Annotated in this window: 57 protein-coding genes and 3 pseudogenes (1 of these 60 running past the window's edge); 44 read left to right on the top strand and 16 right to left on the bottom strand. The window is 49.9% G+C overall.

The window, feature by feature from the left end:
* From A3842_RS09875 to A3842_RS09865, 3 genes are all read left to right on the top strand, one after another.
* Positions 1-874 carry the 3' portion of an SMI1/KNR4 family protein gene (locus tag A3842_RS09875; RefSeq protein WP_074086346.1) on the top strand. Its footprint begins 407 nt before the window's first position, so the window shows 874 of its 1281 coding nt (coding positions 408-1281); its start codon lies beyond the left edge, outside the window; the stop codon is at positions 872-874.
* A gap of 113 nt (positions 875-987) precedes the next feature.
* On the top strand, positions 988-1656 hold the full coding sequence (locus tag A3842_RS09870) for a hypothetical protein (RefSeq protein WP_256701637.1): 669 nt from the start codon (positions 988-990) through the stop codon (positions 1654-1656).
* A gap of 210 nt (positions 1657-1866) precedes the next feature.
* Positions 1867-5004: a choice-of-anchor I family protein gene (locus tag A3842_RS09865; RefSeq protein ID WP_074101228.1), complete on the top strand. Its 3138-nt coding sequence runs from the start codon at positions 1867-1869 to the stop codon at positions 5002-5004.
* An 85-nt stretch (positions 5005-5089) separates the two neighbouring features.
* On the opposite strand, the gene A3842_RS09860 is transcribed toward A3842_RS09865, so the two are convergent.
* Positions 5090-5629 carry a hypothetical protein gene (locus A3842_RS09860; protein WP_074101227.1) on the bottom strand — a complete coding sequence of 180 codons (540 nt, stop codon included), beginning with the start codon at positions 5627-5629 and terminating at the stop codon, positions 5090-5092.
* Between the two features lie 119 nt (positions 5630-5748).
* Between A3842_RS09860 and A3842_RS09855 the strand changes: the two genes are divergently transcribed.
* Together A3842_RS09855 and A3842_RS09850 are read left to right on the top strand one after the other, a co-directional pair.
* A complete protein-coding gene (locus tag A3842_RS09855; RefSeq protein WP_074101226.1) occupies positions 5749-6336 on the top strand; it encodes a TetR/AcrR family transcriptional regulator in 588 nt (195 codons plus the stop codon).
* 26 nt (positions 6337-6362) lie between these two features.
* Positions 6363-6746: an iron chaperone gene (locus A3842_RS09850; RefSeq protein WP_074086351.1), complete on the top strand. Its 384-nt coding sequence runs from the start codon at positions 6363-6365 to the stop codon at positions 6744-6746.
* A 96-nt stretch (positions 6747-6842) separates the two neighbouring features.
* On the opposite strand, the gene A3842_RS09845 is transcribed toward A3842_RS09850, so the two are convergent.
* Positions 6843-8534, bottom strand: a complete 1692-nt coding sequence (locus tag A3842_RS09845; RefSeq protein WP_074101225.1) for a M3 family oligoendopeptidase — start codon at positions 8532-8534, stop codon at positions 6843-6845.
* Positions 8535-8673: 139 nt separating this feature from the next.
* On the opposite strand from A3842_RS09845, the gene A3842_RS09840 reads away from it, so the two are divergent.
* The gene (locus A3842_RS09840) at positions 8674-9141 is read left to right on the top strand and encodes a DUF1801 domain-containing protein (RefSeq protein ID WP_074101224.1); all 468 of its coding nucleotides are present in this window, start codon (positions 8674-8676) and stop codon (positions 9139-9141) included.
* 5 nt (positions 9142-9146) lie between these two features.
* Here A3842_RS09840 and A3842_RS09835 read toward each other — a convergent pair whose 3' ends face one another.
* Positions 9147-9902, bottom strand: a complete 756-nt coding sequence (locus A3842_RS09835; RefSeq protein ID WP_178382326.1) for an alpha/beta fold hydrolase — start codon at positions 9900-9902, stop codon at positions 9147-9149.
* A 212-nt stretch (positions 9903-10114) separates the two neighbouring features.
* Here A3842_RS09835 and A3842_RS09830 point away from each other — a divergent pair, with 212 nt between their 5' ends.
* The gene (locus A3842_RS09830; RefSeq protein WP_074101223.1) at positions 10115-10996 is read left to right on the top strand and encodes a GNAT family N-acetyltransferase; all 882 of its coding nucleotides are present in this window, start codon (positions 10115-10117) and stop codon (positions 10994-10996) included.
* A gap of 371 nt (positions 10997-11367) precedes the next feature.
* Here the strand turns inward: A3842_RS09830 and A3842_RS09825 are convergent, their stop codons facing one another.
* From A3842_RS09825 to A3842_RS09815, 3 genes are all read right to left on the bottom strand, one after another.
* Entirely contained in the window at positions 11368-12306 is a 939-nt protein-coding gene (locus A3842_RS09825; protein ID WP_074101222.1) for a phosphotransferase enzyme family protein, read from the bottom strand.
* A 75-nt stretch (positions 12307-12381) separates the two neighbouring features.
* Entirely contained in the window at positions 12382-13320 is a 939-nt protein-coding gene (locus A3842_RS09820; RefSeq protein ID WP_074101221.1) for a VanZ family protein, read from the bottom strand.
* Between the two features lie 135 nt (positions 13321-13455).
* Positions 13456-13776, bottom strand: coding sequence for a hypothetical protein (locus tag A3842_RS09815; protein WP_074101220.1), 321 nt, complete (start codon positions 13774-13776; stop codon positions 13456-13458).
* A 370-nt stretch (positions 13777-14146) separates the two neighbouring features.
* Here A3842_RS09815 and A3842_RS09810 point away from each other — a divergent pair, with 370 nt between their 5' ends.
* Positions 14147-14563: a VOC family protein gene (locus tag A3842_RS09810; RefSeq protein WP_074086358.1), complete on the top strand. Its 417-nt coding sequence runs from the start codon at positions 14147-14149 to the stop codon at positions 14561-14563.
* 271 nt (positions 14564-14834) lie between these two features.
* Here A3842_RS09810 and A3842_RS09800 read toward each other — a convergent pair whose 3' ends face one another.
* Complete coding sequence (locus A3842_RS09800) at positions 14835-15650, bottom strand: sugar phosphate isomerase/epimerase family protein (RefSeq protein ID WP_074086359.1); 816 nt, start codon at positions 15648-15650, stop codon at positions 14835-14837.
* 176 nt (positions 15651-15826) lie between these two features.
* On the opposite strand from A3842_RS09800, the gene A3842_RS09795 reads away from it, so the two are divergent.
* The 4 genes from A3842_RS09795 to A3842_RS09780 all read left to right on the top strand — a co-directional run bounded on the left by A3842_RS09795 (position 15827) and on the right by A3842_RS09780 (position 19341).
* Positions 15827-16819, top strand: a complete 993-nt coding sequence (locus A3842_RS09795; RefSeq protein ID WP_074086360.1) for a Gfo/Idh/MocA family protein — start codon at positions 15827-15829, stop codon at positions 16817-16819.
* A gap of 259 nt (positions 16820-17078) precedes the next feature.
* A complete protein-coding gene (locus tag A3842_RS09790) occupies positions 17079-17522 on the top strand; it encodes a LytTR family DNA-binding domain-containing protein (protein WP_074101219.1) in 444 nt (147 codons plus the stop codon).
* A 12-nt stretch (positions 17523-17534) separates the two neighbouring features.
* Entirely contained in the window at positions 17535-17975 is a 441-nt protein-coding gene (locus A3842_RS09785; RefSeq protein WP_074101218.1) for a DUF3021 family protein, read from the top strand.
* Positions 17976-18048: 73 nt separating this feature from the next.
* On the top strand, positions 18049-19341 hold the full coding sequence (locus A3842_RS09780) for an amidase (protein WP_074101217.1): 1293 nt from the start codon (positions 18049-18051) through the stop codon (positions 19339-19341).
* Between the two features lie 50 nt (positions 19342-19391).
* Here the strand turns inward: A3842_RS09780 and A3842_RS09775 are convergent, their stop codons facing one another.
* The gene (locus A3842_RS09775) at positions 19392-20645 is read right to left on the bottom strand and encodes a S8 family peptidase (protein ID WP_074101216.1); all 1254 of its coding nucleotides are present in this window, start codon (positions 20643-20645) and stop codon (positions 19392-19394) included.
* A 161-nt stretch (positions 20646-20806) separates the two neighbouring features.
* Here A3842_RS09775 and A3842_RS09770 point away from each other — a divergent pair, with 161 nt between their 5' ends.
* The 8 genes from A3842_RS09770 (at position 20807) to A3842_RS09735 (ending at position 29798) form a co-directional block, all read left to right on the top strand.
* A complete protein-coding gene (locus A3842_RS09770; protein ID WP_178382325.1) occupies positions 20807-21187 on the top strand; it encodes a hypothetical protein in 381 nt (126 codons plus the stop codon).
* A gap of 208 nt (positions 21188-21395) precedes the next feature.
* Positions 21396-22136, top strand: coding sequence for an alpha/beta fold hydrolase (locus tag A3842_RS09765; protein ID WP_074101214.1), 741 nt, complete (start codon positions 21396-21398; stop codon positions 22134-22136).
* Entirely contained in the window at positions 22137-23126 is a 990-nt protein-coding gene (locus A3842_RS09760) for a hypothetical protein (protein WP_074101213.1), read from the top strand.
* 341 nt (positions 23127-23467) lie between these two features.
* Positions 23468-24445, top strand: coding sequence for a phosphotransferase enzyme family protein (locus A3842_RS09755; protein ID WP_074101212.1), 978 nt, complete (start codon positions 23468-23470; stop codon positions 24443-24445).
* 39 nt (positions 24446-24484) lie between these two features.
* Positions 24485-25213: an MBL fold metallo-hydrolase gene (locus A3842_RS09750; RefSeq protein ID WP_074101211.1), complete on the top strand. Its 729-nt coding sequence runs from the start codon at positions 24485-24487 to the stop codon at positions 25211-25213.
* Complete coding sequence (locus A3842_RS09745; RefSeq protein ID WP_143186229.1) at positions 25210-26049, top strand: phosphotransferase family protein; 840 nt, start codon at positions 25210-25212, stop codon at positions 26047-26049. Before A3842_RS09750 ends, A3842_RS09745 begins: the two co-directional genes overlap by 4 nt.
* Positions 26050-26287: 238 nt before the next feature.
* A complete protein-coding gene (locus A3842_RS09740) occupies positions 26288-27712 on the top strand; it encodes an FAD/NAD(P)-binding protein (protein WP_074101210.1) in 1425 nt (474 codons plus the stop codon).
* Positions 27713-27956: 244 nt separating this feature from the next.
* On the top strand, positions 27957-29798 hold the full coding sequence (locus A3842_RS09735; protein ID WP_074101209.1) for a UbiD family decarboxylase: 1842 nt from the start codon (positions 27957-27959) through the stop codon (positions 29796-29798).
* A 196-nt stretch (positions 29799-29994) separates the two neighbouring features.
* Here the strand turns inward: A3842_RS09735 and A3842_RS09730 are convergent, their stop codons facing one another.
* A complete protein-coding gene (locus A3842_RS09730) occupies positions 29995-31161 on the bottom strand; it encodes a copper amine oxidase N-terminal domain-containing protein (protein WP_074101208.1) in 1167 nt (388 codons plus the stop codon).
* A gap of 205 nt (positions 31162-31366) precedes the next feature.
* Between A3842_RS09730 and A3842_RS09725 the strand changes: the two genes are divergently transcribed.
* From A3842_RS09725 to A3842_RS09715, 4 genes are all read left to right on the top strand, one after another.
* On the top strand, positions 31367-31939 hold the full coding sequence (locus tag A3842_RS09725; protein WP_074101207.1) for a GNAT family N-acetyltransferase: 573 nt from the start codon (positions 31367-31369) through the stop codon (positions 31937-31939).
* Between the two features lie 10 nt (positions 31940-31949).
* The gene (locus A3842_RS33880; protein ID WP_143186228.1) at positions 31950-32066 is read left to right on the top strand and encodes an HTH domain-containing protein; all 117 of its coding nucleotides are present in this window, start codon (positions 31950-31952) and stop codon (positions 32064-32066) included.
* Between the two features lie 206 nt (positions 32067-32272).
* Positions 32273-33292: an SDR family NAD(P)-dependent oxidoreductase gene (locus tag A3842_RS09720; protein ID WP_074101206.1), complete on the top strand. Its 1020-nt coding sequence runs from the start codon at positions 32273-32275 to the stop codon at positions 33290-33292.
* Between the two features lie 82 nt (positions 33293-33374).
* On the top strand, positions 33375-33767 hold the full coding sequence (locus A3842_RS09715) for a MerR family transcriptional regulator (protein ID WP_074086375.1): 393 nt from the start codon (positions 33375-33377) through the stop codon (positions 33765-33767).
* Positions 33768-34199: 432 nt separating this feature from the next.
* Here the strand turns inward: A3842_RS09715 and A3842_RS09710 are convergent, their stop codons facing one another.
* Positions 34200-35360 (bottom strand): glycosyltransferase family 4 protein, encoded by a 1161-nt coding sequence (locus tag A3842_RS09710; RefSeq protein WP_074101205.1) that lies wholly within the window; start codon positions 35358-35360, stop codon positions 34200-34202.
* A 171-nt stretch (positions 35361-35531) separates the two neighbouring features.
* Here A3842_RS09710 and A3842_RS09705 point away from each other — a divergent pair, with 171 nt between their 5' ends.
* The 6 genes from A3842_RS09705 to ltrA all read left to right on the top strand — a co-directional run bounded on the left by A3842_RS09705 (position 35532) and on the right by ltrA (position 42067).
* Positions 35532-36251 (top strand): lantibiotic protection ABC transporter ATP-binding protein, encoded by a 720-nt coding sequence (locus tag A3842_RS09705; RefSeq protein WP_074101204.1) that lies wholly within the window; start codon positions 35532-35534, stop codon positions 36249-36251.
* The gene (locus A3842_RS09700; RefSeq protein WP_074101203.1) at positions 36244-37002 is read left to right on the top strand and encodes a lantibiotic immunity ABC transporter MutE/EpiE family permease subunit; all 759 of its coding nucleotides are present in this window, start codon (positions 36244-36246) and stop codon (positions 37000-37002) included. The genes A3842_RS09705 and A3842_RS09700 overlap by 8 nt, the downstream gene beginning before the upstream one ends.
* A 2-nt stretch (positions 37003-37004) precedes the next feature.
* On the top strand, positions 37005-37790 hold the full coding sequence (locus A3842_RS09695; RefSeq protein ID WP_074101202.1) for a lantibiotic immunity ABC transporter MutG family permease subunit: 786 nt from the start codon (positions 37005-37007) through the stop codon (positions 37788-37790).
* A gap of 20 nt (positions 37791-37810) precedes the next feature.
* Positions 37811-38497, top strand: coding sequence for a response regulator transcription factor (locus A3842_RS09690; RefSeq protein ID WP_074101201.1), 687 nt, complete (start codon positions 37811-37813; stop codon positions 38495-38497).
* A 15-nt stretch (positions 38498-38512) separates the two neighbouring features.
* Entirely contained in the window at positions 38513-39967 is a 1455-nt protein-coding gene (locus A3842_RS09685) for a sensor histidine kinase (protein WP_074101200.1), read from the top strand.
* A 732-nt stretch (positions 39968-40699) separates the two neighbouring features.
* On the top strand, positions 40700-42067 hold the full coding sequence (gene ltrA / locus A3842_RS09680) for a group II intron reverse transcriptase/maturase (protein ID WP_074101199.1): 1368 nt from the start codon (positions 40700-40702) through the stop codon (positions 42065-42067).
* Positions 42068-42247: 180 nt separating this feature from the next.
* Here ltrA and A3842_RS09675 read toward each other — a convergent pair whose 3' ends face one another.
* A complete protein-coding gene (locus A3842_RS09675; protein WP_074101198.1) occupies positions 42248-42703 on the bottom strand; it encodes a MarR family winged helix-turn-helix transcriptional regulator in 456 nt (151 codons plus the stop codon).
* Between the two features lie 173 nt (positions 42704-42876).
* Between A3842_RS09675 and A3842_RS09670 the strand changes: the two genes are divergently transcribed.
* From A3842_RS09670 to A3842_RS09660, 3 genes are read left to right on the top strand one after another with little or no spacing between them, the layout of a single operon-like run.
* The gene (locus A3842_RS09670) at positions 42877-43842 is read left to right on the top strand and encodes a quinone oxidoreductase family protein (RefSeq protein ID WP_074101197.1); all 966 of its coding nucleotides are present in this window, start codon (positions 42877-42879) and stop codon (positions 43840-43842) included.
* A 39-nt stretch (positions 43843-43881) separates the two neighbouring features.
* Positions 43882-44007: a hypothetical protein gene (locus A3842_RS33280; protein WP_256701631.1), complete on the top strand. Its 126-nt coding sequence runs from the start codon at positions 43882-43884 to the stop codon at positions 44005-44007.
* 14 nt (positions 44008-44021) lie between these two features.
* The gene (locus A3842_RS09660; protein WP_256701630.1) at positions 44022-44279 is read left to right on the top strand and encodes an MFS transporter; all 258 of its coding nucleotides are present in this window, start codon (positions 44022-44024) and stop codon (positions 44277-44279) included.
* 224 nt (positions 44280-44503) lie between these two features.
* Here the strand turns inward: A3842_RS09660 and A3842_RS09655 are convergent, their stop codons facing one another.
* Positions 44504-45484: a zinc dependent phospholipase C family protein gene (locus tag A3842_RS09655; protein WP_074086383.1), complete on the bottom strand. Its 981-nt coding sequence runs from the start codon at positions 45482-45484 to the stop codon at positions 44504-44506.
* A 328-nt stretch (positions 45485-45812) separates the two neighbouring features.
* Between A3842_RS09655 and A3842_RS33275 the strand changes: the two are divergent.
* The 7 genes and pseudogenes from A3842_RS33275 to A3842_RS09615 all read left to right on the top strand — a co-directional run.
* Positions 45813-46054: pseudogene (locus tag A3842_RS33275) on the top strand (transposase); the annotation flags it as partial.
* A gap of 397 nt (positions 46055-46451) precedes the next feature.
* Positions 46452-47294: an NmrA family NAD(P)-binding protein gene (locus A3842_RS09645; RefSeq protein WP_074101196.1), complete on the top strand. Its 843-nt coding sequence runs from the start codon at positions 46452-46454 to the stop codon at positions 47292-47294.
* A gap of 48 nt (positions 47295-47342) precedes the next feature.
* On the top strand, positions 47343-47831 hold the full coding sequence (locus tag A3842_RS09640; protein ID WP_178382324.1) for a PadR family transcriptional regulator: 489 nt from the start codon (positions 47343-47345) through the stop codon (positions 47829-47831).
* Between the two features lie 525 nt (positions 47832-48356).
* Positions 48357-49130 (top strand): annotated as a pseudogene (locus tag A3842_RS31490) (IS5 family transposase).
* 25 nt (positions 49131-49155) lie between these two features.
* Positions 49156-49572: pseudogene (locus tag A3842_RS09625) on the top strand (VOC family protein).
* Positions 49573-49951: 379 nt separating this feature from the next.
* A complete protein-coding gene (locus A3842_RS09620; protein ID WP_074101194.1) occupies positions 49952-50740 on the top strand; it encodes a helix-turn-helix domain-containing protein in 789 nt (262 codons plus the stop codon).
* A gap of 186 nt (positions 50741-50926) precedes the next feature.
* Complete coding sequence (locus tag A3842_RS09615) at positions 50927-52720, top strand: methyl-accepting chemotaxis protein (protein ID WP_178382323.1); 1794 nt, start codon at positions 50927-50929, stop codon at positions 52718-52720.
* Here the strand turns inward: A3842_RS09615 and A3842_RS09610 are convergent.
* Positions 52700-53605, bottom strand: a complete 906-nt coding sequence (locus A3842_RS09610; RefSeq protein WP_074101192.1) for an NAD-dependent epimerase/dehydratase family protein — start codon at positions 53603-53605, stop codon at positions 52700-52702. The genes A3842_RS09615 and A3842_RS09610 overlap by 21 nt on opposite strands.
* A gap of 92 nt (positions 53606-53697) precedes the next feature.
* Positions 53698-54459: an RNA polymerase sigma factor gene (locus A3842_RS09605; RefSeq protein ID WP_074101191.1), complete on the bottom strand. Its 762-nt coding sequence runs from the start codon at positions 54457-54459 to the stop codon at positions 53698-53700.
* Positions 54460-54640: 181 nt separating this feature from the next.
* Between A3842_RS09605 and clpP the strand changes: the two genes are divergently transcribed.
* The 4 genes from clpP to A3842_RS09585 all read left to right on the top strand — a co-directional run bounded on the left by clpP (position 54641) and on the right by A3842_RS09585 (position 56152).
* Positions 54641-55222, top strand: a complete 582-nt coding sequence (clpP, locus tag A3842_RS09600; RefSeq protein ID WP_074087497.1) for an ATP-dependent Clp endopeptidase proteolytic subunit ClpP — start codon at positions 54641-54643, stop codon at positions 55220-55222.
* A 20-nt stretch (positions 55223-55242) separates the two neighbouring features.
* Positions 55243-55449 (top strand): hypothetical protein, encoded by a 207-nt coding sequence (locus A3842_RS09595; RefSeq protein ID WP_074101190.1) that lies wholly within the window; start codon positions 55243-55245, stop codon positions 55447-55449.
* A 134-nt stretch (positions 55450-55583) separates the two neighbouring features.
* Entirely contained in the window at positions 55584-55841 is a 258-nt protein-coding gene (locus A3842_RS09590; protein WP_256701627.1) for a YiiG family protein, read from the top strand.
* Between the two features lie 116 nt (positions 55842-55957).
* A complete protein-coding gene (locus A3842_RS09585) occupies positions 55958-56152 on the top strand; it encodes a hypothetical protein (protein ID WP_083609537.1) in 195 nt (64 codons plus the stop codon).
* A gap of 257 nt (positions 56153-56409) precedes the next feature.
* Here the strand turns inward: A3842_RS09585 and A3842_RS09580 are convergent, their stop codons facing one another.
* Both A3842_RS09580 and A3842_RS09575 read right to left on the bottom strand, forming a co-directional pair.
* Positions 56410-56718, bottom strand: a complete 309-nt coding sequence (locus A3842_RS09580; protein ID WP_074101187.1) for a hypothetical protein — start codon at positions 56716-56718, stop codon at positions 56410-56412.
* Positions 56719-56781: 63 nt separating this feature from the next.
* Positions 56782-57630, bottom strand: coding sequence for a M12 family metallo-peptidase (locus tag A3842_RS09575; RefSeq protein ID WP_074101186.1), 849 nt, complete (start codon positions 57628-57630; stop codon positions 56782-56784).
* Positions 57631-57671 lie beyond the last annotated feature (41 nt).

Genomic DNA, 57671 nt, shown 5'->3' with positions numbered 1-57671 from the left:
GGCAGAATATCTGCTGCTGGCACTGTCGGTCACAGAGTTCGTCGACAAGATTACGGCGCTCGGTTGTGTAGGTGCAGAGGAATGGCAATACCCGGAATTTTGCAGTGAGTCAGGGTTGGACCTGGAAAAGCAGGCCAGCAGACAATGGAGAGCCTGGTTGCATGAATATTTGACATTGACTCTGGGGCAGGCACAGAAGGAGCTGCCTTTACTTCTTCGCTATGCTGAGATGTTCGGAACGGATCAGGAGATTGCTGAAGCCTTTGGTCCATATAACGCCGGTGAGGTACTGAAGGCTTTTTTGAAACGGGCAGAACAGGAACGTAACAGCCATAATAAAGAGGCTATCCTTTGTCTTGCCGGCGATGTGCTTAAGGAACAGGCAGCAGACTTTGTGCGTTCCCTGTGGTCAGAGACTTCATCCGTTAAGGTAAGCCGGAGTACGCTGGCTTATCTGTCTGCTCAGTGTCTGCCAGGCGATGAAGGGCTGGAGCATGTCTTCCGCATGCTGGAGGTGTCTGCGACACCGGCGAAGCCTAGCGGGTATGCGGCGAACTCGCTGCTGCAGAATTTTCACAGCCGCAGGGTGCTGGTGTGGATGGAGGACAAGGTCGCTTTTCCTTATGGCGGGTGGGATGCATTGTATGCTCACTCACAGCCCGCACCGTCTGACATTGTGCAGTGGCTTGGGGGCAGTGATGTTCAGCGCCAGATCGTCATTGCTGCGTTCCCTGCCCTCTATGACAAGGGAGCTGGGAGCTTCGGTCGTGCAGAATTGCTGCAGATCCGCAGCCTGCTGGAACAGGCACTGGAAGAAGCTGTGCTAAAAAAGGAAAAGCAGGCGGTCCGTGATGCACTGGGGCGGCTGCCCTAAGCATTGTTTTTTAACATTTTTATTTACAATATTGTCTATTACATGTCTTGTCCATAACAAGATGTCGCTTCCCGCCTTGGGATGGTATGATAGGAAGTGGGGTGAATATGAAAATGAACAATAAGTCAACGACTGATGAAGCAATGAACGAGGTAGAAACCGGCGAAGAAGCAACCAGCGATGAAACAACCAGCGAACAGCAACCCATGACTGATGAGCAAATGGCTGAGCTTGTACAGGCGGTTCACCATAATGGTATCGTTGCGCTGAAGATGCATTTCAATGAGGTTCAGGGCCAAGTGATGAATCTGGAGGCTTACGGTCCGGTATTTGTATTCCATGTGATGGATGAGGCGAAGGATGTTTACTCCTGCGGGTTTTTCCTGCGCGAGCTGATCGCCAGATTCCAGACGAACAACAGTCCGAATATCTGGATGGCTTCGTTTTTCATCGACTTGATGAAGGTCAAGGGAGGCAAAGCCCTCACACCGCCGCCAACCAGTGAAGAAGAAGCCAAGGCCATGATCGATAATGTACTTGTGCCGCATTGTATTGCAGCCGTACGTGAAGAATTTGCTCCAGAGCAGGTTCATGCCGGGCTGGCCTGGAATGAAACCCATGGTCCAGTGTTTGAAGCCGGATTTCCGGCACTAACCGAAGGCAATAACGTCTGCGCCATTCCGCTGCATATGCTATTAATTCATCTGCAGCTGAACCGCGATCCGTCGGAACTGCTGCTGCAGGGATTGTACAATATCCGGAAAGAACACGGGTTGGATTAATCCCAATGCTGTATTTTCTGTGAATCCTTCTCGAAGAACAGACCGCATCCTGTATAGGATTGCGGTCTGTTTTTGTGCAGCTATTGATTCAGCGTGAAGCGGAGCCAATGGTTTTGTTAACATCAACTATCTTAAAATTTAACAAAGTACTGCCCGTGATTTTACAGATGCCTCTTAAAGTTAAAGAGATTAAAAACCAGGGAGGTATATATGTTAATCAAACATCCAAAACGGATATTAAGCGCATTCATGGGTTCAGTCATGCTGTTCATGACGCTGCCGGTATCCCATACTGTTCACGCAGCACCTGCCGTAACCATCGGAGAAAGGGACTTGGTCAATGAATCTGATCCCTCCCCAAATGTAACCGTTCTTACCGCTGCAGGTGCCGTTTATGAGCCCAACACAGTGACGCTCGCTACTTACGTATGGGAGCATGGCAAGAGTATGAATAAAATCGGCAGCTACTCCACAGGTTTTTCCGATTTGGAAGGCGGAGTTGCGGAGATCGTTAAATATAACAGTGACAATCAGAAGTTCTATCTGATAAACGGCAAGGAGAAACAGATTGATATAGTCAGCCTTAAGCCGCTGGTAACCGGAGGGGAAACCCAGCTGACGCTGGATAAACGGATCGATGTCAGTTCGATGATTGACGGCTTCACCTTCGGAGATATTACCAGTATTGATATCGATACAGAACTGAACAGGATTGCAATTGCCGTGCAGGAAGCAGACTATCAGAAATCCGGCGCAGTACTGCTGCTGGACTATGACGGGAAGTACCTCACGCACTATACAGCAGGCGTTCAGCCGGATATGGTCACCTTCACACCTGACCACAAATATTTGCTGGCCGCTGATGAAGGAGAACCGAGACAAGGCTATACCGCCCCGGCTGTTGACCCCAAAGGCTCTGTTACTCTAATCAATCTGCAGGCGAAAACAGCCAAGGTCATTGATTTCACCGGTTTCGACAGCAGTGAAGTGCGGAGTACCCTTTTAGCAGATAACGTGATTCTTAAAAAGCAAACTGCACCTTCTGTGGATCTGGAGCCGGAATATATCGCCGTGTCCGCTGACAGCAAGCATGCGTTCATTTCCCTGCAGGAGGCGAATGCCTTAGTAACGCTGGATGTGGAGACGGGTGCTTTTACAAGCATCAAAGGTCTGGGCTTTAAGGACCACAGTATCCCCGGCAACGAGCTGGATATGCGAAGAGACGGCAAAATCAATATCAAAAGTGAACCGGGTGTTCTAGGCATGTACAATCCCGATGGGATCGCCACTTATACCGCTGGAGGTAAAACCTATGTAATCACAGCGAATGAAGGGGATTCCCGGGACTGGAGCGGTTATAGCAATGAGAAGGATGTTACGCTAGGCAAAGGTCAGGATGGCGATGCCACCAAAAGTATGAAGGTGACCACTTTTGACACTTCCGATTATGAGGTGGGACCTGCGGGAGCCGGATTTGTAAGCGGGAAGACTTATCTTTTCGGCGCACGTTCCTTTTCGGTCTGGAATGCGGAGGATATGTCCCTGGTCTACGATAGCGGAGCGGATTTCGAGAAAATCACGGCAACGTTGCTTCCAAAAGGCTTCAACTGGTCTAATGACGACTTTGTCTTTGAGAAAAGGAGCGCCAAAAAAGGCCCTGAGCCGGAGGATGTCAAGGTTGGGGTCGTGGACGGGAAACCTTATGCCTTTATAGGCCTGGAGCGGGTCGGTGGCAATATGATGTACGATCTGTCAAAGATCAGCGCTCCGGTCTTCTACGACTATTTGAATACAAGAGATCTGGAGCATTCGGTGGATTATTCTGGAGCCAAACCGGCCTACCTGGCTGCTGGGGATGTCTCTCCTGAAGGCCAGAATTTCATTGCGGCAGAATACAGCCCAACGGGTTATCCCCTACTGCTGGTTGCTAATGAAGTTTCGGGAACGGTCTCTATCGTAGAGATTCCAGAAGGCAAGTACACACCCGAAGAACCAGAGACACCGGCAAACCCGACACCGGTAGCAACTGCATCTCCAACTCCTACAGTATCAGCATCGGCGTCACCAGCAGCTTCGCCAACGCCGGCACCCACGCCAACGGCCGCACCAACCTCAGTACCGGCACAAGCAACGGTAAACCCTAGTGCTTCACCGCAAGCAGCGGCAACCGTTACGGATACTGTGGCTGTGACCGCTATGACTCTGAATGCAGAGACAGGAGAAGCGGCAGGCAAATTGACGGACGAAGCTGCCCGGAAGCTGCTGGATAATGTAAAGGCGAGCGAGAAGGCGGGTAAACCAGCCTTGGTGGAGATTCGCGGGGAAGCTTCGCAGGGAGCGTCCAAAGTAACGTTAGAGCTGAGCGGCACCTTCCTGGCACAGCTGTCTGCTGACACCCGGGCTGACCTGAAAATCAGCAGCGGGCTTGCATCCATTACTTTTGGCAGCAAGGTTATCGGAACCATCAGCAAGGCAGCCTCAGGCCAAGCGATTAAGATCAGTGTTGGGCGGGCCTCAGGGACGGATGGGAGCAGCACCCGTGACCTGGTCGGCAGCAGACCGGTTTATACTTTTACCATAACTGGCGGGACAACTGGCATCACAAGCTTTGGAGGTGAATCGGTTAAAGTCCAAATGCCTTATACACGAGGAGCAGCAGAGAACGCTAATGCAGTCGTAGTGTTATATTTGGACAACAGTGGAAATGCCATACCTGTAATCAGCAAATATAATGAAGCTGCACAAACGGTTGATTTTAGAACCAGTCATTTCTCCGCCTTTGCCATTGGCTATCATGCTGCGGGGTTCAGCGACACCTTGAATCACTGGGCAAAGGATAGCATTGATTTTACAGCGGCGAGAGGATGGTTTACGGGAGTTGGACATAACACTTTTGCACCGGATCAGACGGTAACCCGGGGAATGCTTGCTGCAATTCTGGGTAAAATGTCGGGTGCCGAGCTGTCAATGGGAGCGGCCTTCACCGATGTTGCGGCAGCGAAATATTATTCACCTTATGTGGCCTGGGCCGCATCGAACGGTATAGTTCAGGGTACTGGGAACCATACCTTTGCCCCTGACCGGGCCGTTACGAGGGAGGAACTGGCGGTCATCCTGAATAATTATCTAAAATTTTCGAAACTGCCAGCGGGGAATTGGAGTACTCCTGCTACTTTTGCGGACAATGGGCAGATTTCAGCATGGGCCAGTGAAGCCGTCGAAGCGATTCAAGGCTATGGCCTCATCAGCGGCAAAACAGGAAATATCTTTGATCCCAAAGGCACTGCAACCAGAGCCGAGGTAGCCACTGTTTTGAAACGGATGATTGAAGGCAGCTTTGCAAAATAGCATAATTAGACAAAGAAGAACAGACCACGCTTTTAATGCAAAGTGCGGTCTGTTCTTTTTTAAAAGATAAAGTGGGTTCGGATGTTTAGCCTTTAGCTTTTCTCGGCCAAATGAAATACGAGCTTGCGATGATCAGATCAATACCCACCACAACTGACCATAGGGATACAATGCTTAAGAGCGCATCCGTACGGGCAGGGTCGTCAATCCAGATAATGAGGCCATATAGAATCCCTCCCCCCAGCAGAAAAGAAAGCACATGCTTCACCCAGCCTTTGAAGTAATGCCTGGCATGATCCAGGCCATATCGTTTGACCGGAGCAGGTCCCAGCTTCGTGACGTAATAGCGGAAGCGTTCATCTGCCCAGTGGATCATGCTTTTGCCAAACACGATAGATACGGAAATATAAATGGCAGCAAGCGCATGTGCCGTGGTGGCAGCAGCACCGTTGTACAAATCAACTCCTGCAATAATTAGCAGAATGATGTCCAGGACCGGGGTTAAGGCGAGAAAGAACAGCCCCAGCTTCCTCCGTTTGAATAAATAACGTGCCGAGAAACCGGCAAGAACGACAACCCAGAATAGAACTTCGCAGGCGACAATCGCCCAGGCAACCCAATTCATAATCCACCCCTTGTGTATAATCATGTATTTGATACATCGGATTATAACAGCTGAATTTAAATAATACAATTGTATTATTTAAATTGCGCTCGAAGTTTTCTTCATGATACAATATAGACATGCCAAAAATTGTAGATCATTCAGAGAGAAAATCGCATATTGCAGAAGCAACCTGGCGCGTCATCATGAATCAGGGGATGAAAGGGGCGACAGTACGGAACATTGCGCAGGAAGCAGGCGTTTCGCTGGGAGCTCTGCGCCATTACTTCTCAACACAGCATGAGCTGATTGCTTTTGCCATGAATCTTGTAAAGGAACGGGTCGATGTCAGAATCAATGCCCTGCTTACCCTCGATCTCCCGCCTAAACAGCTGATTACGAAGATTCTGATGGAATTGATTCCTGTAGATGACCATACTATGGCTGAGATGGAGGTATGGTTTGCTTTTGTCTTTCATCGTAAGTATGTGGGGGATCACTATGACGAAGTAGACGATGGGGTATATTCCGCTATACACATGCTGGTCAGGTATCTGCATGAACAGGGACTTCTGAGACAGGGCCTGGATAAGGACAATGAACTTGAACGGCTGTATGCGCTGGTTGATGGGCTGGCTCTGCATGCGATGCTGGAGCCTGAGCGGCTGGACAAGCAGCGGATCCTTAGAGTGGTGACCGGTCATATGGATTCCATTTGCAACGAATAAATTCAGGAAGCTGAGAGGAGCAGGTTATGGAACCCGTAAAAATCACCTACGAGTCGATAGACGATTATATTGCGAAAGCCCCTTTTGAGGTGCAGGACAAGCTTGAAGCGGTAAGAAAGGTAATTCGTGAGTCTGCGCCGGAAGCTGAGGAGAAAATTAGCTACCAGATGCCGACCTTCTTCTTGCATGGGAATCTGGTGCACTTCGCAGCATTTAAGAAGCATATCGGATTTTATCCGGCACCCCGCGGGATTGAGGCTTTTCAGGAGGAACTGGCGCAGTACAAGGGGGCAAAGGGGTCCGTGCAGTTTCCGCTGGATGAGCCGCTGCCACTCGATCTGATCAGCCGGATTGTAAAGTTCAGAGCCGATGAGAATAGGGAGAAGGCGGCGGCAAAGGCAAAGAAATAAACGAGGCAGATCATACCGGCAGCGGACAAAAAAAAGGAACCCCAAAGTTGGGTTCCTTTTTTGCTAATGTAAGTTAACAGGGAGCCGAAGCGGCACTTACAGTTGCTTATCGTCTACGCTGTTCAGCCAGCCTTCAATATCACCAATCACGGAGCTGATGCAGCCGTCTTCAAAGGGAGATTTCAGTCCGGCCAGCTCGACCAATTGAAGGAAAGACAGGCTTCCGCCAGCCTGACAGAGCCGCAGGTAGTCGGCCCATGCTGATTGGAAATCCTCATTTGACCGTTTCCAGAACTGGAAGGCGCAGAGCTGAGCCAATGTGTAGTCAATATAGTAGAACGGAGAGCGGAAGATATGGGCCTGCTTATGCCAGAATCCCCCTTGCTCCAGATAATCATTGCCGTCATAGTCGCGCAGGGGCAGGTATTTCTTCTCAATTTCGCGCCAGGCCAGTTTGCGCTCGGCAGGTGTGGCATCCGGGTTGGCATAGACAAAATGCTGGAATTCATCTACCGCAACCCCATAGGGGATGAACTGCAGACTGTCACCCAGATGGTTGAAACGGTATTTGGCAGCATCCTCCTCGAAGAACAGGTCCATCCATGGCCATGCGAAAAACTCCATGCTCATGGAGTGGATTTCCGCCGCTTCATAGGTTGGAAAAGCATACTCAGGCAATTGGATATGACGGCTCTGGTATACTTGGAATGCATGCCCCACTTCGTGGGTCAGCACATCGATATCCCCGGAGGTTCCGTTGAAGTTGGAGAAAATAAATGGAGCCTCGTACTGGCTGAGATAGGTGCAGTAACCGCCAGATTGTTTGCCTTTTTTGCTGACCAGATCCATCAGTTCATTCTCCAGCATGAAGCTGAAAAACTGATCGGTCTCAGGGGACAGCTCTTTGTACATTTTGGCCCCGTTTGCGATGATCCAATCGGGATCGCCTTTGGGAGTGGCGTTGCCGTTGTTGAAATTTAGACTTTCATCATAAAATTTCAGCTCCGCAAGACCCAGACGCTCAGCCTGGCGTTCCTTCAGCTTGCGGGAAGCAGGCACGATATGCTCCTGCACCTGCTTGCGGAAATTAGCGACCATTTCAGCATTGTAGTCCGTACGCATCATCCGGTCATAGCCGAGTTCAACGAAGCTATGGTACCCAAGCTTTTTGGCAATACGGGTCCGCACCTGGACAAGCTCGTCGAAGATACGGTCAAATTCCGGCTCATGTTCAGCCATAAAGTGGTATCTGGCCGCAGATGCACGCTTGCGCATATCCCGGTCTGTTGACAGCTCGAATGGGGCGAGCTGGGACAACGTCCGTTCTTCCCCTTCGAACTGGATTTTGGCGGAAGCGATAAGCTGGGAATACTCAGTGGACAGCTTATTCTCGAGCTGGAGGTCCTCTATGATGTCGGGGCTGAATGTCCGCAGCGAGATTTCGGCAATCTGCAGCAGCTGTGTACCCCACTCCTGTTCAAACTCTGCTCTGAACTTAGAGTTCACGAGGGCTCTGAAGTAGTCCGTTATGTACTCCTGAATCACCGGCCCCACTTCATCCATGTAATCTTGTTCAGCTTTGTAGAATTCATCCTCTGTGTTGATCGAGTGTCTGATGCTGGCCAAAGTCTCCATGGTGCCAAATTCATTACGCAGCTTATTAATCGCGGTAAAAGCGGCTCGCTGCTCTTCCAGACTTTCAGCACTAAGACCTTTAAGAAGCTTGGTAAAGCCGGCCTTTAGCTTCTCGACATCCGGCCGTTCGTACGGGTATTCGCTAAATTTCATGTAATCATCAACATCCTTTCGGGTAACTGTGAGAAACATATCGTTTTTATTATAGTATCTGGAAGAAATTAAATCACTAATTTATGCTTGTAATTCCATGTGAAGGTAATCCTGTGGATATCAGATAGGAGGAGAACAGATGAAATACGAATCGGCCAGTCCCGAGGAATATATCAGCCAGCTGCCTGAGGAACGGAAGGAAGCCATAATGAAGCTAAGACAGATACTGAGGGACAACTTGCCTGTGGGGTTTCAGGAAACCATGTCTTATGGAATGATAACCTATGTTGTTCCCCATCAGATTTATCCGCCTGGTTATCATGTTAACCCCGATCAGCCGCTCCCTTTTGTCAGTATAGCCTCGCAGAAGAATTTCATTGCACTCTACCATATGGGGATATACATGGTACCCGGGCTGCTGGATTGGTTCAAGGAAGAGTATCCGAGGCATGTTCAAACCAGGCTCGATATGGGGAAATCCTGTGTGCGGTTCAAAAAAACAAATAGCATCCCGTATGATCTTATTGCACAGCTAAGCAGCAAGATTACTGTGGATGAGTATGTTCGAATGGTTGAGAGCGAAGTGAAGAGGGCTAAGAAGAACTAGCGGATCTACACTATAGGATGCTGTTTCAAAAAATGCAGGATTGCATCATTTACCAATACGGGGTTCTCTCTCAGCATATGCGGCCGGTGGCTGCCTCCAGGAACAACAAGATACTTAGAGTTCTCTACCAGAGCAGTCAAGTGCCGGAGCTGGGATTCCTGTACAAAGAGATCATGCTCCCCGGCGATAAACAGGGAAGGGCAATCGATGCTGTGGATCTGCTCCTCGGTTAGTTGCGGGAATAACCGCCAGTCTGCGGCGCTCTGCCGCATGAATTCCTGCCAGTTTCCGCGGTGCGCCTCCTCATGCCGTTCGAGCATTTGTTGGATGATGACGTCCTTGCCGTGTGCAGCAAGCCATTCCGGCTCGTACTCATCCGCACCGGACGGCTCTTTGAACCCGCTAGAACCGATGGTCGTCATTGAAAATACACGCTCCGGCGCATTTAACGCGACAGCCATGGCCACTCCTGCCCCCAGGCTATAACCGATTAAATGCGCTTTGGGGATGGACAACTGCTCCATAAACGCAGTAATATCATCCGCCAGCTGTGGGGTGCTCCAGGCCAGATTATTGCACCGGGTTCTGCCATGTCCCCTGAAATCCGGAAAATAGCAGGTGTACGCATTCTGAAAATCAAGGATTTGACTCGCAAATGCCAGTATTCCCCTTGAATAAGCGCTGTGCAGAAAGATAACAGGCTCTCCGGTACCCATCTTTTCATAGAACAACTCTAAGTCACCCAATTGAATATATGGCACGATATCCTCCTTGTAAGAACAAATGTTCCTTCCATTGTACTCCTGGAATATGGATATGTCACGCTCATGAAATCGTGTATAAATTGGAATGTGAATGAATGGCAGACAGAATGTTCTGTGGGTAAAAACATTTTTCAGTAGAACTTGGCATATGTCTTGTACAGTAAATAACTTACAATTAAAAGAGACAATGCCAAGGGAGAGGGATACATATGGGGACTCGTTATAGAGACTATACATCAGATGACATGATGAAAGTGAGCCGGTTCTTGTCACATGCCCATTCAAAATTAAATCGGCCGAGCAGCTGGACGATTGCCCGTTTTGAATTCGAGATTTTTTTCTATAAGTGGAGGGCGGGCTTGCTCCCCGAGTGGGAACAAAATATCGGACTGTGGGAACGCGACAATGGGGAACTGGCCGCTGTGGTTTGCAGGGATGGGGATTTCTACTTTCAATTGGATACAGATCATCCGCAGGAGGATCTGCTGTGTGAGATGTTAGAATTCATCGAAGCGAAGTCTGCTCCGGCTGCCGTGAAGCTTGCAGTGCCAAAGGGGATGTCAAAGCTGCAAGAGTTGGTCCAGGGCAGGGGATATGTGCATCTTCCGAACGAGAGCGATAATATTATCTCCATCACGCTGGAGAAGGAATTTTCGGTGAATATTCCTGTTGGCTTTTTGCTTCAATGCGGGGAAGAGGTGTCAGACCAGGCTAAAGCGCAAGGCCACATAATGGCGTTTAACTACCCGGGAACTGTACATGCAGAGCAGATGCTGCGGTTATACGGGGGTATCCGTCAAGCACCGGGTTATCGTCCGGCTCTGGACTTGTCTCTGATTAATGAGCAGGGGGAGGTCGTGGCGTTTTGTAATGCTTTTGTGGATGAGGTGAACCGGATAGGAATTCTTGAACCGGTGGGAACCCATACGGATTACAGACTGAGAGGGCTGGGCCGGGCGGTAATCTATGAAGCGCTGAACCGTCTGCGGTCTCTCGGCATGGTTAAGGGATATACAGGTCCCATGCAGCCATTTTACCAGCGCCTCGGATTTCAGATGGATGTGGAGTTCGAGGTGTGGCAGAAGCTATGAGAAATAGACCTTTCGAACAAAACCGTCAGGATCTCAATCATAAGAAACAGACTGGATCCTATATACAAACCAAAGGCAGCCTTGAATTGGAAAATAAAGTTCTGGACTGCCTTTGGTTTGTTGAATGCTAACGTTCTCCATTAGAGCTTAATGATCATTTACTGATTAAATACACAAGGGTCATTTGAATTTCATCATATATTACTTATCAAGTATTTTTCCATTATCGCATTTCCATCGTTGTATCTTTGGCATATGGCAACAGGATGTTGCGAATGAATTACGCGAATTTATTGAGCTATCTTCCCCGATAGTTGGACAGGTAGCCAATAATACCGGCAGCCTGTTCGTCATGATGCTAGCGATTCCCGCTAGTTGAACGTGAAATGTAGATAGGGTTCATCATTAATCAGGGATAGCTCCATATCCTTCAGGTATTCTAGCTGTTGTTCCGTTAATTGGCTCTTATCAGCATAGATGGAGTGATACGTAAAAGAGTATAGGTGTCTGAGTTGAATAAAGTAATCAATATCCTGAGTGAAGTTCGTATCTGGGTTCCCCCGAACATATCCCTCCATAAATTCTTGGTAAAAACGTCTTATGAAATTGTTTCTTTCGTTCTTTATTATAGCTTGTGTAGTGTGGTAAATTACGATCGCTAAATCATAAGCGTACCAATGATACTCGCTGTCTCCGAAATCAATGATACTAAGTGAGTTTTCTCTGATTAGCAAATTTCCATGATGAAGATCTCCGTGAATTAGGCCAAAGTTATCAGTTGAAACAGGGAGTTTTTTTAACACTTCAATGTGTTTAAACCACTTCTCAATCAGGATCGTGGGTAGCTGAGCTGATTCAAATTGGAGTAAAATTTTGTTTTCATTCCAACAAGGGAACGCATGGTTAGCTGTATATGCTTTTGAAGCAGTGTGGATATGTCCCATTGCCTCGCCCCATCTTTCAAACAATGGTGCTCTCCACATCGCATTGTTGGTTTGGTGGATATGTAAGCCGTTTATCTTTTCATAACAAACGAAGTAGTAGTCATCATTAATACGTTGAATAAAATCTTTTCCTTGTTTACGTATTGGTCTAGCCACATTAAGTCCCCTCGAAAGAAGGTAATCCAGCCATTCCGATTCAGCTAATGATTTCAGTTCACTAACAACAGAATCTTCCAAAATCTTAACAATAAATTTTGTGTTACTTCCAACTTCAAATACATTGTTATTGTATCCGCCTATTAGCTTGTAGTCCGAGAGGTCTAAATCCAATAGAGATAATACTTCCTTTATAAGCCCTTGTTCCATCTCCCATCCCCCAGTAATATCCAATATATAGATCCAGTAATCCTGAATAATATTCAACACAAATTATCTATGGATTCAGTTCCACAAATATTTCATTTTCCTATACCCAACATCCCATATTTTTTCGTTCCCCTCGATGGTTATCTTGAGTTCGCTCCCAGCCTCGATAGGAATCTCGAAAATCGCCGGAAACAGATCTGGATCATTACGTTGAACTTCTCCAGAACTGGTCAATACCTCGCGTCCATCGACGGAAACACGGATGCTTCCGGAATAATCCGTTGGTTCAGGTATTCCGTAATACAAGGAGAAAATAATCTTCTCTTTATACGAATACATAAACGTTTCTGAATTCCCACCTGCAACGCCATACATATTATAGCGGGGTTTTACGTTTTGAGCGCTTATTTTAAAGCTATTCAGGCTTTTTCCAGTTGATGAATTTCCAGAGCTGTCCATCAATTCGTTTATGGCCACAAAGGGACCTTCTTCTTTGGTGGACGCTTTATCTACAATCCCACACAATCCCCATACCCCTAATAAAAGAACCATACAGGAAATGGCGGTTATCAAAAAATTGCGCCAATTGTTTTTTGAACGAACACCAAGCTTGTATGCCCCAAAACCGACTGCTGCACCTAATGTATTTTGAATGGCATCGTTAATATCGAAGCTGCCCAGAAACGAAAGGGCCTGTATGGTTTCCATTACGAGAATCGAAAAAAAGAACATTGTAATGAATCGAAGAAACGTAGTCCGATATAACAATAAAATCAATATACCGTATGGGATGAAAGCTACGATATTTCCAAATCCAACAAAATCCATGAGGGTAGGGTGTAGAAGATCAGATATAGTAGGCAATTTAAAGAAACTATCTGGTAAAAAAATAAAGGTGTAGCCATTCGTTCGCTCTGCGGCACCCATTCTACCGAATGCGAAAAATAAAAAATAAAGAATTATGATTGTATAGAGCATGGTTATGGTAAAAATAACTTTACGCTGTTTTGACATGGTTAACTCCTTTGTCGGGTGTATACGTCCTGTAAAACTGAACTTGCTGCCCCAACCCATTTTACTATAATTACCACTAACTTGCCCGTTACTTCAATGAAAAAAGCAGACTGCAATACAATCTGCTCATTTCCGCTATCGTTCCTCGTTAGAACAGCCTGCAGGATCTCGCCGACAGGCTGTGTAATTAACCGAAATGTCGCGATCTGATCGAGAATTGAACGGCGGTCCGGTCGGGACTGTACAATGGCGGATGCGCTCCTCCACGATCTCCATGTCCGGATACTCGTTGCGGTGCTCGCTAAGATAGGCAATCTCTTCTTTTGACAGTTTCGATTTGATCCGTCGTTGTTGGGATTGCAGATGCGTCCTGCCTCTGATGTCCATAGCCTCGATAACTTTCTCAGTCGTCAACGGCTTGGAATTCGCTTCGCCTTTTCCGTTAAACAGCTCCACTAGTTTTGCAGCCAGCGCCTCCGCCGCTTCTTGCTTAAAGCCTGTTTTGACGGTAAACTACAGGGACTGAGTGGAGATCGAATATGCGTACGATTAGTGAGGAGAACAGGAGAAATAATGGTGACTGTTTCGAACTTTTTCTTTCGTACTTCGGTTTTATCATTAATTTCCTGCCGTTCCCTCATTCCGTTACTCGATATCCACCCTTTAATTGTCATGGAATGGCGGGTATCCGAACTCAATACCAAGTTATTTTTCAAAATTTACGCTTCCGAATCCATGAGACCGATGAATTCCCGGATCGGCTGTCGTCTATATAAACGAATGCATAAATGAACACAAACTAATTTGACGAAGAGGTGTTTTGAAAATGGCATTAACGTCCACATTCACGAGCATCAACCTGCCTGTAAAAAACGTAGAACAATCGAAAGCGTTCTTCACCGGACTCGGATTCGAGCTCAACCCGCAATTCCCCGAGAATGAGAATTCGGTAGCCATCGTGATCGGCGACAACCTGCAGGTCATGCTGATCAATCAAGCATTCTTTAATACGCTCACAGAGAAGGAATCCGTCGATACGGGCAAGTATGCGCAGATGACGATCGCATTGGCCTTCGAGAGCCGGGAAAAGGTCGATGAAATTGTGAATACCGCGGTCTCCATGGGCGGGAAATTGCACGCTGAACCTGAAGATCATGGGTTCATGTATCATTGGGGCTTCGTGGACTTGGACGGCCATCTGTGGGCCATTAACTACATGAACATGGATGCGGCACAAGGTTGAGGCTAACGGAGAGCACGCTGTACTAGGGTTCAAAAAGAAAGACGCCGGGCATCTTCCCCGGCGTCTTTCTTCGATGATTAGTTTTGTTCGGTATAGGCTTTGAAATTGTCTATGATCGCATGCCAGCCTGCTTGCTGGAACTCGGCGGGGTTGGAGCTTTATCATCTTTGTATTTTCAATTGCAGTGGAAGGCGGCGTTTTTGACAGCTCTGGCTGATGTTTTGCGGTCTGGACCCAAGGCCAGAGACGCTGGCATTACGCAGATATTATCCTATTTGAATTGGGCCTGAAGCCATTCTGCCGACTGCTGCATGTAACCTAGCTGATCCGCAGCATCAAAATGCTCAATCGCTACCGTATCCTTGTACCCGATGGATTTTAGCCGCTCCAGGATCTCTGGTATCGGAATGCAACCGGAGCCGACAGGGGCCGGGAACAGCTTCGTCCCGTTTGTGGTGATCTTCGGCGTTTCCAAACGATGCTCCTCCAGTGAGCGGTCTTTGCAGTGGACATGTACAATTCTCGATTCCAGCCTTCCGAAGGCTGCTAGCGCATCCTCACCCTGATAGATGAAATTGCCAGTGTCGAAGGTACAGCCCAGCTTCGGAACCTTATCCATAAACCATAGTAATTCTTCGGAAGTGGAAAATGGCGCACGGCTGTCATCGAAATCCTCCAAAGTGATTACCATACCTTTGGACTCCGCGTATTCGCACATCTCCCGGAGCGCTGCAACCATTCGCTGCAGCGAGCTGTTCCGCAGCTCCTCGCTGGCTGATTCCTCAATGAAACCCGGAATCACAAGTACCTTGTCCGCCCCCAAATACTCTGCCGTGTCAATAAAATCCAGTCCAGGCTGCACATCGGAAGCATTGCCAAAATCAAAAAAAGCGTACATTGAAGCTATCGAAATTCCAGCTTGCTCCAGCTGATTTTTCATGGCCCCGCGGCTGGGCTGTACCTCGTCCAAATCCAGCTCGACCGCCTGGATGCCCCATTCGCGCGCCCGGCTTAGTACCTCGGGTACCGACAGCCCGGATTGCTTGCTTGCGGTAACAATATGGTTGTAAAACACAGATATTTTCATACATGCGCTCCTTCCGTCCTATCAGAGTCTTGCAATCGCTTCCTTGAATTAGTATAGGGGATATTCAGCAGGGGTTCCACTGTGGAATTCAGCATGGAGGACAGGTGTCCTTTTATTGTTCCCGTAATTGCTCTAATATGATGAACAGTAATTCTGATACAGAGGAGAGATTCAACTTGAATACAGTAAAGCTCAGTTTTATCGGTGCGGGATTTCATGCATCTACCAATATTTACCCTTCTGCTATCCAAGCAGGGGCTGAAATTACCGCGATATCGACCCGTGATCTGGAGCGTTCGAGGGCCGCACTTCAGCGGTTTGGCAGCAGAGGCAAGCCCTATGACGATTACCGGAAAATGCTCCGGGATGAAGAAAGCGATGGGGTGGTGGTAGTCGCGCAGCCGCAGGATCAAAGTTCATTGGTGCTGGACTGCATCCATGCCGGAAAAAATGTATATGTGGACAAACCACTAGGCTGGAATGGTCCGGAAGCTCTTCAGCTAGCAGATGCAGCCGAACAGGCCGGAGTAGTGCTGATGGTCGGATTCATGAAGCGTTATGCTCCCGTCTATATGAAGCTGAAGGAGCTAATTACAGGAGGGACATTGGGCGGCGCCCGCTCCTTCCAGGCGCGGTTTGCAGTAGACAGCACACCTTTCTGTAAAGACGAGGAGCAGTTCATGAAGCTTGCTGCTATCCATATTGTAGATTTACTGCGTTTTTTGTTTGGCGAAGCGGTACAGATTTCAGGATTTACAAACAATGATAACGCACAAATCTCCCAGAGCATTTCACTGAAATTCGCAAATGGCATTGTGGGCAGTGTTTATTTTGCCGGGATGAGTGCCTGGTCCAGAGAAAGTGAGAGCCTGATGGTTACCTTCGATCACGGGTTTGCCTGTGCAGATGAAGTGGTGAAGCTAACCGTTCATCATTCACTTACAGCCAGCGGACTGCCTTGGCAATCGCTTGCCGAGCAGGATACCGTGTTCACCCCTTCAGCATCCGCAATGTCTGGCGGTTACAGAGATCTATATCTGCGAGGCTTCGTTGGCGAAATGGCGCACTACATGAAATGCTGCCGGGAAGGGTTGACCCCTGTCTCCAGCGGACGGGATAATGTGAAGACCATGGAGCTGTGTGATGCTATTCTGTCAGCACTGATGTAAATGGGTTTACTCTGGGGGAGAGTTCAATGATCACAGAGCTGAATGCGGCAACATCGCGGTAAAAGCTATAGTTAGTGGAATGAATCCGGGCTGGGTATTCGCAGAGCTGCGAATCGAAGCCTATGCATCGATATAGTCATCCTGCCCCTCTTAAGAAGCAGCATAATGCCATCTGGATGCAGCTTACGCAAAGCCTATTGAAGATGCGCTTTTACAAAAATATACTGTAATTGCAGGCAGAAGGGCGGGAGGGACGCAGATGAAAATCACCATTGAGAGCATACCGGAAGACAGCGAGCCTGAGATTATTTTGAGGTGCAATGATCCCGATGAAGAGGTGCTGAAGCTGCTGCATTCCATTCCATCCATGACGGCATCCAAGAAGCTGATCGGCATGACCGATCTTCAAATGCATATCATCGACCCGAATGAGGTGTATTATTTCGAGGCTGTGGATCACAAGGTGTTTATCTATTGTGCCAAGAAGGTTTATGAATCCAGGTTGAAGCTGTATGAGATTGAGCTGGCCTATGCGCACAGGGATTTTTTTAGAGCCTCCAAATCAACCATCCTGAATATTGCCAAAATCAAGTCCGTCAGCCCGGTCCTTTACGGAAGATTCGAAGCTTTGCTGCACAATAGCGAAAAGGTCTTCATTTCACGGCAATATGTTCCGGTACTGAAACAAAAACTAGGACTCTGAGGAGGCTCCATGATGAAAACCGGCAAATTCGTATCCTGTATCTTGAAGGATTTGTTCACAGCATGTGGATGTGTGACGATTCTGGTGGCGATTGTGCTGACCTTGAACTCGACCGGTTCCGTCGGAACATCAATATTATGGCAGATTATTATGGCGGCTGCGGCGTTTACCTGCTTCAAATACGCTTTGGTGAGTACACAAGGGCTTAGTAAACATGCGCAAACACTGAGCTTCTATATCTGTTTTGTGCTTGGCGATGTTTTTGTAATCCTATGGCTGTGGCTCTTCAGTTCCGGACCGTTCAGGGAAAAAGGGCTGCTGCTTCCCTTCGTGATTACCGTCCTGGTGATTAAAGGCATGGTGTACGCAATGCTGCACATCGATGGGAAGAAGGAAGCCAAGCAGCTGAATGAAAAGCTGAGCGAGTATCAGAGCGGCGGCAACAATTTATGAAGGAGTGACTGCCACCTAATCAGAACTCCATACGTAAGTAGAGAGACATATACCTTCCTATGGAGATGATGATATGCTTCTCAATCAAACTTCTATTATTCCTCTTGCAGCTTCGGATTTCCCGGAGAACGGACTTCATCCTTCCTGGGACCTGTTCCGGCTGCGTTATGAGTGGCTTGAACCTCAAATTCATGCCTTTGTAGCTGAGGAAAATGCCGGGGAACGGTTGGCCCGGGATGAGGGCTTCTTGCTTAAGAACTATGCCGGAAATGCGGAAAAGCCTGTATTCTACGGAGTTCCTGTAGGCATCAAGGACCTGCTGCATGTGGAGGGATTGCCTACCCGGGCCGGGTCCGGCTTGCCGGCTGAGGTGTTGACCGGCCCGGAAGGGTCTTTGATCCGGCGCCTCCGCTCACTGGGTGCGCTGATCGCAGGAAAGACGGTTACCGAGGAATTTGCTTATAATGGTCCTATTGCCACGCGTAATCCCCATCATACGGATCATACTCCAGGTGGCTCAAGTGCAGGCTCAGCAGCAGCGGTTGCTGCCGGATTATGTCCACTGGCGGTTGGCACCCAGACCCTCCGTTCGGTGATCGCCCCAGCGTCCTTTTGCGGTGTGGTGGGCTTCAAGCCAAGCTATGGCAGAGTGCCGCTGGATGGAGTTGTTTTGCTGGCCCCTTCTTTTGATACCGTGGGGTTCTTCACACAGAATGTACCGGATATGCAGGTTGTTGCAGCCTCGCTTCTCCCGGACTGGAGGAACCTGCATCAGCAAGCCCGCAGCAAACCGGTACTTGGCATCCCCCAAGGGGTATACATGGAGCTGATGAGTAGTGAGGTCAAAGAAGCTTTTAACGCACAAATCTTAAGTCTTCAGCAGCAAGGTTATGAGGTAAAGCAAGTAAGTATGCCATGGGAGGATGAGTTTATCTACGGAAATGCCATGCTGCGGTTTCTGGAAGGTGAAATGGCCCGGGAGCATGCCCTGTGGTTCGGTCGATACGCAGAGTGCTATGGCAATCCCGTAAGGGAGGCTATTCTACGGGGCCGGGAAATCTCCGATACGGAGCTGGGGATGTGCCGCCGGAAGCAGTACAGACTGCGCCGGGAGCTGGAGAATGTCCAAGCAGCACAGGGAGTGGACCTCTGGGTATCGCCAGCACAGGGTGGAACTGCACCTAAGATCGGTGAGGGCACCGGGTGGTCCGGGATGACCGCTATCTGGACCTTCGCGGGTTGTCCTACCATCAGTCTGCCATCAGCCAGTATTAACAGCCTGCCGCTTGGCTTTCAGTGCGTAGGGAGTTATGGGGAAGATGAGGCACTGCTGGCTTGGGTGCAGGGAATTGCTGAGCATTTGTAAGTCATTTACGGATGAACGAAAGTCTGCTGTTATTCGATTTTGAAAATTCGCTATTTTCGTAGCAGAAACCGCATATTGATCTCGCCGCTGCCTGCTGTGTTTGGCTTAAGGCCCAGGCGGAAGGCGTTTTTCTTCAATCTGGCTTTGACCTGGCAAGGCGAGAGCGAAGGACAGCTTTGCAGAAGCTGGGCGGCTGCACCGGAGACGATGGGGGTAGAGATGCTGGTGCCGGACAACACGAAATATTGTTGCCCAGACCGCAGGTACGGGAAATTACGGGCCAACTGGGAGCCGGGGGCGCGAAGCGAAATGACAGATTCCCCCGGGGCGACAAGATCCGGTTTGATCTTGCCGCAGGGTGCCGGGCCACGGCTGGAATAGAAGGTAATGCGGTCATCTTTTTGGGTGAGGGTCCGGCGGTCATCTACAGCTCCTACAGTAATAGCGGACGGACTGATGCCCGGTGACTCAATGGTTTTGCGTCCGGGTCCGCTGTTTCCAGCGGCGATTACAACAGTAAGTCCGGCTTTGACTGCTTTTTCTACAGCCTGGCAGAGCAGATCGTCTTGGCATGATGTGCTCACAGGTCCGCCGAAAGACATCGATAGAATGCGCAGCTTCAGACATTTACGCTGCGCAACACACCATTCGATCCCTTTAATAATCGTTGAGTCGTAGCCATCTCCGTTGATATCCAGTACTTTAACACCTACGATCCCCGCCTCAGGTGCTGGACCTCTATACTTCCCTTTACTGAGCCAGCCGTTGCCTGCCGCATCTCCGGTAATATGAGTGCCATGACCGTTGTCGTCATAGGGGCGCTTGCGGTGATTGATGAAATCCTTGAACGCCACGATGCGGTTCACGGGCCGGACCAGATCAGGATGAGGGAACACTCCGGTGTCAAGCACAGCAATGTTGATCCCTTTTCCGGTAAGCCCTCTTGAGCGCTTCACAGCAGTTGCACCGATCGATGGGGTGGCAATATCCAGCGACATGCTTTTAATGTCATCCAGGTATATCTTATGAACGCCCTCCCAGCAGCACATCCGTTCCAGGCATTTCATTGAAATATGTGAGGAAACCGCATTGAGCATTGGAATGCGATGTTTGACAGACATGACGTGTGAGCCTAAATGCTTGTGTAAGGCTTGCATCCTGCTCTGGATTAACTTGTGATTGAATTGAATAATAACAGGCAGCGTCGCTGATCCCTTACTGGAATGAACCGTTTTGCGAATCCGGTTTCTCAGCGGACGGTTCATTTTGGAAGCATACTGCTTCATCCACATTTTTTCGCCCATGGCTATCGTGTCACCTCTCCGATACAGGGTATGCGCGGAAAGGGATATGGGTACATTTCTATAAATCTGAGACAATACCACATTTCTGGAAGAGTAGTAGGCAAGAACGCGGTTCACTGCAAGCGCAAATTGCATCTAATACTCTATCCTATCAGAAAGTGGTGAAACAAATGAAAGCTCCTGACAAGAAAGCAATCCTGGCAAAAAAAGCTTTAATGGCAAAAAAAGCTATGATGGCCCGCAAGGCAAATGCAAAGAAGGTAGTGAAGAGACGCAGAATAAAACAGACTTTTGACAGATTTGTAGTTCTTGCTACAAGCCTGGGCAATGTGAATAAGGATTCCTCCGGATGGACAGCTTCCTTGACCAGCGGTACAGTAACGGTAACTGCCGATTTTGACGATTTTGGTGTGGCAAGATTTCCTACCATCACGACTTTAACAACGGTACCCTATACTTTGAGAATAAGAGATGATGCAGGTAATCTCTTAACGACCAAGTCTGTCTCTGCCAACCGCGAGTTTTTTGTTGCCAGATTCTAATCTTAGCGACTCTTTGAGATGAGCTTAAACGGCGCGTACCAGGCGGTGCGCGTTTTTTGGTACGCTTAATAAGTATTCGTACAGTGAGTTCCTGTGATCATCTAGTGATAGAGTCGTCAGGACCTATAGCATTTCAAAATTATCGGTCACCATGATATTCTTAACGAATACGAACCCTGAATTCATCCTGCGTTGAGGAGATGTAGAATTGAAAAGCTATTTTGTACATAACGGAGCTGTGGTGCTGCATGTGCTGGAGAATGGAGAGCCTTCTTCCACTATGCCATCGCTGCTTGTGATAGGCGGACTGTGGGAGCCTGCGGAGCGGGCCATTCCGCTATTATCGAATTTACCGGGACATACCGTATCCTTCAGCTTCCGGGGACGAGGACTCAGCTCAACACCTTATGGCGGCTATGATCTAGAGGATCATTTATCGGATATTGCCGCTGTCGTTACCCACACCGGAATTGAACATTACTGCGTGCTGGGATTTTCCAGAGGCGCTTCCTACGCGCTTGGCTGGAGTCTACAGAATCAAGAACAGATAAAAGGCCTTATTCTTGTAGACCAGCCGCCAATCCATCGAAGTGTATCACCGGAAACCGTGGATTTCTGGTGCGGTCTGACTTATCAGCAGGTGCCTATACTCAATTATATGCGGCGGGAAGCGCTGGAGGGGCTGGGACGTGATGCAGAGGAGATGGACTTCACTTCACAGCTGGCTCAGCTTAAGCTTCCAGTAACCTTGTTTGCCGGAAGAAATAAGGCGGCAGAGATTCCATCCGATATCTCCGAGGAGACCTTGGACAAGTACAAGCAGTACCTTTCCCCGTTTCACGTTGTGGAATTTCTTCACTCCGGGCATATGATTCCCGACGAGGAGCAGCAGAAATATATTGCTGAAGTCATTTTGTTTCTATATGAGAGGGGGCTGGCCGATGTATGAGTGGATCAAGGTTATAGCCGGGTGGAATACAGTGAGCAGGCAGAGAGGCTTGATTTCGGCAAGCGTTCAAGCTTCCGTATGGAGAAAATGGAGCTGGAATCATCGCCTCCCGGTATGACTGCAGCCGCGCAGTACTTCACTGCCGGGAATGCCTGGTTGTCGGAAGTATATAGAATAGGCATTCCAGCACAGGATGAGAGGATCCGCCAGCTTATCCTTACAGAAATTGCACCGCATTTTGCAGATGTGAAGCAGTGTATACGCGAAGGAAGCGTTGAAACGATCTATCTACAGGAGTTGAAGCCGGAATCACGGCAGCTGTTCGGGGATACGCAAACCGGAATTCTGCCGGTGCTGGAAGATCTCTATAGGCATCATGATATGAGTGACAGAATCAGCGGGGGTAAGCGGACGATCATCAATTATATGGTAAATCCGGATGCCCTGGAGCCTTATGAAGCGCCGGACACCGAAACACTGCAAAACCTGCTGAAAATTGCTTATTCAGACCTGCCGGATAGGGAATACAATGTGATGCCGCTCGGCTGGTTCTTTGACGAGAATTTGCGCCATTCTGCTGCGCTTCGCTTTTTTGCCGGATTTGTTCCCCATCTGATGCTTGGGGTGGATGAAGACACTGGTGAGGTCATCCTGCTTCAGATGTCCGGCAAGGAATTCGCCCGCAAGGTCCTGCTGAATTCGGCACGTCCCCAGCCTCCACGGCGAAAGGACAGCCATTTATATGTGGATATGGGCCATAGGGTCGTGTATGCAATTGATCTAAGCGGACAGTATCCGGTGAGCAACTGGCAAGAGCTTACAGAGAAACAGGCCTATTGGCTGAAGGAAGGCATGAATTTTAACGACTTCAATCATGAAACGGCAGAGCCGGTCCCGGCAAATATCGGGTTCTTTTATGACCAGGATTCTATTCAGTCCATAGTCGATAGGATCAATCAGGAGCTGGAGGATATCCAGTCACAGGATTAACCCGGTGATATCCCCTTGTCGATATAGCACTCGCCAGTAGCCCGCAGAGTTTCTGCGGGCTGCTCTAGCGTGGAGAACGCATTGTATTCTACTCATTCTTTACCTATAAATCCGCCAGTCATTTGAATATAATGGAAGTTGATGATTGCAAGGAGGTACAAAAAGAGTGGACATGCAAATGGAGAAGATTCTGAGTAGGTTTACAACGATTTGTAGTGAAGAGTTAGAAGCAAGCCTGACAGGGATATACCTGCATGGCTCCTTGGCCATGGGCTGACCGCTTTTGCCAGATATATGCTGGGTGAAATAAATAAGAAGAAAATAGAAGAGAGGTGTACACATTGAGTATACAAGCAGCAGAAGAAGTGCTCTCATTCTATACGCTTCAGGAGCCGATGGTTGAATTTATCAGACATAATGAAAATATGACGTTTAAGGTTACGGATCTAAAGGAAGGCAGACTATACTTGCTGCGTATTCATAGTCCGTCAACAGCAGGCCTGCTCGGGATTCAGCATACGCAGCAGGGCTTGGAATCAGAAATGTACATCCTGCAGGAGCTGTCCAAGGACCAGGCACTTCATGTGCAGAAGCCGGTAGCCAACCGGACCGGAGGGCTCGTAACCGAATATGTAAACGATGGCAAGGATATTTGTTATGCTACCCTGCTGGAATGGATAGAGGGCGCTACGCTCACTTTACAAGAAGACAACATGGAGCAAATTGCTTATCAGCTGGGGGAAAAGCTCGCTGCATTTCATCATTTCTCCCGTCATACTGAGCTTCCTGGTCTGCAAAGACCGGTGTATGATGCAGAAAGGATTGATACTGCGGTTGAAGAATTGAAATACGGCGTAGATTCAGATCTGTACAGTCAGGAACAATATGAGATCATTGTCCAGGTCCTCGGAATGATAAAAAGGCAGCTCCAAGTGCTGGAGACCCTTCCAGGGCAATGGGGGCTTGTACACGCGGATGTGCAGCTTGGGAATGTGATTATCACCGAAAGCGGGCCTTGTTTAATAGACTTTGGTTTTTGCGGGTATGGCTACTATCTATTTGATCTGGGCAGCGCGGGGACTGTTCTTCCCGGTGAGTTGCGTCAGCTTTTTTTACAGGGCTATGCTTCAGCAGCAGATTTTTCATGGGAGCAAATAAGGTATATTGAGGGGCAGATATTTATGGATACTTTTATCAGCTATCTTTTCTTTATACATGACTCCACACGCAATAACTGGATCAAAGAGAGTGCGGCAAAGCTTTGTAATACCCTATGCAAAGATTTTATTGCAGGCAAAGAAGTATTTTACTCATTCTAAACTTGAAAGGGTCCTTGAAACGGCAAGGAGGAACTAAAAATGAATATAGCAGAAGGCGCAGCCATCATACCGCTAGAAATCGAGGGCATCATTTTGAATTCCACTTTGGTGTGGGACGAACATAGGGCGATCCTGATCGATGCGGGCTTTTACGGGCATGGCACACAGATAGTAGAAGGCATGAAGCGGGCCGGCGTAGCTGTCGAGCGGTTATCTGCCGTGATTTTGACCCATCAGGATATTGATCATATTGGCGGTGTGCAGGACCTGATGGAATTAGCAGATAGACCGCTGGTGGTGTATGCCCACGCACTGGATCAGCCTTTCATCGAAGGAACGGTTCCGCTATTAAAAAGAGAACTGCCTCCACAGCTGCAGCATATGTTCGACCTTCCTTATCATGTAAAGGTGAATCATACGCTAAATGACGGGGATGTGCTTGATTTTTGTGGTGGTGTTGAAGTGATTTTTACTCCTGGGCATACCCCGGGACATATCAGTTTGTATTTGCAGACAAGCAGGATACTGATTGCCGGAGACGCATTGCCTTCCGTAAACGGGGAGCTGCAAACCCCAACCAATCAAACCACACCTGACCTGCCGGCGGCGTTCAACTCCCTGAATAGATTGCTGGATTACGACATTGACCAAATTGTCTGCTATCATGGCGGGCTGTGTATGGAGAATGTACAGGAGCAGCTCAGGCGTATAGTGGAGCACTCATCCGGTGAGACCGCTTTTTCAAATAAGGAGGAATCTGAGCTGTGAATGGATTACTGGGAATGAAGATTGGCGAAGGCGGATGTGCGGAAATTTACGAGTGGGAAGATACGTCAAAGGTTATCAAGCTTGCTAAGAGCAATACCGGAATGGATGCCTTGGCTAGAGAGTTCAGCAATACGCAAGCGGCTTGGGAAAAAGGACTGACTGTGCCGCGCCCCTACGAATTAACCGAAGTCGATGGCCGTCCGGGGATGGTGACAGAGCGCATCTATGGGGAGTCGCTAATGGAACGGTTCATACAGCTGTTCATGCAGGTGTCTGCAGACAGGAAATGGACGGACAGTGACGATGAGAATATCCGCATCACCGCCCGCAGCCTAAGCCACATTCATAGCCAGGTGATCCCTTCGATGCCACCGCAGCGCGAAGCGCTGAAATGGAATATCCATTCAGCCCGTTATCTGACTTCAGATGAGAAGAAGCGGGTCGTTGAGCGGCTGGATCGCCTGCCTTTGAAGTACCAGCTCTGTCATGGAGACCCCAACCCGGGAAATATCCTGATACGGGATAGCGAACCTGTAGTTATCGACTGGATGAATGCTTCGACCGGTAACCCCGAAGCGGATCTCGGTGAATACATCATCATGATCCGCTATTCGGTTCTGCCGCCGGGTCTGCCTGCGGGTGTGCCGGATTTCTTTGACTCCGTAAGAGAACATATCATCCGGGTATTCAGCGAAGAATACGAACGGCTGACGGGGATTGCTTACCGTGAGGTGGAACAGTGGCTGGTTCCGCTCGCTGCACGTAAATTGGACGTTGATTCTATCGTCGAGGAAGAGAAGCAAAGGCTGCTGGAGTTTATCAGAGCGGAGCTTTAAGTGAACAATGAAACAGTCCAGCCAGTGGCGGGAAATCTAACACGGATACCATTCGGTAGCAAGATTTATTCTTTTGTCAATATTATAGTAGGGTTAGACCCCAAATGTTAGTGATTGGATACAATCCGGTTCAGGGATTTTGGATGCAATGACAATAAACCTGACATATCCATTCAAAAGCCGGGGCTTACACGTTATAATATGGCCTAAAGATGCTACCCGAAAGGTCTGAGGAAGAATGAGCCTGGAAACCTTAAATGAACGAGTGAAAACGGATCTTTCCTATCTTGCCTATGGAGGTCCAGACTGGGTACGGCCGCTGAGCCATCCGGCAGGCCATGTATATGATGTTGTAATTGTGGGCGGTGGGCAAAGCGGCCTCGGAGCGGCTTTTGGACTGCTCCGTGAACGGATATCGAACATTCTGCTGATCGATGAGAACAGTGAAGGGCTGGAAGGACCTTGGGAAACTTACGCCCGGATGGTCACGCTGCGAACACCGAAACATTTAACCTCGGTTGATCTGGGGATTCCTTCATTAACCTTCCGCTCCTGGTGGGAGGCGCAGAACGGGGCTGAGAGCTGGGAGGCCGTCGATAAAATCCCGCGCGGCGACTGGATGGATTATTTGCGTTGGTACCGGAGGGTTCTGGACCTGCCCGTGGTCAATGAAGTCCGGCTAGAGCTGATAGAACCTGGTGAAGATGGAATTCACCGCCTTCATATCTCAGGTGCTGGAGCGCCGAAGGAGCCATTGCTGGCGCGTAAGGTAGTGTTGGCTACAGGTATCCAGGGGGGAGGCGAATGGCATGTGCCCCCGATGGTAGCTGACCATCTGCCGAAAGCCATGTATGCCCATACCTCAGAGGATATGGACTATACGTTCCTCCGGGGAAAAAGAATCGCCATTCTCGGCGGCGGAGCCTCAGCGTTCGACAACGCGAATTATCTGCTCTCCGGGGGGGCAGCGGAAGCCCATGTGTTTGTCCGCCGCGAGCAGCTTCCGAATGTTAATCCGATCCGCCAGATGGAAGTTTCAGGTATGATTGAACGGTACCATACGCTGTCTGACCCGGAGAAATATGCAGTGATATCGCATTTCTTCAAATTCAATCAGCCGCCGACCAATGATACCTTTACCCGTGCAGCGGCTTGGCCGGGCTTCCAGCTTCATCTGGGTTCGCCGTGGCTGAAGGTCGAAGCTATCGGAGACAAGGCAGTAGTGACAACGCCGAAAGGTGAATTCTCCTTTGACTTTCTCGTAGTTAGCACCGGTCTGCTCAGCGACCCGGGCCTGCGTCCGGAGTTGCGTCAGGTCGAGAGCCATATTGCCCGCTGGAGCGACCGTTACGAAGCACCGTCTGGAGAGGCGAATGCGCTGCTGGATGCTCACCCGTATCTAAGCCCGGGCTTTGCGCTCCAGCCCCGTACGGAAGAGGGACGCAAGTTTGTACACGGACTGTTCGTCTTCAACTATTCCGCGCTTGCCAGTTGTGGCCTGTCGGCATCCGCCATCTCCGGCATGAAGAATGCGGTACCGAAGCTAGTGGCCGGAGTGGCCGATCAGCTGTTCACCGATGACCGCGAGGAAATTCTGAGTGCTTTTTACGCTTATCATGAGGTTGAATTTACCGGGGTGTGGCCCTTGAAAACTTTGGACTGATTAGACTGATGAACCGCAAGTGTATATTTTTACAGTAGGAGGCTGTCTTCCCGCAGAATGTTCTGCGAGGAGAAGCCTTCTTTTTGGTTTCGTGGGCCAGCGCTGCGAGAGCGGAATCAAAGGTATTTCTGCCTTTGATTTCGAGCATCAGCGCCTGTCAGAACACCGCTTGGCGTTGACCTCGCGGCTCCCCTCATTGATAATAAAAGAAGTTCACATTTCTTCTGGAGATTGGAGTAAGACCATGAGATACCGCAATATGGAAGAATGTATTACCGATTTGGAAAAACACGGACATCTGGTCCGTATTCATGAGGAAGTCGACCCGAATCTTGAGATGGCGGCGATACATCTGAAGGTCTACGAAGCGGGTGGTCCCGCCCTGCTCTTCGAGAAGGTCAAAGGCTCGAAGTACCGCGCAGTGTCGAATCTGTTCGGCACTATAGAACGCAGTAAATTTATATTTCGTGATACCTGGGAGTCATCCCAGGATGTGATTGCCTTGCGTAGTGATCCAATGAAGGCGCTCAAGCAGCCGCTCAAATATGTCGGCACTGGGCTGGCCGCCAGAAAAGCCCTGCCACTGAAAAAAGGGAGCGGCGTTCCGGCGGGCTTCGAGGAGATCCGAATATCCGACCTGCCGCAAATTAAGCATTGGCCTGGGGACGGCGGCGCGTTCATCACACTGCCTCAGGTCTATTCCGAGGACCCGGACAAGCCCGGCATTATGAATTCCAATCTTGGCATGTACCGTATTCAGCTTAGCGGCAATGAGTATGAGATCAATAAGGAAGTCGGCGTGCATTACCAGATCCACCGGGGCATCGGCATTCACCAGACCAAGGCTACGAAGAAAGGCCAGCCGCTCAAGGTCAGCTGCTTCATCGGGGGACCTCCCGCACATACCTTGTCTGCGGTCATGCCTCTGCCCGAAGGCTTAAGCGAAATGACCTTTGCAGGGCTTCTGGCGGGGCGCCACTTCCGCTACAGCTATGCGGACGGCTTCTGCATCAGCAGTGATGCCGACTTTGTCATTACCGGCGAGATTCATCCCGGGGAGACCAGACCGGAGGGGCCTTTTGGCGACCATTTGGGCTACTACAGTCTGACCCATCCGTTCCCTGTGATGAAAGTGCATAAGGTCTATGCCAAAAAAGGGGCCATCTTCCCGTTCACTGTTGTAGGACGCCCGCCGCAGGAGGATACGGCCTTCGGAGAATTGATCCATGAGCTGACAGGCGGAGCGGTGAAGCAGGAGGTGCCTGGAGTCAAAGAGGTGCATGCGGTCGATGCAGCTGGCGTACATCCGCTGCTGTTAGCCGTCGGCAGCGAGCGTTATACCCCGTACCAGCAGCTGAAGCAGCCGGCGGAGCTGCTTACCATCGCGAACCGGATACTCGGGACAGGACAGCTCAGTCTGGCGAAGTATCTGTTCATTACAGCGGAAGAAGACCGGCCGGTCAGCACACACAAGATCGGGGATTTCCTGATCTATATTCTGGAGCGGATCAATTTGCACCGGGACATTCATTTTCAGACCCATACTACGATAGACACCCTGGATTATTCCGGCACGGGGATTAACAGCGGCAGTAAAGTGGTTTTTGCAGCGGTGGGAGAGCAGAAGCGGACCTTGTGTACGGAGGTACCGGGGATTCTGAAGAATCTGCAGACGTTCGGACAAGCAAAAATGATTATACCGGGAATCGTGGCATTGCAGGGACCGAAGTTTATTGATTATGCGGCAGCCCAGAAGGAGACGGACAAGCTGAGTGTCGCCATTCAGGAGCAAGGTGTGCTCGATAGCTGTCCGATGATCATCCTGTGCGACGATAGTACATTCATGAGTGAATCGTTAAACAACTTCCTCTGGGCAACCTTTACGCGCAGCAATCCCTCACATGATATCTATGGGGTGAACAGTGGTGTAGAGAACAAGCACTGGTTCTGCGATAACGTGATCATTGACGCCCGTGTGAAGCCGCATCAGGCGCCTCCACTGATCCCGGATGCAGCGGTGGAGCGGAATATTGAACGCTTTTTTGCACAGGGAGCCCCTCTGGCCGAGCTGCGCAAATCGCGCTGAGCTTAAGCTTGGGAGAAGAACTGTACCCTGATCTGGTACGGCATCATTGTTGGAATGGGTGGCGGAATTAAAGAGAACCACGGCAGGCGTACCAGACGCTTGCCGTGGTTTTTGTTAAAATCGGGTCTTGGAGGCCAATGATGCAGATTGCCGCTAGGGGTAGTGGAATGTGAATGCTTTGTTTGTTTGTATCTGGTTACTTTCCGCCCGGAAGGGTATAGGTATACACTTCATCCTTGTCGCCGGTGATATACCCGGTAAAGGTTAAGGTGTTGCCAGTCCGTCCGGTCAGGAAGATATTGTCTCCCGGGAACATCGAATCGACCTGCTCCAGCACCCGCTGCCGGTCTGCATCCACCAGCACTTTGTAGAGCGGGGTTTGTGCACCGGTGCTGCGGTTCACCAATGTCAAGAATCCTGTATCACCAGGACGAATTACCGCCACATCCGAATACCAGCCTTCGACGTTATAGTACACGGCAGGAGGGTTGCTTTTACTTATGCCCATCAGTTGGGGCAGATCTATGGTTTCAATTACATCCCCTGTCCCATCCTCGATGAGCCGCAAGGTGTGGCCGTCGTTCAGCAGCAGCTTGCCTCCGGACCATACGGCTGGCTCGCTGAAGGTGGAATGGAAACCTGTATGGGCCTGGCGGATAAGGGCAGCGTTCTTGAGGAGGTAGGTGAAATATTCCCGATAAATATGAGGCTCCCCGTAACTATTGCTGATGCGCAGCATGGTAAGTCCAGCAGGTGTCTGTTCAAATTTGAAGTGGACCAGATCCAGCCCGCTACCCAGGGAAGCAAGCTTGCGCTTGGGGCTGCCTCCAGTGGTGATGAATAGTTCGCCGGTATCCAGGGAAGCGGTGTAAACGGAACCTGCGTGGCTCTCGGAGTAGGCACGGTACATATGGAGTCCGTCCGCCAGGATTTGCTGCGTTTGTGGATTCCAGCGGACGGTTTTACCCTCAAGAGCGGATACGATGAATTTTACAGGCACATAGAGCTGATGATTGAAGAGGTAAGGAGTGCCGCCGGTGTCAAGCTTTTTGCCATCGAGCACACCGGTGCGGCTGCCAACCTGAACGGTGAAGCTTTTCTCCCAGCCGCTAAAAACAGCTTTTTTACTGGAATTGTCCCACTTGAGTGCAAAGCCTGCAGGCGTGATTATAGAAGCTGGCATATAGGTGACACCATTCTTGATTTGTCCATCCCCTGTCTCGCCGCTTGCGAGTGTGGAGTGATTGGTGAAGGTCAGCACGACCTGCACGGTTGCAGCCTTTTGGGCGGATACCGGAGAAGGGGATGCACCCGATAACAGCAGCAATGCAATTGCGGCGGGCAGAAGCATTTTTTTGACCATATATGAAGTTCTCCTTTCAGGATGGGTGAATGAGGTGAGAAACAGGCTTTAAGGTGTGCAAGTGTTCATATAGACGGCTTCTCCGCAGGAATGTTTCGGTAAAATATGGATTTAACAAGAAAATATATTGAATATTTTGGATCGCCATTGCTACTATTGTGGGGAGTTCTATTATTGGTGAAGTAGGGATGAAGGGGACAAGACTATGGAAGTTCTGGAAACGCAGCGTTTAACGATGAGAGGCTTCAAGCCGGAAGACTGGGAGGATTTGCATGATTATCTTTCCCGGGAAGAGGTGGTGAGGTACGAGCCTTACGGGGTTTTTGATGAGGAGGCGAGTAAGGCGGAGGCGCTTAGGCGCTCTACGGATCATGCTTTTTGGGCGGTATGCTTGAAGGCGTCCGGTAAAATGATAGGCAATCTCTATTTTCAGCAGCAGGAGCCGCAGGCGTTCCAGACTTGGGAGCTCGGCTATGTTTTTGGGAGTGGATTTCAGGGCCAAGGCTATGCAACAGAGGCCTGCCTAAGGCTGCTGGAATATGCATTCAGTGACTTGCAGATCCGCAGAGTAACTGCTCATTGTGATCCCCGCAACTATCCCTCCTGGCAATTGCTTGAGCGGCTGCAGCTGCGCCGGGAAGGGCATTTGCTTCAGACAGGGTACTTCAAAAACGATATTGAAGGACATCCGCTCTGGCATGATACCTATGCCTACGGCCTGCTTGGAAGTGAATGGCTAAGCATCCAGCAGGCGGCTTCGGACAAGCAGCAGGCATAGCGGGAGAAAAATGGACCGTCTACTGGGGAAGGCATTCTATCTGCTGAACCGTGAAACGGTCAGTGCCCGGGTGCTGGCTGAGAATTTCGAAGTGTTGCAGCGCACCATTCAGCGTGATATCGATTGATTGCCCGTCTAAGCGGCAGGATTAAGTAGATATGTACTGAAAATTACATTGAGAATGACACTTGCACATGAACAATTCCCCTTGGAGAATTCATGTGCTTTTGTTATGTGAGGAAGCTGCTCTGTTATTAATAAAATTATGGCTTGCCTTAAAGTGAACTTTAAGGAATATGATGATCCCGAACAAACGATATGGAGGGATAATACATGGAAGCACAAAAACATAATCATCGAACGGTACAAGCGCCGCTAGCAACGGGATTCGACGTCCAGACAACAGCCAAAGAAGTAATCGGCGGTCTGAACCTGACTGGTAAAGTAGCAATAGTTACTGGTGGATATTCCGGAATTGGCCTGGAAACCTCACGTGTGTTAGCCGAAGCGGGAGCCACTGTAATTGTACCGGCGCGGACACCGGAAAAGGCTATAGCTGCAGTATCCGGCATTCCCGGTCTGGAGCTGGAAGCCCTTGATTTGATGGACCCCGCTTCTATTGACAGCTTCGCCCAGCGGTTCATCGTTTCAGGCCGGCCGCTTCACTTTCTCATCAACAGTGCAGGGATAATGGCTGCACCCCTGGCACGTGATACGCGCGGCTATGAGTCGCAATTCGCCACCAATCATCTGGGGCATTTTCAGCTAACGGCCCGTCTCTGGCCTGCATTGAAACAGGCGGGTCAGGCCCGGGTCATCTCGGTCTCCTCCCGGGCGCATCGCCTGGGTGGTGTTGATCTGAGTGATCCGAGCTTTGAACGGCGGGAATATGACAAATGGAAAGCTTATGCCCAGTCCAAAAGTGCGAATGTACTGTTTGCAGTAGCTCTGGATGATACAGCCAAAGCGTACGGAGTCCGGGCTTTCGCTGTCCATCCAGGCCTCATTCCTTCCTCGGGAATTGGCCGTTTCCTGGAGTCAGAAGAGGGGGGTGTGAAGCCGATCCAGACTATTCAATCCGCTAAAGAGAAGGGGGGACTGTCTCCAAGCATGGAACAGCCTGACTTCATGAAAACTACGGAGCAGGGAGCTGCAACCAGTGTATGGTGTGCGGTTAGTGAACAACTTGATGGCCTGGGAGGCGTCTACTGTGAGGATGCTGATATTGCCGAAGCTGTTCCGGCAGACAGTGTGCAGGGCTCGGGAGTCTGGCCGTGGGCCGTTGACCGGGAGTCTGCTGGGCGGCTGTGGGTACTCAGTGAGCAGATGACCGGAGTGAGGTTCAATATCTGAGCCGTCTTGACGTAAAGTACACTTTAAGCCGTATACTAGGGGGAAACTGGATCACTGTAGTGGTCAGAGGGAAGTGGCTTACTTGGGAATCTCCATTAAAGAGGCTTCGGAGAAGCTGGGGCTGGCTCCGCATACCATCCGCTATTATGAAAAGGAAGGGCTGCTTCCAGCGCTTCAGCGGGACGAATACGGGAATCGGATATTTGAGGAAAAGGATCTGGAGTCTATTTCGCTCCTGAACTGTTTTCGGGTAACCGGATTACCGGTGGCCACTTTGAAGCAAATGGTAGACCTTACGCTTCAAGGCGATTCGACGATTCCGCAGCGTGCGGCCATTCTACGGGAATACAAGCAGGATCTGGTGCGTCAACAGCAGGAGCTGGACCGGGCTTTTGCCATTGTGAATATGAAGCTGTCCAAATATGACTTACTGGAGCAAGGACAGCTGGCTCCGCAGGACCGCATGGGACTCTAGTACTGAGGGGAGTGAAGTGGAATTAGTGAACTTAAATATGCTCAAAAGCCTTCTGCTGAGGTGTTAGTGGGAATTAGTAGACTTAAACGAAGCAAATTCAGCTGTAAAGAGGGAAATAGGCCTATTGAAGTCTACTTTTTCCAACTAGCGCTTTCGGGAGAACAGGAGGCTTAGATCTAAATTCACTTTTTCCACTTAGGTCTGCCTCTGCCGCAGGGTTCAAGGAGGAATGGAATGACAGGGGAAGCACCAGCTTACCCGCCGGATGGGAAAAGCAAGGTAGCCCGGTATCCCCAATCCAAAACGGCTGTGCTGTCCAGTGAAGGACGGCGCAGCCGTTTCTACATGCGTGATACACATAAAACCTTACAGCAGACATACATATTCATACCATCTCCCCGCAGAACCGGGGCAGGATTCTTCCGTTGCCCCTTAGGCTGTGATTATCTTCGCCCTGGTCTTGATGCGTCTGCTGTCGATCACTCCTTCATAATCGCGGATCAGGCTGTCAAAAATGTGTTCCCAGGAACGGCCAAGCGCCTGTCTCCGTCCCTCCTTCCCCATGATCTCCCGCAGAACCGAATTGTTGGCCATGCGGCATATCTCCTCAACCAGCGCTCCCGGATCATTCGGCTGAAACAGCTCGCCGTTAATCCCGGGCATCACCAGTTCCATAGACCCGCCTGCACCGGCGGCAATGACAGGCAACCCCGAGGCCATAGCCTCCAGCACCACGTTCCCGAAGGTTTCCGTGCTGGAAGGAAATACGAACAGATCGGCAGAAGCGTACAGCTCTGCGAGTTCCTCACCGTGCTTCACACCGGTGAAGGTCACATTCCGGGGGGCCTGGGACCGCAGCTCGGGCAGCAAAGGGCCGTCACCGACCACTAGCAGGTGAACCCCGGCCGCAACAGATTCGGGCAGCTGCCGTATGGCTTGCAGGAGGGTGGAGATATCTTTTTCCGGTGCGATCCGGCCTACATAGAGCAGTATCAGCGGTTCGGTGATTCCGTAACGCTCCCGTACTTCAGCGGCATTGCGTTTGTCCGGAGAATACTGCCGGCAATCAATGCCTCTCGACCAGAGCTGCAGCCGCTCGAAGCCTTGCTCCTGCAGTGTGCGTATCGTTTCCCGGGATGGGGCAAACGTAGCATCGCAAGAGCGGTGGAACCATTTCATGTATTTCCAATAAAGGGGGACAATTCGGCGTACCCGGTAGTATTCCAGGTAACGGTCGAAATGGGTATGGTAGGAGGCAACATGAGGAAGGCCTTGCCTATGCGCATAACGGAGGCCGCACAGGCCAATGTTGAACGGGGTGGCCATATGCAGCAGATCTGGCTGGAAGGAATTCAGCTGGCTCTGAATCGAGGACATGCTGGGCAGAGCCAGCCTGCACTCCGGATACAGAAAAAAAGGAATGCTGGCGACAGGACGAACCGGATCGGGGTAGCTGCCTTCAGTGGCGGATTTGGGTGTAAACAGCAGATGCTCAATCCCCCGGCGGTTCAGGTGGCTGGTCAACCGGCCAAGCGTGCGGGCGACACCGTTGGTTTGCGGAAGAAACGTGTCCGTAAATAAGGCCAGGCGCATGGAATCCCTCCCTATGGTCTTCTTGCCCTGATCGTAACAGCCGAATATTACAAGGGAGTTAACCGGAGGTTAAACAATAACAGCGGACAAATAGTATTCGGGTAAACATTATCAAATCTTTATTTTCTCTTGTTAATCTGTCTCCACACAGTAACGAGAGGAAGGGATTAGATGGGGCCATATATTCTGGAAACAAAACATTTGAGTAAACGGTTCAAACGGCAGCAGGTCGTGGCGGATGTGTCGCTGAAGATACCGAAAGGCACAGTATACGGACTTCTTGGACCCAATGGGGCAGGGAAAACAACTACACTAAAAATGATTACAGGACTTCTGCGTCCAAGTGAAGGGGAGATTCTGGTTGGGGGTAAGCCCTGGGAGAGACGGCATCTGGAGCGGATCGGGGCACTGATTGAAGCTCCTGCACTGTACGGCAACCTTACGGCAAGGGAGAACTTAATGGTTCATGCGAAGCTGCTGAGACTGCCTGCGCAAAGGATCGAAGAGGTGCTGGGCACAGTGGATCTGCAGGAGACACGTTCCAAAAAGGCGTCCCAATTCTCGCTCGGGATGAAACAAAGACTCGGTATAGCGATTGCCTTGCTGAACCAGCCGGAGCTGTTGATTCTGGATGAACCGACGAACGGACTCGACCCGCTGGGCATTCAGGAGCTGAGGGAGCTGATCCGTTCCTTCCCTGGGCAGGGAATCACGGTGATTCTCTCCAGCCACATTCTGTCCGAGGTGGAGCAGATCGCCGATCATATCGGCATTATTAGCGGTGGACGGCTGGGCTATGAGAGCGAAATCCATACAGGCGAGGATCTGGAAGCGCTGTTTATGCAGGTCGTTGCCCGAAACCGGGAACAGGCGGGTGTGCAGCATGCTTAATATCCTTCAATCAGAGCATTTGAAATACAAACGCAGCTTTTCGGTGAAGCTGGTTTGGGCTGCCCCGTCGTTCTTTGTACTGTTCGCGCTCATTGCCCTACTGTACATTTCCAAAGGACAGAGCTTGCCAGGGGAACTGTTCCTCAGCATGGTTTTTAACTGGTGGCCGTTTATTTTCGTGCCGCTCGGCACAGCGCTGCTCTGTGCACTGGCCGAGGTTAGGGAACGCAAGGCCGGCCATTACCGCGGCTTACGCCTGTACAATATCCGTCCCGGGTTACTGTGGATCGGCAAAATCATGGTGCTTGCTTACTATTTGCTTCTGTCATCACTGGGAACCATTGCTGCTGCTCTGCTTGCAGGCCTGCTGATAACGGATGGAACCCTTCCTGTGGAAAAGGTAGTATATGCCAGCCTGCTCACTTGGCTGGTCTCATTAAGCCTGATTCCTCTGCAGCTCATGGCTGCTGCCTGGAAAGGAATGGCCGCATCTATCGGGCTGGGTGTTGCAGGCATGTTCACTGGTGTCATTGCCGCACCTGGTCCCCATTGGCTCTATGTGCCCTGGAGCTGGGCACTGCGGCTGATGTGTCCGGTAGCCGGTGTTCATCCAAATGGCGTCCCGCTTGAAACTGGGGACCCCCTGCTGGACACCTCGGTTATTCCAGCGGGAATTGCCGTTTCACTGCTGTTTTTTGCGGCCAGTTCCTGGCTAACAGGAGTATGGTTTGACCGGAAAGAGGTGAAATAGTCATGCTGCTGCGATTAATGGCCTCGGATTGGCTCAAAACAAAGCGGACACCAGTCCGCTGGTTGACAGGGATGGCAGTTCTGGGCTATCCTGCGCTTCTATTATGGTATTTCGCCCGCCCTGTTCGTACATCGGAACTTCCGTATGAGATTCACCACTCCTTTTTCCAGTCGGCTAGTATAGTTCTGCCTGTCGGTATAGGTTTGTTGGCCGGACTGCTTGCTGCCCAGGAAGAGAACGCCGGCCATTTCAACGGCCTGCTGGGGCAGAGTGCGCCCAGAACGCTGATCTATCTTGGCAAGCTGCTGCAGCTGATTCTGCTGGTTGCAGTATTCCTTTTTGGTTCCATGCTGGTGCTGCTCCCCGGGATGCGGTATATTCTTCAACTGGAGCATCCTGGAGCAGGAATCTTCCTGCTCAGCGGTCTGCTTGCGCTTGCGGGCAGCCTGGCCTTGTGCGTACTGCATCTGTACCTGGCGCTGGCTTTCGGGCTGGGCGCTTCTGTTGGAGCAGGGGGAGCGGGTCTGCTGGTGGCTGCCATCATAGGCACCACTTCCATAGGTGATGCCATATGGCCCTACGTACCCTGGTCCTGGCCTGCCCGGCTTGCCGGGCTTCCCGGCCTGGCTATGCCAGGGGTATCACTACCGGATGGCTTCCAGTTATCAGGATTCCTGCGGGACAATCTGGTTCGGGGTCTCGTTCCAGCCTGTATGGTATTCATGCTTGTGACCGCTTGTAGTATACTATGGTTTTGTAGATGGGAAGGCCGTGACAGCTACGAATAGCGAAGGGCAGGAGGGATAAATTGAGCAGAATTTTGATCATCGATGATGAAGAAGCCTTGGTTCAACTGCTCACAGATGAGCTGGAGGCCAAGGGGTATGAGGTGCTGTCCGCTTCTGACGGGATTGAAGGTGTCCGGCTGGTGGAGCGTGAACCGGATTTGATCATCCTCGACATTATGATGCCGGGGATGAATGGTTTTGAAGTCTGCCGCAGCATCCGAGACCAGATATGCTGTCCGATTATCTTCCTGAGTGCCAGACAGTCGGAAGCGGACCGGGTCCGCGGACTGACGCTGGGCGGAGATGATTATGTGATCAAGCCGTTTGGCCTCCGCGAGCTGATGGCCCGGATCGAGGGGAACCTGCGGAGAGAAGAACGGTCACGGCAAAAGCCGCAGCAGTACAACCGGCTGCGGTTTGGCAAGCTGGAGCTGAGTCTGAAGGAACGGCTGGTCAGCGTAGCAGGGGAGCCGGTCACACTGACACGGCGGGAATATGATATCACTGAGCTGCTGGCGCTGCATGGCGGCCAGGTTTTTTCACGCGAGCATATTTACGAGAAAGTCTGGGGTTATGATGCCGAAGGAGATGCATCGACCGTAGTTGAGCATATCAAGAAGATCCGGGCCAAGCTGGCCGCGGCCGATCCCTCCGGCGATTATATCTCTACGGTATGGGGAATCGGCTACAAATGGATCATTCACTAATCAAGGAGCTGCCGTATGAACAAAAAACCGCTTAAGACCCAGTTTCAACTGGCCTTCACCTATATTATCCTGACTAGCGTGGTAGCGACGGTGATCACTTATGCTCTGGCTGCGCTGCTCTTTATGCGGGTGGAGAATAAGCTGGTGTATCCCGCCAATCATTATGAGAAACGCCTGCCTGCCATCGAAAGCTATATTCTGCAGAAACAAACAGAGCTGCTTGCCTCATCCGCCAGACCGGCGCTGGAAGCGGCGATTCCGGGTGAGGGCATCACTTACCAGGTGGTGGACGGGAATGCGGACATCTTATATGGCACACTGGATAATGTGCATATTCACGGCCGAACGGAGCTGTACAAGCTGCTGAATACTACCACGGGTATTCAAGGCAGATATGTGCGTACGGTGCCGGTCATTGATGCCGAAGGCACAGTCAAAGGTGCGGTGCTGCTGTCCTACGCACTGAAGCCTACTTATGTGAATGAATCCGGCAACATGTGGATAACGGTGATTTTTATCGGTGCATTGGTGTCGCCGTTTCTCTATATTCTCTTATTCTCGCTGTTATTCTCGCGCCTTGTTGCCGGCAATATCAACAAGCCGCTGCGCCTGCTGATGGAAGCCGCCCGCAAGATTAAAGAGAAGGATCTCGACTTCGAAATTAGCTATCATTCGGATAATGAGCTGGGCCAGCTCAGCAGTGCTTTTGCCGAGATGAAAACGGAGCTTGCGAGCTCCCTGTCGGCACAATGGCGGATGGAGCAGGAACGGGTGGAGATGGTCGAAGCGCTGGCACATGATCTCAAGGCTCCGCTCTCCATCATCCGCAGCTATGCCGAAGCGTTGATTGACTCCGGGGACCCGAAAGACGGGAAGCTTCTTCGCTATCTTGGGGTGATCCGGGAGAATGCGGACAAAAGCAGCGAACGGGTGCGGCAGATGCAGTATACATCGGATATGGAAAAGGCGGGTTCCATACTCCATCCCGAGACTTTTGAGCTGGCACCGTTTCTGGACCGCAAGATCACGGCTTACTCGCTGGAGGCTGGCCGGAAGGGCGTTGAAATCGTTCTGAGAATGGGGGAGGCTGCAGGAATATCCCTGCACACCGACCCGGAGCTTCTAGAGCGTATTCTCGACAATGTGGTGATGAACAGTCTGGAATATACGCCAGGCGGTGGCTCCATTTCTGTGGCGGTTACCGTGCACGGCAGCCGCATCTGTTACGAGGTCTGTGATACCGGACCCGGATTTAGCCGCAGAGACCAGGAGAAGGCTGTTCAGAAATTCTACCGGGGGGATGACGCCAGGGGCAGCAGGGACGGGCATTCCGGGCTTGGTCTGTATATTGCAAAGCAGCTTGCAGCGAAGCTGGGCGGCGAGATCCGGTTGAGCAACACACCCGGGGGTGGAGCATGCGTGGTAGTGGAGCATGACTGCGGCGGCGGACAGATGAATGAAAACGTATGAGTAAAAAAAGGGCTGGATGAATAGATGGGCGAGAACATAAGTGGTGAGTGAGCAGGATGGCTGAGTGAGTGGAAGGGTTGTTCCCGGGGTGAATCCGGATCGGATACCGGGGCCCTAGCCCGCCGATATTCCACCGGAAATCGTCCCGTGGGAGCAGCCGGGAATTCTCCCGCTCCGGATGCTGTAAAGAACCTGGACGATTTAAGAAATTCCATTGCCAGAACTGTCTCATTGATGGTCGCAGTCGACTGACCCATCATATCTTGAAATTGCCCCTTCTGCCGAAACGGCGGAAGGGGCAATTTGTTGGTGCGCCCGGCATGGGCGATAACTTGGCGGTGAAAGTCCGCTATAGGCTTGGCAGCAGGAACTGTTAGCTGAAGGCAAGGGTGTCCACCGTGAGGCGGAATCTGAAGGAAGCCGGAAGCAAACCCTCGGTCTGACGAACAGAAATCACATAGAAGGCATCATGGGACGGACGAGCTTGCCAACCAAAGCAAAGTCCAATACTGCCCGAATCCCATGATGTAAATGTGGCAGATGGATGAGGGGAAGGTTATCGCTCTTACTCGGGGAGGTCTCACAGACGCCCGGTAGGAAAAAAAATCCGAACGACGGAGTAAAGCTTGTTGTGAGAAGTCAGCAGAGGCCATAGTACCGGGAAGTTTTTTTTCTCGGGAAGGGCCGAACAATCGTAAGTCTCAAGTACAGACAGGAAGGAGAGTCGGCGCGATGAAAGCAGAATACCGGAAGGGCTGCCTGCAGAGGGATAGCGTGGAACGCGAAGAGTATGCGGGAGCGCGGAGTGCCGGCGTTCGGGAACGTAGAGAAAGAGACGGTGCAACAGACCTGCTGGAGCAGATTCTGGACAGAGACAATCTGAACAGAGCCTACAAACAGGTCAAATGCAACCATGGAGCGCCCGGAATCGACGGAATGACCGTAGAAAAAGCGCTGCCATGGCTGCAGGAACATAGAGACGAGCTTTTGCAACAGATCCGGGAAGGCAAATACAAACCAAGCCCGGTACGGCGCAAGGAAATTCCTAAACCCGATGGAAGTGGAGTCCGGAAGCTGGGCATCCCCACGGTCGTAGACCGGGTGATCCAGCAGGCGATTTCCCAGCAGCTACAACCGCTGTTTGAGCCGCTCTTTTCGGAGGGAAGCTACGGCTACCGCCCCGGGCGGAGCGCGCAGCAGGCCATCCGTAAGGTGAAAGATTACGCACAGCAAGGCTACGGCCACGTGGTAGAAATCGACCTTTCGAAATACTTTGACACCCTGAACCATGAACTGCTGATGAATCTGTTGCGCAAACAAATCCAGGATAAGCGAGTAACCGAACTGATCAAGAAATACCTAAAAAGTGGGGTTATGGAGAATGGGGTGCACTGCAAAACGGAGGAAGGCTCTCCGCAGGGAGGGCCATTATCCCCGCTGCTGGCAAGCATTTACCTGAACGAATTTGACCAGGAGATGAGCAGGCGGGGAGTGAATGTCATCCGGTACGCAGATGACATCGTAGTGCTGGCTCAAAGTAAGCGGGCAGCGACGCGGCTTCTGGAATCTTGCCGGAAGTACCTGGAGAATACACTCAGACTCCAGATAAATAGGCAGAAAAGCAAGGTCGTCAGTGTAGTGGCGCGGAAGCATTTCAAATTCCTTGGTTTTGCCTTGGGAAAGAACAAGAGTGGGGTGTACATTCGCGTCCATGGACAATCCCTGACCAAAGCAAAGAAGAAGCTGAAAGAACTCACGAGCCGCAGTCAGGGCAGGAATGTCCGACAAGTCATGGAGAAGGTGAAAGTCTACTTTCGCGGATGGATCGGCTATTACTATGTGGCCGACATGAAACGGATCTTGCAAAGCTGGAGCGAATGGGTGCGAAGGCGTCTGCGGATGTACATCTGGAAACAGTGGAAGAAGCCGAGAACCAGGGTACAGAACCTGCGCAAGCTGGGGATACCGGAAGGGCAGGCTTACCAGTGGGGAAACTCCCGTTTAGGATACTGGCGCATTGCTGGAAGTCTGGTACTGTCTCGTTCCGTAACAAACGGAAAGCGCGCACAGGCGGGGGATTATGACTTCCCAGCAATATGAGCGTTTACGTCAATAGCACTTATGCGGTTGAACCGCCGTATACCGAACGGTACGTACGGTGGTATGAGAGGACGGGAGCTTGCTGCTCCCTCCTACTCGATTGTACCGGTACTCGAATTAAATCGGAATTGTACTATGAACCGTATGGGACGGCAACATGTACATAGAAGCATCTGCGGTTCAACGATTAGCCTCCACTGCAGTGGCCAGTATTTTGCCGGCAAGCACAATGGTCTGGGTACGCTCCGATTCCGTAAGCCCTACAGTCATAGCCGTAATCTGATGCTCAATCTGCTCACCGACTTCATGAATAATATGCCAGCCTGCCGCAGTTGCCCTCACATTGAACCCACGCCGGTCGCTACTGGAAACCGTACGTTCAACTAATCCGCGCCGTTCGGCGCGGTCGACAAGTCCGGTAATACTGGACTTATCCAGGCCCAGATGCCGGGCCAGCTGCTGCATGCTCGGCTCCCGGTCGCGCAGGATGCCAAGCAGCCGGATTTGAATGATCGACAGATCATGTTCAGCCCCTATTTTAGCCAGAATGTTCTGGATAAGAAATGAAACCTGTACGAGGGCGTCCACGATCGCCAGATCATCCAGATTATTAAAAGAATCATCGTAACTGCTCATGTTTTTCACTCCGCACTCTGTTATATTTCGTACAATCGGCGCTGCCGTTCATTGCGCCCAGCACCTGATTTTCATATTGTACCACAATAACTGTTGACTTTGTATGTGGGACAAACTATATTGTTTGTATAACAAACTAATTTCGTCCATAAGGACAACTGGAGGTCAATATTATGTATGCTGCTGTTGTACGATCATTTGATTCAGGGCCCAAATACGAGTTCTTCGACACTCCCGAGCCCTCCGCCAATCATGAGGTTCTGATTGACGTGCTTGCTTCCGGTTTACATCCGCGAGTCCGTTCTCAGGCTGATGGATCCCACTATACCAGTACGGATGAACTGCCGCTGATTCCCGGTATTGATGGGGTCGGACGTCTGCCGGATGGCCGGCTGGTCTATTTCGTGGCAACAGATTCGGTTCTGGGCGCTTTTGCCGACAAAGCAGTAATTGATCTGCGGTGCAGCGTACCTTTGCCGGCTCATGCCGATCCAGTGCTCATTGCTGCCGCAATGAATCCGGCGATGTCCTCCTGGGTGACACTGCGCCGCCGGGTTCAGGTTCAGCCCGGATTCAAGGTTCTGATTATGGGGGCTACAGGCAATTCCGGACAGATGGCAGTCCAGATTGCCAAGCTTCTCGGCGCAAGCCAGGTCATCGCTGCCGGACGTGACCAGGAACGCCTCCATTCACTTACGGCAATCGGTGCTGATGTAACCGTGTGTCTGGCTGGTGATCCAGAGGCAGTGGCCCGGCGCCTTGGCGAGACCGCAGCCGAGGTGGACATCGTTATCGATTATCTGTGGGGCAAGCCTGCCGGGCTAGCCATGCTCCCGATTCTCACCCGGAGATCAGACCGCAGCCGGCTATTGACCTGGATTCAAATCGGTTCTGTTGCAGGAGCGGATGCCGTTATACCTTCCGCAGCACTCCGTTCTGCCAACTTCCAGATCATCGGCAGTGGCCAGGGGTCTGTCACACCAGCCGGATATATGGCCGAATTCCCGGCATTAATAAATGCTATCTCAGACGGCAAACTAACAACGAACCCTGTAGTTTTTCCGCTGTCCAGTGTAGAGGACGTCTGGAATGCCCCTGCTGACAGCCAGCAGCGGATTGTATTCGTCCCGTCGGTGTAGAACTCCTATTCATCCATCGGAACAGGAGGCTTAAGAGCATTGGCTATTTACTTGGAAAGGCACAGGGCGGATGGTGAAGGATATCGCGGCGGCTGGAGTCAGCGGGGGCTTGTAACAGAGGGTTACCGGCAATCTGAGAGGCTTGGCCGTTATCTCAAAGTGTAATCCTTGGCTTCGGCATGACCCAAGCCATTCATTTTTATATCCTGGCGGTTATGGTGGGCCTGGTTCAGGGGGGAAGCCAGTCGATTTCCCGTTCCCTGCTTAGTGATCTGATGCAGCTGAAGCGCACCGGTGAGTTTTTTGGCTTTGTGAACATTACCAGCAAATTTTCTTCGATCTTTGCCCCGTTTGTTTTTGAGCTGGTGGGGCAGTTCACCGGGAATCCAAGACTTGGCATTCTCTCTCTGCTGCTGTTCTTCGGGCTGGGATTATGATTGTGCTGAAGCTCGATGTGGCGAAGGGGAAGCAGGACGCGCTGCAGGACGGAGCTCCGCCGGTCCCGCCAGCTCCGCCGCATATTCCGGCACATGCAACGGCAGAGGTATAGCAGCAGGATAGCTTTTCACGAACTCAATTCTGTCCGGTGAGACAGACCTCCCTGCGGAGATCTGTCCAGTGTATGTCCTAAATGGACGGTTTACGCCGTATACATACGTCTTCATGAGATAATGCCTGCTTCCCAGATCGGTTCGGCATACCTGTTCTTAAGATTGCTGCTGCACTCTTTGCCTGTATCATAGGAACGGTCGCCCAGCACCAGCTTGAACTGCTCCAGCGCCCGGGCGCCTTCAGCCGGCACCGTGCTGTTCAGCCACGAAGCCAGAGCCCGCAGCACCGTCCGTCCTTCTGCAAGCGCCTCCTCCCACAGGTCCCAGACACTTTCGGTCCGGACTTCGGAGTAGAGTGCAGAATGCCGCCACTCCCCGTGTTTTTCGTTCAGATAATCGAGCTTCTCCTCGGCTGGGGACAGCTGCTGTGAAAACAGGCGGCGGGCTTTGCCCCTCAGCAGGGATTTCTTCCAGCCCTTGGGATCGAATAAGCATTTATGCGCCAAAATCATGTCCAGGTACGCTTCATGCCAGATTTCAGCGGGAAGGCGCCGGGTTTCGGGATACCAGTCAGATGCGGTTTCATGCAGAATGGTATGGATGGGGGCGGGCAAGTGGGAGCCCACATTGATTTTTTTCCAGGCGGCATGCCGCCACGTATCCAACTGTCTCAGCCGCTTCATGAACAAGGTGTCGAGGACAATCTCAAAACGCTGGTGATTGCGGTGCTTGTAGCCCGCTTTCCAGTTGATGTAGGGATGAAGGTTGCGGTCCAGCAGATGGTGGGTAAGGAAGCCGAGAAAGTATTGCTGCGTCTCCTTCAGCTCGTCGGCGGGAAGGGCCAGGGCTCTCTGCCAGAATTCGATCAACACCGGACCGCAATTCTCCGTATGCATGAGATCGCCGAGCTGAAGCGCCCGGGTATCTTTTTTCCAGGGCAGAAAGCTGTGGTACAGCAGGAAATCCGGTCCCTGGCAGCCGAGCTGGTACAGCTCAGGACGGGATTTCATCTCCGTAAGAAAAGGGAACTCACCGCGGAACTCTTCCGCTAGCTGTTGCCCATACTCCAGATGCATCCAAATGTTAGGCATTCATTTCACCCCTCAGATCGTTGATATCTTCAGCATACAGAATTCGTGTAAAAAGAGATGGAATAGTACTCGTGCGGATTGTAATACTCATGATTTCTTCTTTCTTTCAGGTTACTCCTCACCCGAAACATTTTCAATAAGCCGTCTGCAGTAAGTTCATCGAGCCCGATCAACGGCATGGGACAAACAGCAATCGGGAAGAATTACTTCCTGTCCTTTCAAGTTATAATCGAGCGGTAACACTACAAATACTTGCAGAGGTGATTAGAATGTGTCTGAAAACTAAATAACATGGTAAGATTTGGGGAAAACGAATGGAGCGTCAAGTATGATTCAAAGACGGTACGAAATAAGCGATGAACAGTGGGATCAAAATTAAGGGGATGTTTCCACCCTACCGAACAGGACGTCCGTCAAAATTAAGTGAACGAACCATGTTAACGCTTTTCTATGGATCGCTCGAAATGGTGCTGCTTGGCTCGATTTACCGGAGAACGCTATGGTCCATGGAAAACGGTCTACAGTCGCTTTTGCAAGTGGCAAGATACCGGACTGCTTGTTGAGATCTTTCAGGCTTCCCCAGATAAGAATGCCATCTTTCCGCCCGCGACCACTCGAGTTTAACGCGCAAGCCTTTGGCGGCTTTGGATTTCGTCATGTATAGGTGGCTCATCTGACTGACACAGCCTCAAATCCAGTTCGTGTACCTTGGCCCGTGCTTTTGCCTCCGGCTTCCTTCAGATCTACCTCACGGTGAACACCCTTGCCTTTGACTAACGGTAGGCGCTCGCCAGCCCTCGTTCAGGACTTTCACCCTAGAGATGACGCCCATGCTGGGCGTACTTTCAGAACATAGTCCCCTGGGGCTGTGTTCTTTGTATAATATCCCTTGCTATATTAGTCTAATTAGACTATATTTTGATTTGTGGTCTAATTAGACTAATATATTGGAAAAGAGGTCCTTATAATGCTATTTATTACTGGAGCAACTGGAACCGTTGGAAATCGGGTTGTAAATTACCTCAAGCTTAAGGATGTCAAATTTAAAGCCCTCACCCGAACACCTGAGAGGCTGTTAACAGATCGGACAGATCATATGATTGTCGTCACCGGCGATATCAAGGATTGCAGCGCCTGGTCAGACAGCCTGCGCGGCGTTGAGACCTTATTCCTGATCCTGCTGGATGATGCCGAAGAGATTCTGCAGGCTGCTCGGGCTAAGGGCGTCCGGAACATTGTGTTCTTATCCTCAGCTTCCATTAACCGGTCGGATGCCGGTTACAACGAGAATGCCCTTAAACATAAAAAGGTCGAGGATCAAATTAAGGCGTATGGCTTTCAGTATGTTTTTATCCGGGCCGAGGCCTTCATGCACAACACCATTTACTGGAGGGACCTTTTTAGATACAATAAGGGGAAAATCCGGTTACCGGCCCTTGAGGCTAAGCTGGCCAGTGTGCATGAAACAGATATTGCCGAAGTTATCAGTGTGGTTCTAACCGATTTTGGCAAATTCTCCGGGCAGGTCTTGACGCTTACAGGGGCGAATATTCTTAGCCAGAGGAACATATTGACCGAAATCTCTAAGCAACTGGGACAATCGCTTGAACTGGAAGAGCAGACGATCGGGGACTTCCGTTCGTATATGAAGAACTACATTGCTGAAGAGTATATTAACCTTAGAGTCCAGGATTGGGAGTATACACTCAAGCATCAGCTCGGCGTGACCGGCACGGTGCTGACGATTCTTGGCCGGGAGCCTTATACGTTTAGAGAATGGATCGCTGAGCATCTCCGTGATTTTCAATAATCGATAGAAAGAAGAATTATTATTATACCCTTATTAATACTGGGTCTGTTGAAGGATTGCGGACAATCCAGCGCTTATGAATTGTTGAATATCTTCAAGGAACGGGATTACAGGTATCTTGTTCATATGACGAAGGGATCGCTGTATTACAACCTGCAGAAGTTAGCGGAGGAAGGCTTGGTCCAGCTGGTTGAAGTCGTTAGCGTTAACAACTATCCCGAACAGTACATCTACGAGATTACACCGCAGGGCAACGAGCATTTCACAGCGCTCATGGCCAAATATTCGCTGCAGACGGACGATATTACGTTAGCCTTTTATATGACCACGCTGTTTGCCCACCAATATGATCCTGGGCAATTCAAGTCGGCCGTAGCGGTGCAGATGGAGCAGACACGGCGCAAAATTGCTGAAATTGATCATGTGCTGGATGCCAAGCAAGACAGGATCTACGATACTGCAAAGTCGATGATGAATAATGTCAGAGCGCACCATGAATTGAACCTAAAATGGTTTCAGGTGCTGCTGGAACAGTAGGGCAGCGCACTCCCGGGTAAGATGAATTGAATATTAGTATATGAAGCGCAAACCCCCTTGTATCTGCTGAATGCCGCAGATACAAGGGGGTTTTTTGCGTAAAAAATCTGATTTTTTTTGATACAAATAGATTACTGGAATAATGAAAAGAACTACCGGAAAAAGTTTGAAATTTAAATACGCCATTATTATTATTGAATAGACAAGCTAAACACCATGTGAAAAAAAGCACTAATAATCTCGATGATAACAAATCAATTGACATTAAATCTATTTCAAATCTATTCATTAAATCGCCAGTTTCATTATTCCGAAAAAAGACGGCGTTGAATCGTGCGGTGCTTACGGCTTGGAATGATTGAGTTCGCTTACTTCTCTTCCAGCGGTGCGATAATTTTATCGGTATCGTATTCCCGGTCGGCCATGACGTTTTTGCCTTCGACGTCCATTTTCTTCAGGATTTCCTAACCGGTCACACAATAAATAACATGGTAAGATTTAGGAAAAACGAATGGAGCGTCAAACATGATTCAAAGACGGTACGAAATAAGCGATGAACAGTGGGATCAAATTAAGGGGATTGTTTCCACCCTACCGAACAGGACGTCCGTCAAAATTAAGTGAACGAACCATGTTTAACGCTTTTCTATGGATCGCTCGAAGTGGTGCTGCTTGGCTCGATTTACCGGAGAACGCTATGGTCCATGGAAAACGGTCTACAGTCGCTTTTGCAAGTGGCAAGATACCGGACTGCTTGTTGGGATCTTTCAAGCCTTTAGGTCGAACCTGACTTTAAAAACTTGAGCATTGATTCGACATCCGTCAAAGCCCATCAACATAGTGCCGGTGCTAAAAAAACATTGATGGCCACGAAGTAAATCAGCACATCGGCGTCAGTCGTGGCGGAAAGACAACCAAACTTCACACCGTCGTCGATGGATTAGGAAATCCCCTCGCTTTTCTTCTGACGGGTGGTCAAGTCTACGATTCCGTTCCAGCGATTGATTTACTTCAGAGGCTTGAAGTTACAGGAAGTCCTATTCTTGGCGACAAAGCCTATGGCTTCGAAGCGATTCGAAATTAGATTACAGCTAAGCAGGCATCCTACACCATCCCGCCTAAAGCGAATAGTCAAAACCCGTAGAAAGTCGATTGTTATCGGTACAAAGAACGCCACTTAGTGGAGTGCCTTTTCAATAAAATCAAACACTTTCGCCTATGGCTACTCGTTACGACAATTTGGCCAAGTCATTCTTGGCGTTTGTATACATAGCTGTCATCTTCAAATTGACTCAATGAGGAGTTTTCAGACACGTTCTAGAGAATGGGATTTCAGGCAGGCCAGCTTTTTGTGAATTTGCCGGTAAATGATCTGCAGGCTTCGATTAACTTCTTTACCGCATTTGGTTTCGGGTTCAACTCTCATTTTCCGGATGAGAACGCGACATGTATGATTCTCAACGACATTACGTTTGTCATGCTGCTGACTAAAGAATTCTTCAAAACCTTTGTTTCCAAAGAAATTGTCGACACCTCCAGCCACACCGAAGTGATTCTGGCATTCTCCGCATCCAGCAGGGAAGAGGTGCACGAACTGGTGGATAAGGCGCTGGCCGCAGGCGGCAAGAAGTATAATGACCCGATCGACCACGGTTTTATGTAAAGCTGGAGCTTTCAGGACATCGACGGTCATCTATGGGAGTCCGTGTATATGGAAGAGGGCACACCGGAGCAGGCATAGATCATGCATGTAAAGAGAATCATCAAATAAGACAGGCAGGTTTCCGGACAGCCGGAGCCTGCTTTTTTTGTTGCATTAACTGTGATTAAAAGTGAGAGGAATAGCGTGAAGAAATGGACCGGGGGGAACGAAATGAACTAAACGGGCCTAAGAGGAAATACCTCTGATCTAACCGTCAACGGGCTAGCGGGCAGAACAGGAGGTAGAAATACCCTTGAATTGGAAGCAATACCGTTACCTGCGGCAATGAAGATACTGCTTTCACCTGATAAGGTGAGTTTGTTCTGATGCAAACAGAAAGGTTCCAATTCATTTAAATTTGTGATATCATTTATGCGAACTTACGTTCTTAATATCTTCCCGAAGAAGGGTGGACCTTATGGTGACAGAACGGTTTGCAGAAATTGATGGAGTTATTGCCTACATTCATGAGCATATGTATGATCAACTTCCGCTGGAGCGTCTGGCCCGTTATGCCGGATACAGCCCGTATCACTTTGTACGCATCTTCAAGGAGCGGACTGGTCTGTCTCCGCTGTACTATGTGTCCTCTCACCGCCTGCAGCGGGCGAAGGACATGCTGCTGCGCACGGGCCTTACGGTCCGTGATATTTCGCTGGAGATTGGCCAGCAGAGCCTCGGGACCTTCACTTCCCGTTTTGCTGCCCGGGTGGGGATGTCTCCGGCGGAATTCCGCAATTCCGTGCCATATGCCGGAGATCAGATGAGCTCGTTAAGGAAGCTGCGGGATTGGAGTTTTTCGTACCCGATCAGCCGGATGCCTTCTTCTGTGCACGGGACGGTATCTGCTGAGGCCCCTGTTGACGGGGTGATTCTGATCGGCCTCTTCGCCAAACCTATTCCCGAGGGACTGCCGCTGTACGGTACCTTGCTCTCCTCCCTGGGGCATTTTCAATTTGAACATGTGGCTCCCGGGACCTACTACCTGCTTGCCACCTCCATATCATGGGGAACACACACGCTGGATTTCCTGCTTCCGCATACCACACTGCGTACCCGGTCGAAGACTCCGATCCATGTCGTACCAGGTTCTCTGGTCCCGCATCAGCCGGTGACCCTCCATCCTCCCAGGCTGGATGACCCGCCGATTCTCATCTCGCTGCCGCTGCTCATGAACCGCTTTTTGAACCGGATCGCGGTTATATAGCAATCGCTGAAAGCGCCCTTCTGTTAACATTTTCGCAACAATTTCTTTACGATTCCCATACAAAAGTTAGGAGAGCAGTTAATATCCAGCTTCTACAATGAGTGTGTTAGTAAAATATACCTATTGTATTTTGAAGCTTGATATGAAGGGATGATTCGCTTGAAGGGACAACGGCTGCACTTTTCTATGAAATGGAAGCTGATTTTAAGTTTCTCCGCCATTACGCTTATTTTTCTGGGGGTGGCCCTGTACCAAGGGAATAAGATCGGGCAAGTGGAGCATTCCATGGAAAAGCAAAAGACTGAGATGGAAAAACGGATTACCGTCTCAACGGTTACCCAGTTGCTGCAGGAGCTGAACCGTGCAGAGACAGCACTTGCCGAATCAAGTGATCTGGAACTGGCTGATGATTTTAAGGACAAGCAGCAGCAACTTACCGCTGAATTGGCCAAACTTAAATTTGAGACAGATACACCCGCCTCCCCGATCCTGGGACTGCTGCGAACCCAGGCTGGAGAATATAACGGGATTTTTGATCAACTGATTCAGACTATGGGTGACAACAGTCTTGACCCGTTAGCGGTTCTGGAACAAATAGATAACTTACATACGAAGGCGCTGGCACTTAGCCAATCTATGCTGGAGACGAACGGCAAGCTGTATGCAGCAGCTGCGGATAACGCCGAGCAGGCACAGAATCATTCTTTTCACATGCTGGAGGACACGATTTCCATCATCATTTATGCAGCAGCCGGGGTGTTCCTGTTCACGCTGCTGCTTGGCTGGCTGCTGATCCGTTCTTTCGTAACCCCGGTCAGCAAGCTTCAGGCAGCCCTGCGGGAGATTGCGGATGGTGATTTGCGGCAGCAGATTAACTCACCCTATCATGATGAGCTTGGACGGTTGAGCCACCATTTCGACCATATGGTGTGCCGGGTCCGCGATATGCTGCGGCAGACGATGACTGCGGCTTCTTCCCTTGCAGATTATTCACATTCCTTCCAGCAGTCATCTGTCATCACTGCCCATACCAATCAGGAAATTCTCCATACGATCCAGGAAATATCCGTCGGGGCGGGGCAGCAGGCGGAACAATCTGAACATAGCACATTGCTGCTGGAGGAGCTGGAGCTCGGGGTTCATGAGATTACGGATTACACCGATGGGATGCTCTTAACCAGCGAAGCGGCGAATCAGAATACACGCAAAGGCTCGGAGACGGTAACTGCTCTCCGGCAGACTTCTTATCATTCCCGTGCATCCATCACTAAGGTGTATGAAGCACTGGACAAGCTCGTTCAGCAGTCCGGTGATATTTCTCGAATCACCCGGTCCATTACGGAAATTTCCAAGCAGACGAATATCCTGTCCCTGAACGCCGCCATTGAGGCAGCCCGGGCAGGGGCGTCGGGCAAAGGTTTTGCCGTCATCGCCGATGAGGTACGGCACTTATCCGTACAGACGAACGAATCCTCTATCCATATCAGCCGGATGATTGGCGATCTGCAGGACAGTATGGCGGATGTTCAGGAATATATGCTGGAAACCCAAAAAAGCCTGGAGCAGCAGGACCACCAGGTGGAACAGACTCTTGCTTCTTTCGAGGCCATTGACGAATCCATTACCGGTATCAGCCACCAGATTGGACAAATTCACCAGAAGGTGGAGCAGACCCGGAAGATCAACACCCGGCTGGCAGATTCTGTACATTCCGTAGCTGCAGTGGCTGAACAGACTGCTGCAGGTGTGCAGGAGGTCAATGCCTCCAGCACCCAGCAGGATCAAGCGATCCGTGACATTGCCCGGCAAGCGGTGGAGATCAATGAAATTTCACAGCAGCTGTTCCGGGAGATTCATGTGTTCAAAATCGAAGAAGAGACCGGAGCAGTAGCCCCGGCCGGTCGGTTAATAATTATGGATGAAAAATCCAGAGCAGAGAATGTGGAGGCATCAAGCCAGCTACTCGCGATGGCCGAGTGAGGCATTACGTTCACTTACCAGTTCCAGGACCAGATCCGGGAACCACTCTGCAAGCTTCAGAAACGGGAAGTCCGCCTTGCGGGCTTTTGCTGTATCCATGTACCAGGATTCCCGGATGCCAAACGGAGACCTATCTTTGTCGGCCGTTTCGCTCTGAACCTCCGCCTGTTGTCCGGTTGCCTGCCCGATGATGGAGAGGATATTCCCGATGGTAAGCGTCCCGTCTGAGCATGCGTTCACGGGTCCTGTCAGTGGTGAGAAGCCTAGCCAATACAAGAAATCAGCCGCCTCATCAGAACGGATGAACGAGATCAGCGCTTGCGGATTGGGCACCCCGATGGGCTGTCCTTCCTGCACATGCTCAATATGAAAATGCAGCCGCTTCGTATAATCATCCGTCCCGAGCACGATCGGAAACCGGACTGCTGCCACGGGAAAAGCTGTTTGCCTTAAGAGGACCGTTTCAGCCAGTCTTTTGCCCTCCTGATAGCTGTAATCATCCTTTGGGCCCAGCCGCAGCGGATAAGATTCCGGATCAAAGTCTGCTTCGCGGAGAATTTCAGATCTTGGATCATACACGGATAGGCTGGAAGTCAGAATATATCGCTTAGCCGTATTTGCGAATATATGGCTGGCCGCAGCGGCCTCATCCGGGGAATAGCAGATGTTGTCATAAACTACATCCCAGACGGTATCTCCAACAGCTTCAGCAAGTGCTTTCGTATCCGTGCGGTTCACATTCAACCGGTTCACGCTGCGGCCAAAGCCATCCTCCGTCAGGCCACGTGTCAGAATGGTAACCTTGGTATCTGCATCCCGGAGCAGGCGCTCCACTAACCGTTTGCCAAAAAAGCGGGTTCCCCCGAGTACAAGTATGTTCCTCAATGTTTTCACTCCTAAAGTTTGTGGGCAACGCTTCCTGGAATAGTCTCCGTACAAAACTGGCTCCGGAACCGTAAACTTAGTTTTTGTAAGGATTACGCAGCCATCCGCAGATCTGTCATGCTGCCAGTCTCCATGCAAGGCCAGGAGCCTCTCCCGCCTGTGTGCAGTGCCTGCACTGTGCCAGTACCGACCGCCATCGTCATCTCCGACTTAACCTCCTTGCGAAGCAGCTCCAGCATCATAGGCAGCTGGCCTTTTTCATAGGACTCTGCCAGCGCCTGAAGCAGAATCCGGAAATCCAGGTCCTGCGTCCGCGCTGGACCCTCGTCATCTGCGAGTTCTTTGCGGACGGCTCCGAGTGCCTGACGCGCCCGGTGCAGGGCCGCTTTGACGGCTCCTACAGTGGTTTCCAGCCTCTCTGCGGTTTCATCCGCTGAATAGTCCAGAACATCGCGCATCACGAATACTGTTCTTTGCAGCGGAGATAAATGCCGGATAATCGCCTGAAAAGCCAGCTCGATCCCAGACCGCGCTTCCCCTGGCGATTGGCCTGGACTCTGATCTACGCTTGACGATATGAATGCTTGAGTACGCTCCAAAGCCCGTCCCATTGATGCTTTGCGCCGTATCACATCAATCCATGTATTTTTGGCAATCCGCAGCAGCAGTGCTTCGGGATTCGGATTGTCTGCAAATTTGGCATAAGCCAGGGATTTGGTCCAGGTATCCTGGGCCAAATCCTCGGCCTCAAGGCTGGATCTAGTCAAAGACAGACAATACCGGAACAGAGCGTCCCGAAGCGGCAGCATTTCATCCGTTGATTTTCCGGTGCTGAACGGTACAAGGGTCGACACTTGTAATCATCTCCTTTTGGGTCATCCTGCGTTTTCTGTTGCCTCTATTATATAAACGATCGGCACAATGTAAAGGATACGCCGCCTTTGCGGTTATTTTAAAAAGATAGAAACCGTATCCTTTGCAGGACTCCATCCGTTTACAGGGTATGAAATTAAAACTATCCAAGGAGGAGTGGACATGAGCATTATTCCTTATGTCATTGAACAAACAAGCAGAGGTGAGCGGTCCTACGACATTTATTCCCGGCTGCTGAAGGACCGGATTGTGTTCGTAGGTGCGGCCATCGATGATCAGCTGGCGAACAGTATCATCGCCCAACTGCTCTTCCTGGCGGCAGATGAGCCGGATAAGGATATCCAGATGTATATCAACAGCCCGGGAGGTTCGACTACCGCAGGCTTCGGCATTTATGATACGATGCAGGTAATCAAACCGCAGGTCAGTACGATATGCACTGGATTTGCGGCTTCGTTTGCTTCACTTCTGCTGCTGGCCGGAGCTACCGGCAAACGGTACGCGCTGCCAAACAGCGAGATTATGATTCATCAGCCGCATGGCGGCGCACAGGGCCAAGCCAGTGACATTGCCATCAGTGCCCGCCGTATCCTGCAGATTAGGGAGAAGATTGTGCAGATCAGTGCGGAGCGCACCGGCCAGCCGGCAGAGAAGGTAGCGAAGGATATGGACCGGGATTATTTCCTGTCGGCCCAGGAGGCACTGGAATACGGCATAATCGACAAAGTGATTACCAAACTGTAAGCAGAGGAGCGGATTCTGAAATGCTGGAAGCTTTGCAAGGTCAAGAGGTTACCGTGAATTTTCTGGATGGTTCTAGTGTCAGCGGCGGCATTCTGGAAGAAATGGATGAGCGGTTCGTGAAGTACCGTACGGAGTATCAGGTGTTGTACATTCCGATTACCTCGATCCGGGCTGTAGTTGTAGAGACCAAAGAACGAGAACGTCCACGGGTCGGATTCGGGCAATAAGAATTAGGCGTTAAAGGACGACGGATATACAGCCTTCATTTCTCCCCATGGGGAAGTGAAGGCTGTTTGCGCTGGAGCCGCCGCTACCCGATAGTGTGAAACAGAGATGCTCATGCTATATCTTCTGAATCAATGTGGTTTTGGTTCATTATTTCGAGAAGTTCGGAGTTGATACACAGCATGTAATCGAGGAGAACTTCAGCTTCATCATACTTGACGTTGCTGGAACGGAGCGGGGAATTATTGATAAAGCGAACGAATATACCTCAAGCCAGCTTGCTTTTGCGAACGTAGACCCCGTAGTGACCAGACTGACACCGGTCATTAAAGATCTGTTGTCTGTTACCAAACTGGTAAGTGCCAATCTTGCTTACGAGACTAGAAGGGATTAACAGCTTCAGTTTCGAGAACTCTGTTTATTCTGCCACTGAGGCAAAAGCAGCGGCTTCAAAAATCATTGAACGCATCAATAAGGAACAAAAACAAATGATTGGTATTATCAAAGAAAATGATTGAGAACTTGAAAGAAGCTATCGATGAAATTAATGAGCAAATCGAAGGAGACTTTAATCCTAGTGATTGGTCGGGAGGTGATTTTGATGATTGCTATGATCTAGGATATGGTCACGGTAAGAAACTTGGTCGAATTGTTGCTTTTAGAAAAGTGCTGGTACTATTAGAAGGCAGTGCTGAGAGCATATAGATTTTTGCTATACATATCTTAAATGAAATTGATAAAGGAACTTATTTCAATAGCACAAACAATTCAATAATGATTGTGTTTGGTAGTGGAGAATCAATTGAAGAATAGAGAATGAAGTTTGCACTAAGTGTGAAGAAAAACAAGGAAGAAACATCAGATGAGATCCATGAATTAGAGAAGGCAATCGAGGTCTGAGCGAATGAAAGTCAAATTTCATGAAAGAGTGAACAACTAAAAACTTTTTAATAAAGTAGAAATCATTTTATTCTATATTCAACCCATTCTTCATTAATAGGGTCTTGAATAAATAAACTCATACCATTATCGTTCTCTACTTTAAATATTTCTAAACCACTTTCAGTTCCATCGTCTGCATCAGTTTTCTCATTAGTAGAAACAAGAGAATTGCCGACAGAGACATCTGTTTTGTAAAAATCGTACTTATTGCCTTTGAAATTTATCCAAGATGCGGGGTCATCTCCTTTTGGTGTGTTTTGTGAAGCACTGTTTGAACATCCAATCAAAAGAAGGAAGATAATTAAGAAGACGGACCATTTAACTTTCATTGCTTTCACCTCCGGATTTATTGTGCCACAGAATTAATATAATCTATGGCACAATAAATTATTTTAATTCACAGTAGTTCCGTACCAGAGCTTATGAGTACCCAACTCATCGTGATGAGCAGAATCCCAAGTTGTAGTGGAATACATTGTACCATAATTCATTATACAGATAGGTGTTGGTGCTGTTGCATCATGACCTAAACTATAGTTATGAGAAACTTCATGTTGCACGGCATGAGCCGTTCCAGATAGTGATTGATCGCTGACCAAACTATAGCCCGCATAGAATGGTTTACTGTCATATTCATATGCGATCCCACCTATAAAACCGCCGCCTGCTCCATAAAAATCTGATTCGCCAGAAAAGCCGATTACCAAATCATAAGTATCAGTTCCAGCTCCTTTTAAATTGCTTAATAATGAAGAAGCATTATTACCATCTGAGAACCAATATCTATATGCTGTAATATTTAAGTCTATGCTGAATTCCTGATTGAAAGCATCATCTGCGCTTTCAACAATACTAGACACCCTTGTTTGCCAATCACTGTGAGCACTTCGATATTCTTCGTCTACTGCAACCAGAACATTTACAAGCTTTCCTGTTTGCAGTACAGATGTTCTTGATTCAATGTCAATTTTTTTCTCAAGTTGAAACTCATTCACTAAATTCCCGTTTTCATCATATACAGGGATCGTAGTCGATCTTTCAATGTTGGGAGTAAGTACCTCTTCTTTGAACTTATTTTGAATCGGTTCTGCTGGAGTATCACCAGAGATTCTTGCATGGTTTAAATAGAATAGGTTAACATCATTTTTATTACCAACTTCGGCTGAACCAGATGACACAAAATAGAAGGAACAAATAAGGACGATTGATAATACGAGAGGGATTTTTGATAGTTTAATCAATAGAAATCGACTCCTTTAATAGATAATTATGGATACTATAT

The sequence above is a fragment of the Paenibacillus sp. P3E genome (assembly GCF_001909045.1).
Classification (GTDB): Bacteria; Bacillota; Bacilli; order Paenibacillales; family Paenibacillaceae; genus Paenibacillus_AQ; species Paenibacillus_AQ helianthi.
Note: the sequence above shows the minus strand (reverse complement) of the source record. Positions and strands in the feature narration are given on the sequence as shown.

What these genes read in the sequence shown, in the direction of transcription:
- A3842_RS09845 (WP_074101225.1), bottom strand. Translation starts at nt 8,534, where the DNA reads ATGAAATTTAGCGAATACCCGTACGAACGGCCGGATGTCGAGAAGCTA.
- A3842_RS09725 (WP_074101207.1), top strand. Translation starts at nt 31,367, where the DNA reads ATGGAAGTTCTGGAAACGCAGCGTTTAACGATGAGAGGCTTCAAGCCG.
- A3842_RS09735 (WP_074101209.1), top strand. Translation starts at nt 27,957, where the DNA reads ATGAGATACCGCAATATGGAAGAATGTATTACCGATTTGGAAAAACAC.
- A3842_RS09855 (WP_074101226.1), top strand. Translation starts at nt 5,749, where the DNA reads ATGCCAAAAATTGTAGATCATTCAGAGAGAAAATCGCATATTGCAGAA.
- ltrA (WP_074101199.1), top strand. Translation starts at nt 40,700, where the DNA reads ATGAAAGCAGAATACCGGAAGGGCTGCCTGCAGAGGGATAGCGTGGAA.
- A3842_RS09800 (WP_074086359.1), bottom strand. Translation starts at nt 15,650, where the DNA reads ATGAAAATATCTGTGTTTTACAACCATATTGTTACCGCAAGCAAGCAA.
- A3842_RS09595 (WP_074101190.1), top strand. Translation starts at nt 55,243, where the DNA reads ATGCTGGAAGCTTTGCAAGGTCAAGAGGTTACCGTGAATTTTCTGGAT.
- clpP (WP_074087497.1), top strand. Translation starts at nt 54,641, where the DNA reads ATGAGCATTATTCCTTATGTCATTGAACAAACAAGCAGAGGTGAGCGG.
- A3842_RS09700 (WP_074101203.1), top strand. Translation starts at nt 36,244, where the DNA reads ATGCTTAATATCCTTCAATCAGAGCATTTGAAATACAAACGCAGCTTT.
- A3842_RS09730 (WP_074101208.1), bottom strand. Translation starts at nt 31,161, where the DNA reads ATGGTCAAAAAAATGCTTCTGCCCGCCGCAATTGCATTGCTGCTGTTA.
- A3842_RS09865 (WP_074101228.1), top strand. Translation starts at nt 1,867, where the DNA reads ATGTTAATCAAACATCCAAAACGGATATTAAGCGCATTCATGGGTTCA.
- A3842_RS09705 (WP_074101204.1), top strand. Translation starts at nt 35,532, where the DNA reads ATGGGGCCATATATTCTGGAAACAAAACATTTGAGTAAACGGTTCAAA.
- A3842_RS09660 (WP_256701630.1), top strand. Translation starts at nt 44,022, where the DNA reads ATGACCCAAGCCATTCATTTTTATATCCTGGCGGTTATGGTGGGCCTG.
- A3842_RS09780 (WP_074101217.1), top strand. Translation starts at nt 18,049, where the DNA reads ATGCTTCTCAATCAAACTTCTATTATTCCTCTTGCAGCTTCGGATTTC.
- A3842_RS09775 (WP_074101216.1), bottom strand. Translation starts at nt 20,645, where the DNA reads ATGGGCGAAAAAATGTGGATGAAGCAGTATGCTTCCAAAATGAACCGT.
- A3842_RS09710 (WP_074101205.1), bottom strand. Translation starts at nt 35,360, where the DNA reads ATGCGCCTGGCCTTATTTACGGACACGTTTCTTCCGCAAACCAACGGT.
- A3842_RS09750 (WP_074101211.1), top strand. Translation starts at nt 24,485, where the DNA reads ATGAATATAGCAGAAGGCGCAGCCATCATACCGCTAGAAATCGAGGGC.
- A3842_RS09675 (WP_074101198.1), bottom strand. Translation starts at nt 42,703, where the DNA reads ATGAGCAGTTACGATGATTCTTTTAATAATCTGGATGATCTGGCGATC.
- A3842_RS09840 (WP_074101224.1), top strand. Translation starts at nt 8,674, where the DNA reads ATGAAATACGAATCGGCCAGTCCCGAGGAATATATCAGCCAGCTGCCT.
- A3842_RS09870 (WP_256701637.1), top strand. Translation starts at nt 988, where the DNA reads ATGAACAATAAGTCAACGACTGATGAAGCAATGAACGAGGTAGAAACC.
- A3842_RS09740 (WP_074101210.1), top strand. Translation starts at nt 26,288, where the DNA reads ATGAGCCTGGAAACCTTAAATGAACGAGTGAAAACGGATCTTTCCTAT.
- A3842_RS09810 (WP_074086358.1), top strand. Translation starts at nt 14,147, where the DNA reads ATGGCATTAACGTCCACATTCACGAGCATCAACCTGCCTGTAAAAAAC.
- A3842_RS09645 (WP_074101196.1), top strand. Translation starts at nt 46,452, where the DNA reads ATGCTATTTATTACTGGAGCAACTGGAACCGTTGGAAATCGGGTTGTA.
- A3842_RS09685 (WP_074101200.1), top strand. Translation starts at nt 38,513, where the DNA reads ATGAACAAAAAACCGCTTAAGACCCAGTTTCAACTGGCCTTCACCTAT.
- A3842_RS09720 (WP_074101206.1), top strand. Translation starts at nt 32,273, where the DNA reads ATGGAAGCACAAAAACATAATCATCGAACGGTACAAGCGCCGCTAGCA.
- A3842_RS09580 (WP_074101187.1), bottom strand. Translation starts at nt 56,718, where the DNA reads ATGAAAGTTAAATGGTCCGTCTTCTTAATTATCTTCCTTCTTTTGATT.
- A3842_RS09695 (WP_074101202.1), top strand. Translation starts at nt 37,005, where the DNA reads ATGCTGCTGCGATTAATGGCCTCGGATTGGCTCAAAACAAAGCGGACA.
- A3842_RS09620 (WP_074101194.1), top strand. Translation starts at nt 49,952, where the DNA reads ATGGTGACAGAACGGTTTGCAGAAATTGATGGAGTTATTGCCTACATT.
- A3842_RS09585 (WP_083609537.1), top strand. Translation starts at nt 55,958, where the DNA reads ATGATTGAGAACTTGAAAGAAGCTATCGATGAAATTAATGAGCAAATC.
- A3842_RS33880 (WP_143186228.1), top strand. Translation starts at nt 31,950, where the DNA reads ATGGACCGTCTACTGGGGAAGGCATTCTATCTGCTGAACCGTGAAACG.
- A3842_RS09830 (WP_074101223.1), top strand. Translation starts at nt 10,115, where the DNA reads ATGGGGACTCGTTATAGAGACTATACATCAGATGACATGATGAAAGTG.
- A3842_RS09615 (WP_178382323.1), top strand. Translation starts at nt 50,927, where the DNA reads ATGAAATGGAAGCTGATTTTAAGTTTCTCCGCCATTACGCTTATTTTT.
- A3842_RS09670 (WP_074101197.1), top strand. Translation starts at nt 42,877, where the DNA reads ATGTATGCTGCTGTTGTACGATCATTTGATTCAGGGCCCAAATACGAG.
- A3842_RS09655 (WP_074086383.1), bottom strand. Translation starts at nt 45,484, where the DNA reads ATGCCTAACATTTGGATGCATCTGGAGTATGGGCAACAGCTAGCGGAA.
- A3842_RS09860 (WP_074101227.1), bottom strand. Translation starts at nt 5,629, where the DNA reads ATGAATTGGGTTGCCTGGGCGATTGTCGCCTGCGAAGTTCTATTCTGG.
- A3842_RS09790 (WP_074101219.1), top strand. Translation starts at nt 17,079, where the DNA reads ATGAAAATCACCATTGAGAGCATACCGGAAGACAGCGAGCCTGAGATT.
- A3842_RS09850 (WP_074086351.1), top strand. Translation starts at nt 6,363, where the DNA reads ATGGAACCCGTAAAAATCACCTACGAGTCGATAGACGATTATATTGCG.
- A3842_RS09820 (WP_074101221.1), bottom strand. Translation starts at nt 13,320, where the DNA reads ATGTCAAAACAGCGTAAAGTTATTTTTACCATAACCATGCTCTATACA.
- A3842_RS09785 (WP_074101218.1), top strand. Translation starts at nt 17,535, where the DNA reads ATGAAAACCGGCAAATTCGTATCCTGTATCTTGAAGGATTTGTTCACA.
- A3842_RS09825 (WP_074101222.1), bottom strand. Translation starts at nt 12,306, where the DNA reads ATGGAACAAGGGCTTATAAAGGAAGTATTATCTCTATTGGATTTAGAC.